This window comes from Actinocrinis sp. (assembly GCF_035605935.1).
GTDB lineage: Bacteria > Actinomycetota > Actinomycetes > Streptomycetales > Catenulisporaceae > Actinocrinis.
Genome location: NZ_DATNGK010000174.1, coordinates 1 through 45,596, shown reverse-complemented (window position 1 = coordinate 45,596; position 45,596 = coordinate 1). Strand labels below are relative to the sequence as shown.

At 69.1% G+C, this 45,596-nt stretch carries 39 protein-coding genes and 1 pseudogene; 25 read left to right on the top strand and 15 right to left on the bottom strand.

The genetic code is table 11. The features are described 5' to 3' along the window. Nucleotides 1-304, top strand: a pseudogene (locus VN779_RS14500) (NAD-dependent epimerase); the annotation flags it as partial. Here the strand turns inward: VN779_RS14500 and VN779_RS14495 are convergent. Together VN779_RS14495 and VN779_RS14490 are read right to left on the bottom strand one after the other, a co-directional pair. After that, nucleotides 301-1,797, bottom strand: a complete 1,497-nt coding sequence (locus VN779_RS14495) for an alkaline phosphatase family protein (RefSeq protein ID WP_325723456.1) — start codon at nucleotides 1,795-1,797, stop codon at nucleotides 301-303. The pseudogene VN779_RS14500 and the gene VN779_RS14495 overlap by 4 nt on opposite strands. Nucleotides 1,798-1,896: 99 nt before the next feature. Further along, nucleotides 1,897-2,355, bottom strand: a complete 459-nt coding sequence (locus VN779_RS14490; protein WP_349260795.1) for an Lrp/AsnC family transcriptional regulator — start codon at nucleotides 2,353-2,355, stop codon at nucleotides 1,897-1,899. An 83-nt stretch (nucleotides 2,356-2,438) separates the two neighbouring features. Here VN779_RS14490 and VN779_RS14485 point away from each other — a divergent pair, with 83 nt between their 5' ends. Together VN779_RS14485 and kynU are read left to right on the top strand one after the other, a co-directional pair. Further along, nucleotides 2,439-3,296, top strand: coding sequence for a tryptophan 2,3-dioxygenase (locus VN779_RS14485; RefSeq protein WP_325723452.1), 858 nt, complete (start codon nucleotides 2,439-2,441; stop codon nucleotides 3,294-3,296). Further along, on the top strand, nucleotides 3,287-4,531 hold the full coding sequence (kynU, locus tag VN779_RS14480) for a kynureninase (RefSeq protein ID WP_414639670.1): 1,245 nt from the start codon (nucleotides 3,287-3,289) through the stop codon (nucleotides 4,529-4,531). The genes VN779_RS14485 and kynU overlap by 10 nt, the downstream gene beginning before the upstream one ends. 51 nt (nucleotides 4,532-4,582) lie before the next feature. Here kynU and VN779_RS14475 read toward each other — a convergent pair whose 3' ends face one another. The 3 genes from VN779_RS14475 to VN779_RS14465 all read right to left on the bottom strand — a co-directional run bounded on the left by VN779_RS14475 (nucleotide 4,583) and on the right by VN779_RS14465 (nucleotide 6,806). After that, nucleotides 4,583-5,038, bottom strand: a complete 456-nt coding sequence (locus VN779_RS14475; protein WP_325723448.1) for a hypothetical protein — start codon at nucleotides 5,036-5,038, stop codon at nucleotides 4,583-4,585. Between the two features lie 138 nt (nucleotides 5,039-5,176). After that, nucleotides 5,177-5,854, bottom strand: a complete 678-nt coding sequence (locus VN779_RS14470) for a uracil-DNA glycosylase (RefSeq protein ID WP_325723446.1) — start codon at nucleotides 5,852-5,854, stop codon at nucleotides 5,177-5,179. Nucleotides 5,855-6,017: 163 nt separating this feature from the next. After that, on the bottom strand, nucleotides 6,018-6,806 hold the full coding sequence (locus VN779_RS14465) for a PadR family transcriptional regulator (protein WP_325723444.1): 789 nt from the start codon (nucleotides 6,804-6,806) through the stop codon (nucleotides 6,018-6,020). 109 nt (nucleotides 6,807-6,915) lie between these two features. Between VN779_RS14465 and trmB the strand changes: the two genes are divergently transcribed. After that, entirely contained in the window at nucleotides 6,916-7,614 is a 699-nt protein-coding gene (gene trmB, locus VN779_RS14460; protein ID WP_325723442.1) for a tRNA (guanosine(46)-N7)-methyltransferase TrmB, read from the top strand. 162 nt (nucleotides 7,615-7,776) lie between these two features. Then, nucleotides 7,777-8,505, top strand: a complete 729-nt coding sequence (locus VN779_RS14455) for an ANTAR domain-containing protein (protein WP_325723441.1) — start codon at nucleotides 7,777-7,779, stop codon at nucleotides 8,503-8,505. Here the strand turns inward: VN779_RS14455 and VN779_RS14450 are convergent. The 9 genes from VN779_RS14450 to VN779_RS14410 all read right to left on the bottom strand — a co-directional run bounded on the left by VN779_RS14450 (nucleotide 8,474) and on the right by VN779_RS14410 (nucleotide 22,371). Further along, entirely contained in the window at nucleotides 8,474-8,839 is a 366-nt protein-coding gene (locus VN779_RS14450) for an STAS domain-containing protein (RefSeq protein WP_325723440.1), read from the bottom strand. The genes VN779_RS14455 and VN779_RS14450 overlap by 32 nt on opposite strands. A gap of 245 nt (nucleotides 8,840-9,084) precedes the next feature. After that, entirely contained in the window at nucleotides 9,085-9,492 is a 408-nt protein-coding gene (locus VN779_RS14445) for an ATP-binding protein (RefSeq protein ID WP_325723438.1), read from the bottom strand. A gap of 304 nt (nucleotides 9,493-9,796) precedes the next feature. Beyond that, nucleotides 9,797-11,095, bottom strand: coding sequence for a PP2C family protein-serine/threonine phosphatase (locus VN779_RS14440; RefSeq protein ID WP_325723436.1), 1,299 nt, complete (start codon nucleotides 11,093-11,095; stop codon nucleotides 9,797-9,799). A 110-nt stretch (nucleotides 11,096-11,205) separates the two neighbouring features. Beyond that, nucleotides 11,206-12,642 (bottom strand): crotonyl-CoA carboxylase/reductase, encoded by a 1,437-nt coding sequence (gene ccrA / locus VN779_RS14435; protein ID WP_325723434.1) that lies wholly within the window; start codon nucleotides 12,640-12,642, stop codon nucleotides 11,206-11,208. An 84-nt stretch (nucleotides 12,643-12,726) separates the two neighbouring features. Next, nucleotides 12,727-13,734 (bottom strand): alpha/beta hydrolase family protein, encoded by a 1,008-nt coding sequence (locus VN779_RS14430; RefSeq protein WP_325723432.1) that lies wholly within the window; start codon nucleotides 13,732-13,734, stop codon nucleotides 12,727-12,729. Then, on the bottom strand, nucleotides 13,727-18,208 hold the full coding sequence (locus VN779_RS14425) for a type I polyketide synthase (RefSeq protein WP_325723430.1): 4,482 nt from the start codon (nucleotides 18,206-18,208) through the stop codon (nucleotides 13,727-13,729). The genes VN779_RS14430 and VN779_RS14425 overlap by 8 nt, the downstream gene beginning before the upstream one ends. Next, nucleotides 18,208-20,025, bottom strand: coding sequence for a fatty acyl-AMP ligase (locus tag VN779_RS14420; RefSeq protein WP_325723428.1), 1,818 nt, complete (start codon nucleotides 20,023-20,025; stop codon nucleotides 18,208-18,210). Before VN779_RS14420 ends, VN779_RS14425 begins: the two co-directional genes overlap by 1 nt. Before the next feature lie 157 nt (nucleotides 20,026-20,182). Then, entirely contained in the window at nucleotides 20,183-21,139 is a 957-nt protein-coding gene (locus tag VN779_RS14415; RefSeq protein WP_349260794.1) for a 5'-3' exonuclease, read from the bottom strand. A 38-nt stretch (nucleotides 21,140-21,177) separates the two neighbouring features. After that, complete coding sequence (locus VN779_RS14410; protein ID WP_325723425.1) at nucleotides 21,178-22,371, bottom strand: amino acid deaminase/aldolase; 1,194 nt, start codon at nucleotides 22,369-22,371, stop codon at nucleotides 21,178-21,180. 188 nt (nucleotides 22,372-22,559) lie between these two features. Here VN779_RS14410 and VN779_RS14405 point away from each other — a divergent pair, with 188 nt between their 5' ends. From VN779_RS14405 to VN779_RS14395, 3 genes are read left to right on the top strand one after another with little or no spacing between them, the layout of a single operon-like run. Then, the gene (locus VN779_RS14405; protein ID WP_325723423.1) at nucleotides 22,560-23,714 is read left to right on the top strand and encodes a hypothetical protein; all 1,155 of its coding nucleotides are present in this window, start codon (nucleotides 22,560-22,562) and stop codon (nucleotides 23,712-23,714) included. Then, nucleotides 23,711-25,141 (top strand): S8 family serine peptidase, encoded by a 1,431-nt coding sequence (locus VN779_RS14400; RefSeq protein ID WP_325723421.1) that lies wholly within the window; start codon nucleotides 23,711-23,713, stop codon nucleotides 25,139-25,141. Before VN779_RS14405 ends, VN779_RS14400 begins: the two co-directional genes overlap by 4 nt. Nucleotides 25,142-25,181: 40 nt before the next feature. Continuing rightward, the gene (locus VN779_RS14395; RefSeq protein ID WP_325723419.1) at nucleotides 25,182-25,934 is read left to right on the top strand and encodes an SseB family protein; all 753 of its coding nucleotides are present in this window, start codon (nucleotides 25,182-25,184) and stop codon (nucleotides 25,932-25,934) included. 29 nt (nucleotides 25,935-25,963) lie between these two features. On the opposite strand, the gene VN779_RS14390 is transcribed toward VN779_RS14395, so the two are convergent. Beyond that, nucleotides 25,964-26,326, bottom strand: coding sequence for a DUF1844 domain-containing protein (locus VN779_RS14390; RefSeq protein WP_325723417.1), 363 nt, complete (start codon nucleotides 26,324-26,326; stop codon nucleotides 25,964-25,966). Nucleotides 26,327-26,748: 422 nt separating this feature from the next. On the opposite strand from VN779_RS14390, the gene infC reads away from it, so the two are divergent. The 17 genes from infC to tyrS all read left to right on the top strand — a co-directional run bounded on the left by infC (nucleotide 26,749) and on the right by tyrS (nucleotide 45,265). Next, nucleotides 26,749-27,378: a translation initiation factor IF-3 gene (gene infC, locus VN779_RS14385; RefSeq protein WP_414639669.1), complete on the top strand. Its 630-nt coding sequence runs from the start codon at nucleotides 26,749-26,751 to the stop codon at nucleotides 27,376-27,378. A gap of 112 nt (nucleotides 27,379-27,490) precedes the next feature. Further along, a complete protein-coding gene (gene rpmI, locus VN779_RS14380; RefSeq protein WP_325723415.1) occupies nucleotides 27,491-27,685 on the top strand; it encodes a 50S ribosomal protein L35 in 195 nt (64 codons plus the stop codon). A 99-nt stretch (nucleotides 27,686-27,784) separates the two neighbouring features. After that, nucleotides 27,785-28,171, top strand: a complete 387-nt coding sequence (gene rplT / locus VN779_RS14375) for a 50S ribosomal protein L20 (RefSeq protein ID WP_325723413.1) — start codon at nucleotides 27,785-27,787, stop codon at nucleotides 28,169-28,171. A 26-nt stretch (nucleotides 28,172-28,197) separates the two neighbouring features. Next, on the top strand, nucleotides 28,198-29,019 hold the full coding sequence (locus VN779_RS14370) for an RNA methyltransferase (RefSeq protein ID WP_325723411.1): 822 nt from the start codon (nucleotides 28,198-28,200) through the stop codon (nucleotides 29,017-29,019). 247 nt (nucleotides 29,020-29,266) lie between these two features. Further along, the gene (locus VN779_RS14365; RefSeq protein ID WP_325723406.1) at nucleotides 29,267-30,520 is read left to right on the top strand and encodes a sensor histidine kinase; all 1,254 of its coding nucleotides are present in this window, start codon (nucleotides 29,267-29,269) and stop codon (nucleotides 30,518-30,520) included. A 181-nt stretch (nucleotides 30,521-30,701) separates the two neighbouring features. Further along, the gene (gene pheS / locus VN779_RS14360) at nucleotides 30,702-31,826 is read left to right on the top strand and encodes a phenylalanine--tRNA ligase subunit alpha (RefSeq protein ID WP_325723404.1); all 1,125 of its coding nucleotides are present in this window, start codon (nucleotides 30,702-30,704) and stop codon (nucleotides 31,824-31,826) included. After that, entirely contained in the window at nucleotides 31,826-34,324 is a 2,499-nt protein-coding gene (gene pheT / locus VN779_RS14355) for a phenylalanine--tRNA ligase subunit beta (protein WP_325723402.1), read from the top strand. Before pheS ends, pheT begins: the two co-directional genes overlap by 1 nt. 156 nt (nucleotides 34,325-34,480) lie before the next feature. Further along, nucleotides 34,481-35,590, top strand: a complete 1,110-nt coding sequence (gene argC / locus VN779_RS14350) for an N-acetyl-gamma-glutamyl-phosphate reductase (protein WP_325723400.1) — start codon at nucleotides 34,481-34,483, stop codon at nucleotides 35,588-35,590. After that, nucleotides 35,587-36,918, top strand: coding sequence for a bifunctional glutamate N-acetyltransferase/amino-acid acetyltransferase ArgJ (gene argJ, locus VN779_RS14345; RefSeq protein ID WP_325723398.1), 1,332 nt, complete (start codon nucleotides 35,587-35,589; stop codon nucleotides 36,916-36,918). The genes argC and argJ overlap by 4 nt, the downstream gene beginning before the upstream one ends. After that, on the top strand, nucleotides 36,915-37,811 hold the full coding sequence (gene argB / locus VN779_RS14340) for an acetylglutamate kinase (protein ID WP_325723396.1): 897 nt from the start codon (nucleotides 36,915-36,917) through the stop codon (nucleotides 37,809-37,811). The genes argJ and argB overlap by 4 nt, the downstream gene beginning before the upstream one ends. Then, nucleotides 37,808-39,058: an acetylornithine transaminase gene (locus tag VN779_RS14335; protein WP_325723394.1), complete on the top strand. Its 1,251-nt coding sequence runs from the start codon at nucleotides 37,808-37,810 to the stop codon at nucleotides 39,056-39,058. The genes argB and VN779_RS14335 overlap by 4 nt, the downstream gene beginning before the upstream one ends. Next, a complete protein-coding gene (argF, locus tag VN779_RS14330; protein WP_325723392.1) occupies nucleotides 39,058-40,038 on the top strand; it encodes an ornithine carbamoyltransferase in 981 nt (326 codons plus the stop codon). The genes VN779_RS14335 and argF overlap by 1 nt, the downstream gene beginning before the upstream one ends. After that, nucleotides 40,035-40,586, top strand: a complete 552-nt coding sequence (locus VN779_RS14325) for an arginine repressor (RefSeq protein ID WP_325723390.1) — start codon at nucleotides 40,035-40,037, stop codon at nucleotides 40,584-40,586. Before argF ends, VN779_RS14325 begins: the two co-directional genes overlap by 4 nt. An 86-nt stretch (nucleotides 40,587-40,672) precedes the next feature. Next, a complete protein-coding gene (locus tag VN779_RS14320; RefSeq protein WP_325723388.1) occupies nucleotides 40,673-41,869 on the top strand; it encodes an argininosuccinate synthase in 1,197 nt (398 codons plus the stop codon). 5 nt (nucleotides 41,870-41,874) lie between these two features. Continuing rightward, entirely contained in the window at nucleotides 41,875-43,293 is a 1,419-nt protein-coding gene (gene argH, locus VN779_RS14315) for an argininosuccinate lyase (protein ID WP_325723386.1), read from the top strand. Next, nucleotides 43,286-43,912: a DNA-3-methyladenine glycosylase gene (locus tag VN779_RS14310; protein WP_325723384.1), complete on the top strand. Its 627-nt coding sequence runs from the start codon at nucleotides 43,286-43,288 to the stop codon at nucleotides 43,910-43,912. The genes argH and VN779_RS14310 overlap by 8 nt, the downstream gene beginning before the upstream one ends. 90 nt (nucleotides 43,913-44,002) lie before the next feature. Continuing rightward, on the top strand, nucleotides 44,003-45,265 hold the full coding sequence (gene tyrS, locus VN779_RS14305; protein ID WP_325723382.1) for a tyrosine--tRNA ligase: 1,263 nt from the start codon (nucleotides 44,003-44,005) through the stop codon (nucleotides 45,263-45,265). Nucleotides 45,266-45,596 lie beyond the last annotated feature (331 nt).

The following is a 45,596-nucleotide window of genomic DNA, read 5'->3' as shown; positions in this document are numbered from 1 at the left end:
CTCGGACGCTCGCTTCGTCTGGGCGCCTGACGACGTGCTGACGGAGCACGAGGTCCAGGTTTGGTCGGGTCTGCCGCTGTGGAGCCCGGAAGGCGGCGAGGCGGCGGCGGTTTGGGACAAGGATTGCGCGCCCGCGCTTGCCGCCGGGTTGGTCTGCCGTCCGATCGAGGAGACGGTGCGGGACACCTGGGCCTGGCTCAAGGACGCGCCGTCGCTCGCCGACGAGGACGGCCGGATCGCCGGTCACGGACTCTCCCCGAACGACGAGCAGCGCATCCTCGCGGCGCTGAAGGACCGCCGCTAGCTGCCTTCCACTTCCGCCTGCGAACGCTCACGGATGAACGCCTCGGCCTCCTCACTGGTACGCGGCGCGGGCACGTGCGCGCCAGCCGGCACCTGCCGGGCCATCAGATCGGCGAGCACCGCCTGCAGATGACTGATCTTCCCTGCGGAGGGGGTGATGCCGCCGGAGACCGGGACTATGACGCCGGCTAGGGCGTCGTCCGTGCGGGGCGTGGTCAACGTGATCGCGCCGCCGACATGCTCGGCGACCGCGTCCCGGGCGGTAAGCGGCTTGAGGTTCCAGCGTGTCTCGATCGTCTTGAGGATCGAGGTGTGGTCCAGCGGCGTCCCGCCGTCGGGAACCCGGAAAACCGTGCCCGCCGGGATGAGCGGCGAGATCAGCAGCGTCGGGACGCGCGGGCCGAAGCGGGTGAAGTCGAACCCGAATTCGCCGGTCGAGTTGTCCGGCGCGGTCGCGCCCCACGGCGGTGGAACGTGGTCGTAGCAGCCGCCGTGCTCGTCGTAAGTCACGATCAGCAGAGTGCTGCTCCACTGCGGGCTGGTGCGCAGCGCCTCGTAGACGTCATGGATCAGCTGTTCGCCGAGCGCCACGTCGTAGTTCGGGTGCTGACTATTGCCGGTGGCGCTCCAGGATGGTTCCAGGAAGACGAACTCGGCCAGTGAGCCCGCGGCCGCCGCGGCGGTGAAGTCCTTGAACAGGCCGAAGTGCGAAGCCGGTGCGCCGGTGATGTCCGGGAAGTTGTGCTTGGTCAGCGGCTGCGCGCTGTAGCCGTACACGCTCCAGCTCACGCCCGCAGCGGTCAGCGAACCGAAGATCGACGGGCAGGTGAACGTCCGGGTCTTGTCGTCCATATGGCCCTGGCTCGTCCCCGCGAGTGCGAAGGCCCGGTTCGGCAGGGTCTCGGTCGGCGCCGAGCCGAACCAGTGGTCGCATACCGCGTAGCCGCGGGCCAGCGCGGAGAGTACCGGCAGCGCCTCGGGAGTGAAGCAGCCCATGATGTCCTGTGGCTGCGTCCCGCCGACGATCGACCAGCCTTCGCGCCCTTCCCAGCCGAGCGTGTAGGCGAAGTTCGTCACGAAGCCCTGCATCGATGGAAGCGCCGGCGCACTCGGCGTGGCGGTCGAACCGAACAGCTGGCTGTTGGTCGCCATGTACCCCTCGCCGGGGTCCGCGCCGGGCATGAAGTAGGCGTTCGGCGTGCTGGGCGTGATCGGGAAGACCGGCACCGGCTTGCCATCGGCGCCGGGATTGGTCTCGGTGCCGGTCAAGCCCTCGAAGGGCTGGCCGGTCGGGCTGACGTTCCCGGTGTCGTGGTAGAGGTAGCCGAGCAGGTGATCGAAGGACCGGTTCTCCAGCATCAGCACCACGATGTGGTCGATGGACTGCAGACCGCCGCCGCTGCCCGCCCCGGCGCTCGCTGTGTCCTCACCTGCCGCGTTCTCGCCCGCTGTGTTGCCACCCGCCCCGTTTTCAAGCGCGCTGGTACCGTCCATGATCCCGCCCCTTTCGCCGAAGCGCCCTCGCTTCGCAGTGTGGCAGAAGTCAGGACCCTGTACAGACGTTTGCGAAGGCGTCACCTGGACGGGCGTGCCTCACCGCGACGGCTGCACAGGGCGCCAGGCCAGCGGGGAGGAGAGCACCATCGTCGACGATGGCTGGCCGTGGTCCGCGAGCCGGTCGATCAGCGCCTCGAAATCGGGCATCGACCGGACCGCGACGCGCAGCAGACAGCAGGCGTCGCCGGTGAGCCGGTGCACCTCGAGGATCTCGGGACTCTCGTCGATGACGTCCGGGTGCCGCAGCAGGCAACGCGGCCCGTAGCAGGCCATCCGCACCAGCGCCTCGACTGTGCGCCCTGCGCGGGAGGGGTCCACGTGGGCGTGGTAGCCGGTGATCACGCCGGTCTGCTCCAGTCTGCGCACGCGCTCGGCGACGGCGGGCGCGGACAGGTTGATCCGGCGGGCCAACTCGTTGAAGGAAAGGCGGCCGTCCCGCTGCAACTCTTCAAGCAACAGCCAGTCAGTGGCATCCGGAAAGTCGTTGCGCGCAATCACCTTCCGATCATAATCCGAGAATGCTTGACGCAGTGGTATCGGCCATTCCGGGAAGCTGTAGACCGTAGTTCCATAGTTTCGTGCCCCTGAAAATGACTGCGCCCGAGCGGACAGATCTCAACGAGTACGAGGACTACGCGCAGCTGCGTGCTCTACTGACGCTGCAACGTCCGCGCACCGACGCGCCGGCCGAGCTGTCGTTTATCGTCGTCACGCAGGTCATGGAGCTGTACTTCACGCTGCTGCGGCACGAGTGGGAGAGCGCGCGCGACGAGCTGACCCGCCCTAACGCCGATGTGCGCGGTGTGGTGCGCACGCTGCGGCGCGGGCATGGAGTTCAGGACGCGCTCACCGCGGCCTGGGAAGCGCTGCGGACGCTGACGCCGACCGAATTCGACGCCTTCCGCGAATCCTTCGGGGTCGCTTCCGGAATCCAGTCCTACCAGTACCGGCACATCGAGTTCCTGCTCGGCGCCCGGCACCCGCGCGCGCTCGCTGTTCACGAGCAGACGCCGGGCATTCACGCCGACCTCGCGGCGCAGGCCGCCTCGCCCTCGCTCTACGACGCGGCGCTCACGCTGCTGCGCAGGCGCGGATTCGCGGTACCGCAGGTGCTGGCCGATCGTGATCCGCGAACCGAGTACGAGGGCGATGACCGCGTGGTGGCGGTATGGCGCGCGGTGTACGCCGACGAAGCCTCCACCGACACAGCCTCTACCCAAACCGCGCACGCCGACTTGGTTGACCTCGGCGACGCGCTGTTCGACACGGCCGAGCGGCACCTGCGCTGGAAGCAGCGTCACCTGCTATCGGTGTGGCGCTCGATGGGAGATAAGCCGGGCTCGGCGGGTACTTCGGGTGCCCAGTGGCTGGAGCGCGGCGTGCATCGCAAGTACTTCCCGGATCTGTGGACTCTGCGCGACCAGGGATGGGCATAACCGTGACCGTGACAACTTCGAACGCTGACGTGGACGCGACGCTCGTGGAACTCGCCGGGCGCGCCGCGAAGCTCGATGCGGACAACGCACTGGCGCACACGCGTGAGCGATTCCTGATCCCGCCGAACCTGGTCTATCTCGACGGCAATTCGCTCGGCGTGCTGCCGGCGGCGGTGCCCGCTGCGGTCGATGACGCAGTGCGCCGCCAGTGGGGCAGTGGCCTGATCTCCTCGTGGTTCGAGGAGGGTTGGTGGGAGGCGCCGTTGCGGATCGGCGAGCGCATCGGCGCCCTGCTCGGCGCGGCGCCGGGCCAGGTGGTCGCGGGCGACTCGACCTCGGTGCAGTTGTTCAACACACTGATGGCTGCCGCTCGGCTCCGATCCGGCCGCAGGGTGTTGCTGACCGACCCGGGTCACTTTCCGACCGACGCCTACCTGACTGACTCGGTGGCTGAGTTGCTCGGTCTGGAAGTGCGGCGCGCGCCGGCCGCTGACGTGCCAGCGACATTGGCCGAGATCGGCAGTGACGTCGGCGTCGTCTCCTATCCGATCGTCGACTACCGCACCGGTGAACGCTGGGACCTGCCGGGTATCACGCGGGCCGCGCACGAAGCCGGCGCGGTCGTGGTCTGGGACCTGTGCCATGGCGCTGGAGCCATGCCCATCGGTTTGGACGAAGCAGAGGTCGACTTCGCGGTCGGCTGCACCTACAAGTACCTCTCCGGCGGCCCCGGATCGCCTGCCTACGTGTACATCGCGGCCCGGCATCATGACGCAGTGCGGCACCCGCTGACCGGCTGGCATGGTCACGCGGATCCGTTCGCGATGCAGGATGCGTATAAGCCCGCGGACGGCATCGCGCGGGCAAGAGTCGGCTGTCCGCCGATGCTCTCCCTGCTCACGCTGGAGGCCGCGCTCACCGCTTTCGACGGCGTGGATCTAAGCGAATTGCGAGCCGTGAGCTTGAGCCTGACCAGCTTCTTCATCGAATGTTGCGACGCTCTGCTCTCAGAGCAGGGATTCGAGGTAGCCACCCCGCGCGCAGCCGAACGCCGCGGCAGCCAGGTCGCGCTGCGGCATCGCGATGCTGTGCAGCTGGTACCCCAGTTGGCGAAGCGTTCCGTGGTCTGCGACAAGCGCGAGCCGGACGTCCTGCGCTTCGGGTTCAACGCGCTCTACAACACGCACAGCGACGCGCTGACAGCTGTTAGGACCCTGCGAGACCTGGTCGGCTGAGCCGGAGCGCCACCGTGCCCGCGCCCTACGCCCGGCTCCTGAAGCTTGGCGTCAAGGCGTGAGCGCGTGCACGGAAAGCATGATGAATAGCGGTAGCGCGGCGAGGATCACCAACGCAGCCCCGGTGATCTGCTCGATTGTGCCGTACGCGATGTTCGGCTCCTCGTTCGTGCGCACATGCGGAGCGCGGCCGCAGCCGGCCATGACCTCCAGCTCCTCGCCGATCCGGTAGCTTTCCTGCGAGGTGCGCGCGAGCAGGATCGTCTCGCGGTGCTTGGATCCTTCGATCTCGTACTCGACCACGATGCGCGCCGCGTCCGAGGGGAAGGACTGCCCGGCGGGATGCTGCGGAATCGCCTCGACCACCCGCGCGGTCACGTGCGAACCGCGCTGGAGCAACCGCCGCGACCTGGTGAACTGCGAACCGCACAGCAGCGCCCCGACGACCGCGGTGATGATGCTCACCGCTGCGGCGATCCCGAACGCCACGACATGGCCGGCCGCCATGATCCGCCTCCTGGCGCTGAAACCTTGGTGACCCCTTGTCACGTTAGCGCGTCGGCGTCGCTATCGCACATGATCGGGAGCTAAGAAAAAGCCAGTTCGCGCGCTAGACCGGCGGCCGAGGGCGAGGGCGGCCTCCCGCTACGGCAACCGCCAGTCGATCGGCTCGGCGCCCTGGCGCGCCAGCAGGTCGTTCGCCCGGCTGAACGGCCGCGAACCGAAGAAACCCCGGTCGGCGGACATCGGGCTCGGATGCGCGGACTCGATGCACGGGACGCTGCTGCCGAGCAGCGGCTTGACCTCTCGGGCATCGCGGCCCCACAGGATCGCCACCAACGGGGTGCCGCGCTGTGCCAGCGCACTGATCGCCTGCGCCGTCACCGCCTCCCAGCCCTTGCCGCGGTGCGCTCCCGGCTTGCTCGGGGCGGTTGTCAGCGCCCTGTTGAGCAGCAGTACGCCGCGTTCGGTCCACGGCGAGAGGTCTCCGTTGGACGGCGCGGGAAGGCCGAGATCCTGGCTGTACTCGCGGAAGATGTTCACCAGACTGCCCGGCAGCGGCCGCACCTGCGGCGCGACCGAGAAGCTCAGGCCGACCGCGTGTCCGGGAGTCGGGTAAGGGTCCTGACCCATGATCAGGATGCGCACCGCGTCGAAAGGTTGCTGGAACGCGCGCAACACGTTCGCCCCGGCCGGAAGATAGGTGCGGCCCGCCGCCACCTCCGCCCGCAGGAAGTCACCCATTGCGGCGATCTGTCCGGCGACCGGTTCGAGCGCCTTGGCCCAGCCGGCTTCCACGACTTCGTTGAGGGGGCGTGCCATGGCGCATCACTGTACCCCGTGCGCCGACGCCGCAACGGACGCCGCGGCCCGGTTCCGCCGGGATGGCCGGAACCGGGCCGCGGGAGTGTGAATACGGGTGCGGATTAGCTCATCAAACCCACTCCCGATCGCTCTAGCCCCTTTGACGGCAGGCCTACGTTGGTCACTCAGTCGGCTGAGCGTCGCTCGGCTCGTCGTCGTCGGCGGCGAGGATCTTGTACAGCGCCTGGCGTGCCTTGGTCAGGATCGCCCGCGCCTCCTCACGCTGCGTGCCGCTGCCGACCTGAGCGACCTGCTTGTAGGCCATCGCCAGTTGCCCCAGCAGTTCACGATCGCGGGCGAACTGCTCGAACCGGGCTCCCGGCCCACCGACTGCTTCCTCCCAGATGCGGGCGAGCTGCTCGCCGTTCTGCTCGGCGTGCTGGCGCCCGGCCTCGGTCAGCGTGAACAGCTTGCGGCCGCCCTCGCCCACCGGCTCGATCAAGCCTTCGTCCTCGAGCTGCGCGAGCGCCGGGTACACCGAGCCGGAACTGGCCCGCCACACCCCGTCGGTGCGCTGCTCGATCTCCTGGATGATCTGGTAACCGTTGCGCGGCTCCTCGGCCAGCAACGTCACGATCGCCGCGCGCACGTCACCGCGCCCGGCCCGGCCGCGGCCGCGCCGGTGTCCGCGCGGCCCGAAACCGGGACCCTCCCAGAACTCCGGTCCGCCGAAGCCGAACTGTCCCGGCGGTAGCGGGGGGAGCGGTGGGATCGGCGGCATGCCGAATCCGCCATGCCTGCTGCGCCCGCGGCCGCGGTGTTCGTGCGGATCCTCGTGGTGCTCAGGGTGCTCGCCGCGCTCCCAGCGAGCCCGGCGCTCTTCGCGGCCGCCCTGGTCGATCCGGCCGCGCTTGTCCCGTCCGCGACGCTCGCGGAACGGTCCGTCCATGGGGAAAGAATGGATACTCATCGTTATCTCCTTAGTAGTCGGGCGACTTACCCGATGTGTTAACGATATATCGCTAACTGTCGGAGCGCAAGTGGTGGAGTGGCCCGAATCGACGGCTAGGCTGGTACGGATGTTCACCGAGGGACCGACGCCGCAGGCCGCGCCGCACATACGCACCTTCCATCCGCGCCGCGGGCGGATAGGTGCCGCCCGCGCGGACGCGCTCGCCAGGCTCTGGCCGCAGCGCGGCTACGACGTCGTCAGCGACGCTCCCGGCTTCGACGCCGCCGCGCTGTTCGGCCGGCCGGCCCCGCTCGTCCTTGAGATCGGCTGCGGCATGGGCGAGGCGACCGCCGCGATGGCCGCCGCCGATCCCGAACGCGACTACCTCGGCGTTGACGTGCACACGCCGGGACTCGGCAACCTGCTGCTGCTGGCTGAGGAAGGCGGCCTGGCCAACCTGCGCGCGGCCCGCGGTGACGCGGTCGAGCTGCTCAGAGACCTGATGAAGCCGGGCTCGCTGGACGCCGTCCACGTCTTCTTTCCCGACCCCTGGCCCAAGGCGAAGCACCACAAGCGCCGGATCATCCGGCCGGACGTCGTGGCCCTCATCCGTGAGCGGCTACGCCCCGGCGGAACGCTGCGTTGCGCGACGGACTGGGCGCCCTACGCGGAACAGATGCTGGAGACCCTTCACGCCGACCCCGGCCTGACAAGCGTCCATGACGCGTATGCGCCGCGTCCCGCCGATCGGCCGGTGACCAAGTTCGAGCGCCGCGCCCTCGCCGCCGGCCGCCGCATCTTCGACCTCGAATTCACCCGGGCCTGAACCGGCCGGCCGTTCGCCCTCAGGTACCCGTGACCTGCGCTGCGACCGTTTCTGTAACCCGCGCCACCACCGCTACCCGGTTTTCATCTCGCCGGGCGGGTACTCGTTGCCCAACAGAATGCGGGAGGCGCATTCGCCGAAACGAGCAGGAGGGTGGCGGGCATGGGTGCGCACCGTGCCGAGACGAGGTTGGCGCGACAGCTGGTCAACGCGGCTACAGCGTTGCATCAGCAGCCGTCAATCGAGCAGACGATGCGAACCATCGTGTACACGGCACCTGAGATAATCGAGGGCGCCGAGCACGCGGGCCTCACCGCGCTGCGTCGCGACCGCACGATACAGAGCCCTGCCTACACCGACGAAATCGTGCTGCTGCTGGACCAGTTCCAGAGTGAGACGGACGAGGGCCCCAGCGTGGCGGCCGCGGAGCAGGATGCGCTCGTGTGCATCGAGGACATGGCCACCGAGGTCCGCTGGCCGAAGTTCGCGGCGCGGGCGCTCGAACTGGGTGTGCGTAGCCTGATTGCCTGCGGCCTGGGCCGTACTGACGGCTGGCGGGTGGCATTGAACCTGCATGCGCAACGCCCCGGCGTCTTCACCGGCCTCGCCGGCGAAACCGCCTCTCTCTACGCGGCGCACGCCGCGCTCGCACTCGGGAACGCGGCGAACGTCGAAGCGCTGCGTGGCGGGATGGACCGCCGTCAGATCACCGGCGAGGCGACCGGCATTCTGATGGAGCGCCATCGGACCGACTCGCCGGGGGCCTTCGCCCGGCTGGTGCGCGCCTCACAACGGTTAAACGCGAAGGTGGAACAGGTCGCCCGGCACGTGATCCTCACCGGCCAGGACCCGGAGGCGATCACTGCGGCGGATCTGTCGCGAGCTTCCTGATCGCCTCGTCCACGGAGGCGTACACCGGCAGCTGCGCGCCGGACAGTTCAAGCAGGCGCGTCACGGCGTCGCTGGGCGCGATCACGGCGAATCGCCCATGCGACAGACGCGCGGATTGCAGCACTCGAAGACCGGCGCAGTCGATGAACGTGACCTGCGAGAGTTCGAGCAGCAGCGGCCGCTCGCCGTCCAGCAGCGGCGCGAGCGCGGCCTGCAAACTGTCCTTGGTGGCCAGATCTATCTCCCCGCGCGCTGAGATCGCGGCGCAGTCGGCGGCATCCCGCAGCACGCGGCAGGCGAATGGGCCGGAGCCGGGCGGCGAAGGCTGCGGCATCGGGCGGCTCCCTCAACGACAGGAGCGGCGTCGTGCCCGGGACGGATGGGCTGCTTCACCAACCCAGGCCGTCCGCTGGTCAGTATGCCATCGTCCCACGCGTGCGCGGGCGTGTTGAGCGGCTCGGGATGCCGCCGACCGGGCTAACGCCAGGTCCGCATCCGTTGTCGTGAAGCGGACGCGGACATCGGGTGGAATACCGGTTTAGCTGTGACAACGCCTCGCTGGTGCCGGGCTGTCACGGACTAGTTCACCGCTGGTGGGTTCGCAGCGGCGGAGAGCACGCACCACACGTCCTTTCCGCCACGCGGATCCGGCGTTACGCCCCACGCCTGCGCGACCCGCGAGACCAGATCGAGGCCCACCCCGCCGATTGTGCGCTGCGCCGCAGGTACGACTGCCGGCAGGCCGTCCCCGTCGTCGTGCACGCGCATCGTGAGCCGGTTGCCGTCGAACCGCAGCTCGATCTCGATCACCGTGCCCGAATGCAGGACCGCGTTGCTGACCAGTTCGCTGATCACCAGCTGGCCGATCTCGACGAACTGTTCGCCGTGCCAGGCCGCGCAAGCCTGCGCGACCAAATCGCGGGCGCGGCGCGGCGCGGTCGTCTCAGGGCTCAGCCGCGCCAGCCTGCGTCTGAAAGCTTCGACCACCGCATACTCCATACCCGTTGTGTCGCGTGCGCGCGTGCCCGCTCCACCCGTCACGGATTCGGGTCGGCTCTGGGTTCGGACCGCTGCGCTCGATCGCGGCGCGAATCCGAGTCGAGGTTGAGTCAAATCGGTTAAGGCTGGCCGGGGCAGCAGTGGCTGGGCTGCCGGATCGGTTCGGACTCGGTGCTGCAGAACGCGCTGCTTACGGCGTCGCTTCCTCGGTGCGATGATCCAGAACTGGGCGTGCGACACCCCTGGCTGCCCGGTCGCGACAAGCTCAAACGGGTCGGTTTCCGGCGCTGCGTCAGTCGCGCCGGGAGAAGTCCAGGAGCAGGATCGCCACATCGTCGGAGTGTCTTCCGGAATCGAGCCCCTGCGCCGTGCGGACCAGATGGTCCAGCAACGCCTCGGCGTTCGCGTCCGGCGCCGCCGCGATCAACTCGAGCAGACCTTCCACGCCGAGACGCTGAGCGCCCGCGCCGCAATGCCCTTCGCTCAAGCCGTCGGTGTAGAGCAGCAGAGCGCCGGTGTCCGGCAGGTCGAGCCTGGTCTCGGTCCAGCGGCACTGGCCAGAACCGAGCCCGAGCGCCACGCCGTATCGCGCGGGGACGAGCTGCGGTGGGCCGGGCCCGAGCAGCAGCGGCTCGTGATGTCCGGCGAGCACGATGGAGGCGACTCGCCCGACCGGATCCATGGACACGACCGTGCAGGTCGCGAAGAAATCGTCGCGGGGTCGTTCGGCGAGCGTGATCTGCTCCAGGTACTCGAGCAGTTCGATGCCGCGATGGCCGGCCAGGACGAGCGCGCGCCAGGCGATGCGCAGGCAAACCCCCAGTGCGGCCTCGTCCGGGCCGTGGCCGCTGACATCACCGATGACGGCGTGCACGGTGCCGTCCGAGGTCTGCACGACGTCGAGGAAATCGCCGCCGAGCAGCGCCCGCTGCCGACCGGGCAGATAGCGGCTGGTCGCCGTGATCACCCGCGAACTGAGCAGCGGCGCAGGCAGCAAACCGCGTTCGAGCCGCGCGTTCTCCTGGGCACGCACCCGGGTTTCGCGCAGCTCGGCCGCGGCCAGTTCGGCGCGCTTACGGTGCACGCTGTAGCGCAGGGCGCGGCGCAGCAGTTGCGCATCGACCTGGCCCTTCGCGAGGTAGTCCTGCGCGCCGTACGCCACCGCCAGCGCTCCCGCCTGCGACTCGGCCAAATCGGTGAGCACGATGATGCCGCTGGTCGTCGCGGCAAGTTGCAGCGTGCTCACGACAGCGGCGCCGACGGCGTCCGGCAGGTTCAGGTCGAGCAGGATGCAGTCGAAGGGCGCCCGCCGCAGTTCCGCCATCGCGTCGCCGAGGGTCTTGGACCAGCGCAGGGTGTACGCGAGCTGAGTTTCGGCGAGCAGTTCCCGGACCACAAGCGCGTCCCCGGAATCGTCCTCGACGAGCAGGATGCGGTACACCTCCGGTTCGAGTAGCGGGATGCCCTCTCGCTCCTCGCGCGTACGCGTGTCTGGGCTCTCGGCCTCCGCTGCCTGCTCGTCGGACAGCGCAAACCTGCCGTTGCCCGGATACGTGTCGCGGGCATGCAGCCGCTGGAAGATCGCGAACACCCATTCAGTGTATTCGGGTCCGATACCGATGCCGCTGTCAGTGACCGCGAAAACGCCACACGCCGCGCCGGTCCCGTGCGCCTGACGGTGTGCTCGCGGCGATCGCCGGATCAGCGCGCCGCCGACCCGATCAGTTCCGCGTCCCGGCCGATCGAGTCGAGCGTCGCCGAGGCGTCCGCGTGGTCGCGGAACAGATGCAGCCGCGACTCGCCGATCTGCTCGCGCAGCCGGTGGTCCTGGATGCCCAGTCCCTCGCGCGGAGCCAGGCACAGGACGCCGACCTTGCCGGCGTGCTCGTTGAGCTGGACTGACCTGATCGCTCCCGCGATCTGATCGAGGGTATGGACGCGGGAGAGCGCGGGGACGATGAGGCCGAGTTCGAGGAGCCGGTTGGCTTCGACCGCTTCCTGGTAGTTGGCGCCGTGGCTGCCGATGACGCGCTTGAGTTTCATCCAGAGGTATCGGTTGTCGTAGTGGTGGGCGTAGCCGGTGCTGGATCCGCAGGTGACGACGGTGCCGCCGCGCCGCGCCACGAATACGGACGCGCCGAACGTCTCCCGGCCGACGTGCTCAAAAACCACGTGTGGGTCCTCGCCGACGCGTTTGCGGATCGCCGCGCCGAGCGCCCGCCAACGCTCGACCGACTCGGGACCGGTGTCGGTTGCGTCGTGCACGTCCGCGCTCGTGCGCTCGATGAAGCCGAGTTCCTGACGGTCGATCACGTGATGGCAGCCGAGTTGGTGGAGGAGCTCGGCTTTCTGAGCATTGCCGACGACGCCGACGGGGATGGCGCCGGCGCGTTGGACAAGTTGGACGGCGTAGGAGCCCAGGCCGCCGGTGGCGCCCCAGATCAGGACGATGTCGCCCATTTTGATGCGCGCGCCGTGCGCGCCGATCAGCATGCGGTAGGCGGTGCCCAGGCACAGCGTGTTGCAGGCGGCTTCCTCCCAGGACAGGTGCGCGGGTTTGCGTACCAGCTGGGTGGCTTTGGCCAGGGCGTAGTGGCCGAACGCGCCGAAGTTGGTCTCGAAACCCCAGGCGAGCATGCGGCTGGAAAGCATGCCGTCTTCCTGCGCAGCGGCCTGCTGTTCGTCGATGACGACGGGGGAGATCACGACGTGGTCGCCGACTTTCCAGTGGCGTACCGCGGAGCCGGTGCGCACCACGACCCCGGCGGCGTCCGAGCCGACTTGCTGGTAGTCGCGTTCGTGGCGGGTGTCCCAGCCGCCGTGGCGGGCCAGGTCGCGCAGGAAGCGGAAGGTGGGGACGGGTTCGAACATCGCGGACCAGATGGTGTTGTAGTTGATCGCGGCGGCCATGACCGCGACGATCACCTCGTCCGGGGCCAGCTCCGGCATCGGCACCTCGCCTAGGTGCAGGCTGCGGCGCACGTCCTTATCTCGCTGACCCTTGAAGATGTCCTGGTCTTCGCGGCGCAGGAACGCCGCCGGGTAGCTGTCCGGCAGCGGACAGGCCAGCAACTCCTCAGCCCCCGCTCCGGCCAGGACCGCTTCACTCAGTGCGCTGATACCACCGAAATTGCTCATTGGGTTGCTCCTCCGCTTCGAAAAAGGCGGGTGTCCGGGAAAGAACGAGAGACCAGTAGCCGAGTGACCGGCGAACCGCCTGGCTCAGGAAAGGCCGAGGCTGGCGGCGAGCATCGGCCAGGACTTGGTGAACTCGCGACGCCAGTCCGGCCAGTCGTGCACGCCGCCGGGATAGAAGTCGGTCTGCGCCTGGATGCCGAGCAGCTTCAGCCGCTGCGCGAAGGACTTGGCCTGCGGCCATAGCGCGCTTTCCAGGGAGGCGCCGACGAGGTTGTCGCGTTCGCCGCTGTCCAGGCCGCTGCCGCAGGACACGAATATGGCGGTCGAGCGCAGGTACGGCATCAGGTCGTACGGATTGTCCGAGTTCCACAGGCCGGCGTTCGTGGTTGGATCGCCCCACAGCGCACTGGGGTCCACGTTCTCTCTGGCCACTATCGCGTCGATGACAGCGGGCACGCCGATGGCCGTCGTGTCCAGTACGCCGCTGTATGATGCGGCCGCGGTGAACGCGCCTGGGTGGTGCGCCGCCAGCGCGAACGCTCCATATCCGCCAGTTGATACGCCCGCTACGGATCGGGTGTCCCCGGCGTGATAAGACCTCTGCAACAGCTGCATCAGCTCGGTGACTTCGAAGGACTCGTAGTCCGGTTTGTTGCTGCCGCCGTTGAGCCACCTGGTCGGTATCCCGGTCGGGCCGGCCGATGGCATCGCGACGATCAGTTCCTTGTCCGCGGTGAAGGACTCGATCTCGGTCTCGCGGGTCCATGCGGTGTAGTCGTCGTGCGCACCCTGCAGCAGGTAAAGCACCGGCCACGTGCGGTTGGCGTCGGCCGTCCAGTCGCGCGGTAGCAGGACCCTGACTGGCACGATCGCGCCGACTGCCGGCGAGCTGACCCGCAGGTCGAGCATGCGCCCATCGAGCTGGGTCACGCCGGAGATGAAGGCGCCATCGTCGGAGGTCACCGGCGTCGAGGACGGGTCGGCGGTCACCGAAGCGGCGGCCGGAGTGGTGACCGTCGCGCCAGCCGCCGCGAGCGTCAAAGCCAGTGCGATAAGGGACTTGAGGGTTCGGTGGTTCTGGGCGCTATGCATGAGCGCCCTCGCCAGCTACCTGTTCACCGGCGCGCAGATCCGCCGAAAGCAGTGCGCCGAGCACGTCGACCGAGGGCGGATCCAGCAGGCAGAGGTGATGGCCTGGCACCCGCTTGACGGTCAGATCCGGGCAGAACTCTTCCCAGCCGAGCCTTTCGTCGTCGCGCTCATAGCGCTGGTCGCGCACCGTGTGCGGCGCGAGTTCGGTCGCGCGGTACAGCAGCGTCCGGCACGGGTAACGGCGCGGTTGATGGCGCTCACCGCTGCGCAGGTCCAGGTACGAATCGCGTTGATGCTCGACGATGGCAGGAGGAAGGTCCACCACTTGTTGCAGGGTTTTGATGACCAGCTCGATTTGCATCGCGTCGTCGAGCACGGCGAGTTCGTTGTAGGGAAGCGGAAGCGGCGCGCCGTAGACCTGTTCGACGTATTTGGCGAAGGCCGCGAACCTGCCGCGGGCTTCCTGCTCGCGCGTGAGATCGGGCCTCGGCAACGGCAGCACCGTGTCGATGAGGATCAGTGAACTGACGGTGCCGTGTGCCGCGAGGAGCCGGGCTGCCTCTTGGCCGACAAGTCCGCCGAATGACCAGCCGCCGACGATCCATGGGCCGCTCGGGTGCAGGCTGCGGATCACCCGGGCGTATTCGGCGGCCTGATCGCGCACTTCCGGGGCGTCGGTCAGGCGTTCCAGGCCGTATACCGGCCGGTCCGTACCGAGCCGCTGGACCAGGCTGCGGTACACGGCACTCGACCCGCCGGCTGGATGAATCAGGAAGAGCGGAGACTGCGTTCCGCGCTGTTGGAGGACGCGCACCGGGCCGTTTACCGGCTCCTCCAGCAGCGGGCGGACATGATTGGCGACATCAGCCAGGGTGTTGCCCGCAGTAGGGGTCGCGAGCGCGGGCACTGGCCGTTCGAGCTGCTCGCCCAGAGTGTGTACGAGCGCTGCGGCGAGCTCAGGCCGGTCCGCGAGCATTTCAAGCTTGTCGCAGACGCCCGTCGACAGATCGCCGCTGACTGACTGCCAGGCTTGCGTGACCAGGCGTTCGGCGGCGTCGCGGGGGAGTACGCCGCGTGCGTGGCCAGGCGCGGGAGCGGCCACCGACGGGCCGGTGCTTGGGGACGTGACCTGCGCTTCGAGCAGGGCACCGATGCGTGCGATCGTGCCCTGATTCAGCAGGTCACCCGCGACGATTTCGACCCCGAACTCGCTTTTCATACGGCCGAGGATGCGAGCGGCTTGCAATGAGTCGAGACCGAGATCCGTGAGCGGCGCGTTCGCATCGATGCTCTCCGGTGCGTAACCCATCACCTGGCCGACACACTCACGCAGCCGGCCAACTGTCGTTGCCGGACGCTGCTCGGCCGCCGCCTCAGACTCCGCTGTTTCAGACTTCGCTGTCTCACAGCCTGCTGTCTCAGACGCGGTCCGATGGATGGCTCGTGCTGGCGTCCACGTCGGAAGCGGCGCCGTGGCCCAGAAACGCTGATGCCGCCAGCGCGGCGAGGGCAGGTCGATCACCCGCGCGCCAGGATGCAAGGTGCGCCGTGCTGTGACCGGATCTAGAGCGCCGTTGGCCAGCATGGTTGCGATGGCGATGCGGAACGTCGTCGTGTCGTCTGTGTCGCGGCGCAGCGTCGGCACCAGCAATGCGTCGTCGATGCCTGATGCGCGCAGCGTTTCGTTGATCGGATAGAGCTGCGTCGGGTGCGGTGAAACCTCGACGAAGGTCCGATGCCCATCCTCGGCCGCCGCTGTCACGGCCTGCTCGAAACGCACCGGCTGCCGCAGATTCCGTGCCCAGTAAGCAGAATCGAGAACGACGCCGCCGCGCGGGTCGTGGTCCACCGTCGTGTACAGCGGGAACGACGGCTCTCGCGACCCGATCGCGCCGATCTCGCTGAGGAAAGGTCCGACCAGCGGCTCAACCTGCGGTGTGTGGCCGGCCGCCGTCACGTGCAGCGGCCGTGCCGTGCCGCCATCCTCGCTCACCAGCTGGACGAGCCGCTCGACCTCGGCCGCCGCCCCGGCGACGACGCATTGCCGAGGCGACGAGTGCACCGCGACACGAAGGCTCGGCAGCATCTCGGCGAGCTGCTCAATCTCCTGCGACGAGCGATCGACGACGGCCATCGCTCCGCCGGAAAGCCGTTCGAGCAGCCGGGAACGCGCAGCCATGATCCGCGCGCCGTCTTCCAGGTCCAAGGCTCCTGCGACGACCGCAGCCGCCACCTCGCCCATCGAATGCCCGATCACCGCGGCGGGTTGCGACCCGTGCGCCCGCCACAGCTCGGCGAGCGCGATCTGCACCCCGAACAGCACTGGCTGCGCCACCGCGGTCCGGGAAAGATCAGCGCCGGGTTGCAGGTGCGAGCGCAGCGACAGGCCCGCGTGGGAGCGTAGCAACGGCTCCAGTCGCTCAACCGCCGCGGAAAAGGCGGGCTCGCTTTCGAGTAGGCGGTGCGCCATGCCAGGCCACTGCGATCCGTATCCGGAGAACACCCAGACCGCGCCGGTCCGACTCGCGCCGGCCGATCCGGTGGCCAGGCTGGGATGCGGCTGGTTCTCGGCGAACTTCGTCAGCGCTCTGACTGTTTCTTCGCCCGACCTGGCCACGACTGCGACTCGATGCCGGCCTTTGCCCAGGCGTCCTGCGAGGGTGTACCCGATGTCGGGCAGCGCGGCCGCTTGTCCGCGGGCCGACTGCAGCCAGGCCGCGAAGTCCGCGGCGTCCTCGCGCAGCCGATCGGGCGTCGGAGCATCGAGCGCAAGCACACATGGCGCGGTCGAGTTCGCCGTCACCGCGACGGGATTCGCGTCGCTCCGCGCACCGCGCGCCGACCGGCGACGGACCGAATGCTTCGGGCGGTACTCCTGGAGCAGCACGTGCGCGTTCGTGCCGCCGAATCCGAAGGCTGAGACGCCTGCCGTCCCGGTACCCGAGTACCTGGGCCAAGGTTCTGTTTCAGTCACGACCCGGAGCCGCTGCGCATCGAAGTCGATGTGCGGGCTCGGCGCGGCGAAGTGCAGGTGCGGCGGCAGTGCTCCGTGATGCAGCGCGAGCACCGTTTTGACCAGCCCGGCGATCCCGGCCGCGGCTTCAAGATGCCCGAGGTTGGTCTTCACCGAGCCGATCAGCAGCGGCTGGTCGAGGCTGCGCGAAGGTCCCAGGACCGCGCCCAGAGCGCTCGCCTCGACCGGATCGCCCAACGCCGTACCTGTCCCGTGCGCTTCGACATAGTCGACCTCTGCGGCGCTGACGTCGTCGCGGCGCCGGCCGTATACCTCCGCGAGCAGCGCGCGCTGGGCCTCGGCGTTCGGGGCCAGCAGACCGTTGGAGCGTCCATCCGAATTGACCGCGCTCGCCCGGATCACCGCGAGCACGCGATCTCCCGCTGCCTCGGCATCGGCCAGGCGACGCAGCACGACTACCGCGCAGCCCTCCGCGCGCACCATGCCATCGGCGGCAGCGGCGAACGTTTTGCAGCGTCCGTCCGGCGCAAGCGCACCCGCACGCTGAAAGCTCAGCGTAAGAGCAGGGGAGAGCAGCACATTGACACCACCCGCGAGCGCGGTGTCGCATTCCCCGCTGCGCAGGCTCCGGACCGCGTGATGCACCGCGACCAGCGACGAAGAACACGCGGTGTCCACAGCGAGACTCGGGCCGCGCAGATCGAGTACGTACGAGAGCCGGTTCGCCGCGATGCTCAGCGCCGCACCAGACGCGCTCCATGCCTCGACCCGGTCGAGATCCGTGGTTGTCAGCCGAGCGTATTCGTTCCCGCTGATGCCCACGAACACGCCGGTGCGACTGCCCGCGAGCGCGGTCGCCGGGATCGCCGCGTGGTCGAGGCTCTCGCGCGCCACCTCAAGCAGGAGCCGTTGCTGCGGATCCATCGCAGCGGCCTCACTCGGCGCGATGCCGAAGAACGAAGCGTCGAACCCCGCTACGTCGTCGAGGTATCCGCCATGCCGGCTTACCTGGCTGAGCGCCGGATCATCGTGTGCTGCGAAGCCCTCCCAGCGGCCGTCCGGCAGAGTGCTGACAGCATCGACGCCGTCGATCAACATCTGCCAGAACTGCTCAGGCGAACGCACACCACCCGGCAACCGGCAGCCGATTCCGACTACGGCGATGTCCGATGCGTCGTGTGCGGCGGCAGTAGCCGTCTGCGTGGAACGGAGCGATCGTGCGGCGCGAGCCGAAGAATTCGACCGGGAAGAAACGGTCGCCTCGGCAACGACTCTCGCTAGGGAGTCCAGCGTCGGTGCTTCCCACAACAAGGTCGCGGGCAGCGAACAGCCAGTCAGTTCACTGATCTCGGCCGCCAGTGCCACCGCATCCCGCGAGGTGAGACCCAGCTCGGCGAGCGGCCGATCGGGCGCGACCTGAGCTGGATCAACGCCGTGCCACTCGCGTAACCGGTCCGTCACCAAGCGCCGGACCGAACCGGCCGGGTCGGACGCGCCCATCAGACACGCTCCGGTTGCCGCGTAAGGCAGTCATCGTATTCGCCCCGCAGGAACGCGATCCGGCACGCGCTGCGCGACACTTTCCCGCTCGACGTGCGCGGCACGCTTCCCGGCGGGACGAGTACCAGCTGATCCAGACGCAGGCCGTGGGCAGTCGAAACGCGGGCGCGCGCCGCGCGATCGGCCTCCCCACGCACCGCCTCGTTTGGAATGAGGTCCCTGCGATGCTCGGCGACGGCCACGACCAGCTCACCGTCGGCGCGCGGGACGCCGAAGACCGCGACCCGGCCCTTCCGGACCGATGAAAGCGCGCCCTGGATGCTCTCCTCGACATCCTGCGGATAGTGGTTGCGGCCATCGACGATCAGCAGATCCTTGAGCCTGCCGGTGACCAGCAGTCTGCCGTCGTGCAGCGCGCCGAGGTCGCCGGTGCGCAACCACGGCCGGTCGCCGGTGCCGGGAAGGACGAGACCGAAGGTCTCAGCGCTCTGCTGGGCCCGCTTCCAGTAACCAAGCCCGATATTCGGCCCGCGCAGCACGATCTCACCGACCGCGTCCTGCGGCAGCGGCGCCTTCGTGACCGGGTCGATGACGCGGAGTTCTTGGCCGACTGGCAGACCGCAGGCGACCAACGACACAGTGGCGTCCGAGACAACGCCTTCGGAAACAGCGCCGCTGGAAGCGCCGTCGGCAACCGCGATCAGGCCTTCGGCGAGTGCGTCACGCCTGCAGATCACCTCACGCGGCGCCGCCTGCGGGCCATCGGTGGTCACGAACACCGTAGCCTCGGCCAAACCGTAAGAGGGGCACAGCGCGTCCGCGCGCAGTCCCACGCCGGCGAACGCCTGCTGGAACCGCCGAAGCGTGTCAATCCGCACCGGTTCGCTGCCATTGACCAGAGCACGTACTCGCTCCAGCCGGACATCGGCGAGGTCCTCCGGCGCGACCCGCGCGACGCAGTACTCGAATGCGAAATTCGGCGCGGCGGACAGGGCGCCCGGGAACTGGCCGAGCAACTTCAGCCACCGCTCCGGGCGCTCCAGGAAAGCCACCGGATCCATGAGCACCGAAGGGAATCCGGCCACCAACGGCGTCGCGATGCTCAGTACCAGTCCCATGTCGTGGAAGAGCGGCAGCCAGGCCACGGCGGTGGTCGGGCCGTTCCTGATGTCGAAGGCGGCAACACCCTGCGCGGCGTTCGCCACGACGTTGCGGTGCGTGATCATCACGCCTGCGGGGGCGCGCGTCGAGCCTGAGGTGTACTGGAGATAAGCGACGTCGTCCGGATCCGGGTCCGTCGTCCAGAGCCCGCCGAACGGAGCGCTCGACGTCCGCACCTCGCCGTCCACGTGGAGGAGCGGCAGCCCGGCCGAGATCACTGCGGCAGCAGAGCCCTGTGTCGCGCGCACACTCTCGGACGTCACCAGGGCGCACGCTGGTTCGCAGTCATCGAGCACGGCCGCGATCCGGTCCTCGTGACCGGGCAGGTCCGGCGGGAACAGCGGCACGGCCACCACGCGCGCCATCAGGCAGCCGAGGAAGGCGGCCACGTAGTCCAGCCCCTGCGGCAGCAGCAGGGCGGCGCGATCACCCGGTCGGGCTACCTCAGCGAGTTGAATCGCCGCCGCCTCGGCGCGCACCAGCAACTGACCCCACGTCAGGGTCCGATGCCGCCCCGGCGAATCCGGCTCGGGAAAGTCGACGAAGGTGAAGGCCCGCTGGTGTGCGCGCTCGGCGGCCAGCCGGCGCAGCCGTTCGACGAGCAGCAGCCGGTCCGTATCGGCCGGATCCGACGAGAGCGCGAAATCAGAAGGCATGCACGCTCCAGCGCAGCAGTTGACGAGGTATTGACCTCAACAGATCAACACAGCGCGCTGTGCTTGCGCATCACCTCATGACTGAACGGGTGACGGCGGTTCGCCCGATATGCCTAGGGCGGTACCTGCGGCGCGGCCGAACTAGCTACGTGAAGTCCTAGGCCACGCCGGTCAGCGTCTTACGTAGCCGCCGGACCGGACTGTCCAGTCCGAACCGCTCGGCCAGCGCAGCCAGGCCGTCCGGATCTGCCGGTGAGGTTGGCAGGCGGGAGTCCACCGGCACCGTCGGCGCGTCAGCTCGCACCCGCACGACCTGCGGCGCGACGGCCAGGTAGTCGCGCGCGGCGTCAAGGCGCTTGCGAGCCGCCGCCTTGAGTGCGGAGCGCGGATCCTCGAGCGCGGCGAGGATGCCCTCCAGCGAGCCGAATTCGGCGATCAGCGAGGCAGCGCTCTTCTCCCCAATCCCGGCGACGCCCGGCAGGCCGTCACTCGGATCCCCGCGCAGCGTCGCGAAATCCGCGTAGCCGCGCCCGGGAATGCCGTACTTGGCGATCAGGGTGTTGTCGTCGACGACTTCGAGCTTTGAGACGCCGCGCGCGATGTTCAGCACTCGTACACCGCGGTCGTCATCGACGAGCTGATACATGTCCCGGTCGCCGGTCACCACGTCCACCGGCCCGTCGTGCGCCCCGGCGTACGCGGCGATGGCGTCGTCGGCCTCGAACTGATCCGCCCACCCGCGGGCGATGCCGAACGCGTCGAGCACTGCCTCCAGCACCGGGACCTGCGGACCGAGCGTGTCCGGCACGACCTCGATGGAGGCGCTCACCGGCCGTTCGGCTCCCAGTCCCGCTTCCGCGCTCGGCGGTGCCTCCGCGGCTACCTCCAGCACGCGGTGCGCCTTGTATGACGGAATTGCCGCCACCCGGAACGCCGGCCGCCAGTCCGCGTCGAAGCAGGCGATAAGCCGGTCCGGCCGGTACGCCGTAACCAGCGCCGAGATGAAATCCACCGTCCCGCGCACCGCGTTGATCGGCATTCCGTCCGGCGCCGTGATGGACTCCGGCAGGCCGAAATAGGCCCGGAAGTAAAGCGTCGGGGTGTCGAGAAGCATCAGCCGGTCAGCCACCTGATCAGCTTCCCATACGCCACCTACAGGAAGGTGCGTCCCTCGCCGCGATACGTCGGCACCGTCGCCGTAACGGAGTCGCCCTGGATCAAATGCAGCTCGCCGAACCGTTCGCACAGCTCGCCGGCCTTCGCGTGTCGGAACCACACCCGGTCGCCGACCGCCAGGTTGTCCGCGGCGGCGCCGAGCAGCGGCGTCTGCACTTCCCCGGCCGCCTCCTGCGAGTCAAAGTGCAGGCCAGAAGGCAGGTACGGTTGTGGTAACCGGTCGGTGCCAGGCGGTCCGGAGGCGATGTAACCACCGCCGAGCACGGTCACGACGCCCGGGCCCGGCCGCCGCACCACAGGCAGCGCGAACAACGCCGCCGGTCGCCCGGTGACCGCGCGATAACCGTCGAACAGGCGCGGCAGGAACAGCCCCGAACCCGCGCCGATCTCGGTGACAGCTTCCTCGGCGGCAGTGCGCTCAACCGAGCCGGTACCGCCGCCGTTCACGAACTCCAGCTGCGCTATCTCCTTGACCGCCGCGACGATCGCCGCCCGCCGCTCGGCCAGTTCCGCGGCGCTGCCGCGCTGCATCACCCGAACCGCCAGACCGCGCGCCGGACGCCCAGGGGGCGCGTCACCCACGCCGGCGATCTGCGCCTCGTACGCCATCAGTCCGATCAGCCGGAAGCCGTGCCGGTCGGCCGCCTCCCTGGCCACCGCGGCCACCGAGGCGGGGGAGTGCAGCGGCGAGCGGCGCGCCCCGATGCGCAACCGACCACCCAGCGGCCGCCAGGAGGCGTCGATATCCACGCAAACCCGGATCGGCGCGGCATCCGGCACGTCCGCGGTCGCCTTCTCGATCAGGTCCAGCTGCTCGATCGAGTCGATCATCAGAGTGACGGTGTCGGCCGTGCGGGCGTCCGCGGCCAGCCGCCGCAGCGCCACGCGGTCCACCGTCGGATAGCCGACCAGAATGTCATCGAACCCTGACGCGGCCAGCCACAACGCCTCTGGGAGAGTAAAGGCGAGAAGACCGCGGAAGCCGTCAAGCGCGAGCACCGCGCGAAGCACCTCACGGCTGCGCACCGACTTCGTCGCGACCCTTATCCGCTTGCCCCCGGCCCTTCTGACCAGCTCTGTTGCGTTGTAGCGCAGTGCCGCCAGATCCACGACCGCCAGCGGAGGATCAAGGTGCTCTGTGGCGTGATTCAGGCGGTCCAGGTCGGTCACGCTCCGAACCCTTCCATACCCGGGTCGCCCGGGTAAGACCGATTAGATCCCGGAAAGGTCTCGACCTGATGACCTTCGTCGGCGGCCATTCTCGTCCCGCTGTCGGCCACCCTGAGGGTGCACTAAGGTTCAACCTGATCAAAGCCGCCGCCCGGCGTGTCGCCGGGTGAGAGAAACTGGGGGCGACCATGGCAGCGGACGACCCGGGGACCTCCCGGGGGACGCACTGGGCGCACGAGGGCGAGCAGGAGCCACCTGAGGTAACCCGCGTGGACGTAACGGAGGTCGTCGAGGTTACCTCCGAGGGTGTCGCAGAGGTGGACGTCGCTGAAGTCACTCAGACGCCGCTCGTCGCACCGCCGCCAAGCGCGCAGCCGCCATTCATTCTGCAACAGCCGATGCCGCAGCCGGTGTACCCGCAGCAACAGCCGTACCCGCAACCCCCGGGCGCGTATCCGCAACCTCAAGCCGGTTACCCACAGCCTCAGGTTGCCTATCCGCAGCCCCCGGCTAGTTACCCGCAACCTCCCGGCGCTTATCCGCAGCAGCCCGTGTACGGCTGGGGTACCCAACCCCCGCTGCCGCCGGTCCCACCGCAGCGCAAGATCTCCCTTCCCCGCCGCACGCTCGCGACCGCATCGGCGCTCGTCGTCGTCGCGGCGCTGGCATTGGGGATCGGTCTGGTCATGGCGCAGCCCTCCGGCGGCTCCGCCGCGAAACACACGACCGGCGCGGCTGCCCAAGACGACGCCGCACGTGCCGTCTGGCGCACTGCCACGGTCGAGCAACTACTGCCCGCGTCGATCAAGCGTGAGGGCAGCGAAACCTATATAAGGCTCGGGATAAACCCCGACGAGTCCTGCGCCAAGCTTCCGGCCGCATTCACCACCAACCTGGCCCCCACGAAGTGCGCGCACGTACTGTCAGCCACCTATGCCGACCGCACGCAGACCGTCACGGCCACGGTCGGCATCGTGGTCGTGAGCGGGACCGCCGCCGATCGGCTGCGACTCTTCCAGAACTGGACCCCGGACTCGAACGCGAACAACGCAGCGATGATGCCGCACACTTATCCGATCCCGCGCTCCGTCGCTGCCCAGTTCACGGACGCGCAGCGGGTCGCCTGGCAGTCGCAGGCCTCGGCGGACGGCACCTACCTGGTCTACGCGGTCGCCGGATTCACTGATGGGCGCACCGGACCGGGTACCGCTGCCATTGCCGCCGCTTCAGGCTCGGCGCTCAGCTCCACCTCACCGGCGGTGCAGGTCGCCGGAGACCTCCCGGCGGCGATCCAAGACCTGCTCGCCTCGCGGATCCAGGGCTCGCAGGGGGGTGCCTCATGACGCGTAGCGCCCTCGAACAGCCGCACGCCAGAACCGTCAGCGCGCGCGGCGCACGCCGACTCTCTGCGGCAGTCGCCGCGCTCGGCTGCCTTGCCACATACACCCTCGTCACAGCGACTCCGGCGCACGCGGACGACATCCGAGACAAGGAATGGCCGCTCGCCTTCCTCAACGCCTCTGCCGCCAACCGGATCAGCTCAGGTTCCGGCGTCACCGTGGCACTCCTCGACTCCGGGGCCATGACCAGCCGGGCAGACCTGACCGGCCAAATCACCACGGGACCGGACTACGCCGGCGGTGTCGAGCGACCGGGGCAGACCGGCTGGGGCGAGCACGGAACCTGCATGGCCTCGATCATCGCCGGACACGGCCGCGGCGGACCTAACGGAATGCTTGGGATCGCGCCCGGCGCTCACGTACTGTCCGTGCGTGTTATCCGGGACGACGACGCCCCAGACATCAACCAGCCCACCAAGAGCGCCACGCCGATCTCCGACGGTATCCGTTACGCCGTGGACCACGGCGCGCAGGTGATATCGATGTCGCTCGGCGGCAGCGACGTCGGCGCGGACGCCGATTCAACCCCCGAGGCCGACGCCATCCGTTACGCGCTCGACCACAATGTGGTCGTCGTCGCGGCGGCCGGCAACTCCGCTGACAAGGGGAACTCGATTCAGTTCCCGGGCGCCGAACGTGGCGTGATCAGCGTCGCCGCGGTGGACTCCGCCGGACGTCACGCGGCGTTCTCCACCACCAGCTGGGACGTGTCAGTCGCGGCACCCGGCGTCAACCTGCCCTGCGATGCCGCGGCCAGCGATGACGAATACCTGCTCGGCGACGGCACCAGTCAGGCCACCGCGTACGTCGCGGGAATCGTCGCGCTGCTGAAGGCGGAGAACCACGCGCTCAGCCCGGCTCAGATTCGCGACATCCTCGAAGCGACCGCACGCGACAAGCCCGCCGGCGGCCGCGACGACCGGCTCGGCTTCGGCATCGTGGACCCGGTCGCCGCGCTCAGGGCCGCCACGGCGACGAAGGCGTCAGCCGAAACGCCCACCGCTGCGAACGCCGGACCGACCAGCGGCCACTTCGGCTACGGCCAGGCCGCCGTGGTCAGCGAGGCCGCGCCCTCGTTCGGTGCCCTCCCGCGCGCCATCGTCGGCGGCGTTGTGTTGCTCGCGGCTGCCGGAGCGATCAGCTTCGTCATCCTGCGCCGCGCTCGCAGAGAAGCCCTCACCGCGCTCCCGCCTGCCCCGGCGTATCCGCAGCCCTACCTGCCTCAATACGGCATCATCCCGGTGACGCCGCAGCATCCTCAGCCCCAGACCCAGCCTCAGGCCCAGCCCCAGTACGCACCGCCCCCTCAGGCTCAGTACCAGCCGCCGCAACAACCGCCGGCCGATCCGCCGCTGGCTCCGCCTGACTAGCGACGGCGCCGGCAGCCGCGCGGATGGCTAAGCTCAACGGGTGACTGACTTCAGCGGCCGTACGCTCCAATCGACCGGCTTCGAGGGTGACGACGGGTCAGCTGATGAGGCGCTGACGCTGGCGCTCGCCGCCCACAGCCGTGGCGAACTAGACCGTTACGCCCTCTATCCGGTGATGGCAGGCAAGCGCGTGCTCGCCCCGATCGTCGCCCTCCTCGGTGAGAGCGAAGCCGCCGGAACCGGCGTCGGCGGCACCGAACTGCGCCGCGACAAGGACAGCGACATGGCGCTGGTCACTCTGGTCGCCTCCGACGGGGCGAAGGCTGTCCCGGTGTTCACCTCGACCGAGAAGCTCGCCGTGTGGGGCGCGACCGCGGGTTTCCCGGCAGCCCGGCCCGTGCCGGTCTCGATCGAGAAGGCCGCAGCAGCCGCCCTCCAGGAGGATGCGGACGTGCTGCTGCTCGATCTCGGCACCGACGAGCAGTTCGAACTCGGCGGCGCCGCGCTGCGCGCCTTCGCCGCGGGCCGGGTGCCGACGCCGCCGGACGCCGACAAAGACGTGGTCGCGGCGCTGCTGGTAGCGCTTCGCTCGGTCCCCGAGGTCGCTGATGTGCTGGAAAGCGCGCGCGTCGGCGCATTCGCCGAGGGCGCGGTGCTTGAACTCGGATTCAAGCCGGGAGTCGACCCGCAGACCCTCGCCGAGCCACTGCGGATCGTCGGGGAGGCCATCGCGGCCGACCCGCTGCTACGGGACCGCTTGGGTGACGGCCTGTCAATCGTCGCCGCGCCCTAAGGGCAACGACCCGCTCGCCTCCGGCCGCCCTAAGGCAATACCGGCCCGGTGAGCTTCTCGCCGGGCGCTGAGCCGGGCGGATCAGGCACCAGCGACGCCTCACGGAACGCCAGCTGCAGCGTGCGCAACCCGTCCCGCAGCGGAGCCGCATGCTGGGAACCGATCTCCGGTGCGGCCGCCGTGACCAGGCCGGCCAGCGCGGTGATGAGCTTGCGCGCCTCGTCCAGATCCGCAGGAGGGACGGCGCCGTCCGAACCGGGCTCGCCGAGGCCCAACTGCACCGCGGCCGCCGTCATCAAGTGCACCGCGAGCGTCGCGATCACCTCGACCGCGGGCACCTCGGCCAGATCACGTGGCAAGGGCAGGCCGTCGGCGGCGTTGTTCTCACTCATGTCTTGATCTTACGTATGTGTCCCCAGCGCGAAGGTGGTACCCTTGACGCCAGCGACCGACTGTTGGCGTGCCCCAAGCACGGTGACAGTCCGCAAGTGGAGGGCCCACCTCCCACCCGATCGACTAACGGCCGACGGGTAACGGTCCCGAGCACGACGGATCGCCTTGTGCGTTCCGTGGTGTGGCATCTACGCATGTGCGTGGATGCCCCGGTTGGTGGAGCTCTGCATGGAATACATGCGGAGCTTTTTTGTTTGCCGGTACGGGTCGCGTTACCTCGCGTGCCCTTCAGTGGATTACGGCGGTGCGGGCTCCCAACCGTACCGTCATACGGTCGGACGGCTCACGGCTCGCCGTACCGGCCGGCTTCAACCTAGGAGGCCCCATCAGCGCCGAACCCCGCATTAACGACCGGATCCGGGTGCCCGAAGTGCGCCTGGTCGGACCCGACGGCCAGCAGGTCGGCATCGTGGCTATCCAGGATGCCCTGCGTCTGGCCCAGGAGGCCGACCTGGACCTGGTCGAGATCGTGCCGACCGGCCGCCCGCCGGTGGCCAAGCTCATGGACTACGGCAAGTTCAAGTACGAGTCCGCGATGAAGGCCCGCGAGGCGCGCAAGAACCAGGCGCACACGATCATCAAGGAGATGAAGCTCCGGCCGAAGATCGATCCGCACGACTACGAGACCAAGAAGGGTCACGTGGTGCGGTTCCTGAACGCCGGGGACAAGGTCAAGATCACGATCATGTTCCGTGGCCGCGAGCAGTCCCGGCCCGAGCTCGGCCGGCGCCTGCTTGACCGGCTCGCCTCGGACGTCGAGGACCTCGGCTTCGTGGAGTTCGCGCCCAAGCAGGACGGGCGCAACATGATCATGGTGCTGGGACCGCGCAAGAAGAAGGTCGAGGCGATGGCCGAGGCCCGCGCCGCGAAGGCGGCTAAGGCTCAGGACGGCGGGCGCCTGCGCGACCGCGAGGAGCAGGTCCCCGACGCCGCGGACGTGGCCGAGGACGAGACCGCTACCGCGATCGTGGCGGCCGATCCGGCCGAGTAGTAGCCAGGACCGGCACGAAGAACCGAGCAACACGGGCAGGCGGCGGCCCGGCCGCCGCCACCCGCGTACTTGCGTACGCGCCGAATGAGGAACGAAGGAGAACCGGCTCACCATGCCGAAGAACAAGACCCACAGCGGGTCCAAGAAGCGGTTCCGCATCACCGGCACCGGCAAGATCAAGCGCGGTCAGACCGGCAAGCGCCACAACCTCGAGCACAAGCCGTCCACTTACACCCGCCGGATCACCGGCGAGGTCGTGCTGGCGCCCGCGGACACGAAGAAGATCAAGCGGCTGCTCGGTAAGTGAGCCAAGCCCAACCCGGCACCTGCCGACAGACCACTGACGAGCTGAGGGGAAGGCGGCGCACGACCCGCCGCGCGCCCCGCGCAAGGAGTTGAGAACGACATGGCACGCGTGAAGCGGGCGGTCAACGCCCACAAGAAGCGCCGCGCGATCCTGGAGCAGGCCAGCGGATACCGCGGCCAGCGCTCGCGCCTGTACCGCAAGGCCAAGGAGCAGGTCACCCACTCCCTGGTTTACGCGTACCGGGACCGCAAGAAGCGCAAGGGCGACTTCCGGCGGCTGTGGATCCAGCGGATCAACGCCGCTGCCCGCGCCAACGGGATCACGTACAACCGCTTCGTCCAGGGCCTCAAGGCCGCCGGCGTTGAGGTGGACCGCAAGATCCTGGCCGACCTCGCCGTCAACGACGCCGCGGCGTTCACCGCGCTGGTCGAGGTCGCCCAGAAGGCGCTGCCCTCGGACGTGAACGCGCCGAAGGTCGCGGCCTGACCGCGCACCGGCTGACGCCCCCCGAAGTGGCGGGCCGCCCCGCGATCACCTCCCCCCGCTCAAGCCGGGTGGTGGCCGCGCGACGGCTCGCCACTCGCTCGTTCCGGGCCAAGCAGCGGCTGTTCCTCGCGGAGGGCCCGCAGGCCGTGCGCGAAGCGGCAGGGCACCCGGCGGGGATCGCCGAACTGTATTTCACCCAAGACGCCGCTGACCGGCATCCCGAAATCATCGAGGCGGCGTACGCGACCGGTGCGGCGCTGCTGCCGACCACAGACGAGGTCGTCGCCTCGCTCAGCGACACTGTGCACCCGCAAGGCATGGTCGCCGTATGTCGGCACCTCGATACGACACTGCACAACGCCCTCAGGGACTCCACGCGCCTCGTCGTTTTGCTCGCGCATGTCCGTGACCCAGGCAACGTCGGGTCGGTCATCCGCGCAGCCGACGCGGCCGGAGCGGACGCGGTCCTCGTCAGCGGCGAGTCGGTCGACGTTTACAACCCCAAGGCCGTGCGCGCCTCAGTCGGTTCGCTGTTCCATCTGCCGATAGTCGTCGGCTTGCCGGTGGAGTCCGCGATCGAGCAGAGCCGGGTCGCTGGCCTGCGCGTTCTTGCCGCCGACGGCACCGGTCCGCTCGATCTTGACGACGAAGCCGACTCTGGTGCGCTGAGCGCCCCCACATGTTGGGTGTTCGGTAACGAGGCCTGGGGTCTGCCCGAGGAAATCCGGACTCTGGCAGACGCTGTGGTTCGAGTGCCGATCCACGGCAAGGCCGAAAGCTTGAACCTGTCCACTGCGGCGGCCGTGTGCCTCTATGCATCGGCGCGTGCTCAGCGCCGAGAGCCGTGAACGCGGAGTAGCGCACGAAGCGAACGCCGCGTGCGTATGCATACGCAGGCGCATAGATGTCGCATCGGCTGCGACTCTGGCGGAAACGGCTCGCGAGCGGCAATGATGGCGACCGGACAGCGAAATTGACGGACCAATCCCGTCGACTGCCGGCTCCGAACGGTAGTGGGCGGTGACTGTGGCTATGGGCAGCGGGCGACGTTCCTTACTCGGGGCAAGTCGTTCCATCCGTGGAAAGGGGCGCGGAATGTTGGACGCACCGAGCGCGGTAGAGCGCGCCGCCGATCCGACGGCAGCCGACCCCACCGCGGCGCTGGAACCGGGCATCGGCAACGCACTGAGCTACGCCCCGCAGGACGTCACAACGGCGGTCGCGCGCCCCTCCCGTGTTGCGCCACCGCGCCCCACGGAGGAAAGCATCATTCTCGGCAACGAAGGCACCGGAATCGACTACGACGAACTGCCTGACGGCGTCGTCATCGCCGGCCGCGACGGCCGGGTGATCGTGTTCAACCGCGCCGCCGCGCGGATCACCGGGATCGGCGCCGCGTCGGCGCTCGGGAGCCAGCTGGCCGACGCCTTGCCGCTGGAGGATTTGGAAGGCCGCAACTGGTGGCGTTGTACCGAGCCGTACGGCGGCCTCGCCATCCGGACCGGACAGCCGGAAACCCATCTGCTGCTGCCCGGCGGGCGCGACGTGCTGGTCACCTCCCGCTTCGTGCGCGAGGGTGGGGCGGTGCAGCGTGTCATCGTCGGCTTGCGCGACACCTCGGCACGCACGCGCGCCGAGCGTCGGCACGCGGACCTGATCGCCACGGTCGCCCACGAACTGCGCTCCCCGCTCACCAGCGTCAAAGGCTTCACCGCGACCCTGCTGGCCAAATGGGAGCGCTTCACCGACGACCAGCGCAAACTCATGCTGGAGACCGTCGACGCCGACGCGGATCGGGTGACCCGGCTCATCGCCGAATTGCTCGACATCGCGCGCATCGACTCCGGCCGGCTGCAACTCGCCCGGTACGCCGTGGACGTCGAAGATCTCGTTCGCGACCAAATCTCGGGCATGGTCGCGGCCGGGCAGCCGGAGGATCGGTTCGTCGTCGTGGCGCACGGTACGCCGCCGGTTTTCGCGGATCAGGACAAGCTGCGCCAGGTCCTCGCCAACCTGCTCGAGAATGCGGTCCGGCACGGCGATGGCCGGGTAACTGTCACGATCGATGCTGCGCAATCGCCGGCCTCGGAGGCGGCCTCCTCGGCTCCAGCCGCCGGCGAGACCGCGTCCGACCTCGTCACCGTCACCGTCGACGACGAAGGTCCCGGCATCCCACCCGAAATGCTCGGCCGCGTATTCACCAGGTTCTGGCGTGGTAATCGGCGCGGCGGCACCGGCCTCGGCCTGTACATCGTCAAGGGCATCATCGAGGCACACGGTGGCACGATCACCGTTGGCCCCGCACCGTCCGGTGGCGCACGGTTCCGATTTACCGTGCCCGCTGCCTGACTTAAGGTCGAGCCCAATCACGCCTCATCAGGTCGGCGGTCCTTACCCACCCCGCCTACGGCCTAAGCTTGCCTGAGCGCACCCGCGCGGCTGTGCCACGCATCGCGCCATGACGCCGTACCGCACAGTCCCCGATCGAGCGCGCCCGCGTGGCGCTGGAGAGCGGAAGTAGAGCAACCGGATGTCTGCACCCAACAAGACCTTTGACCCGGTCGAGGTCGAAGCGCTCAAGCCCGGGGAGGTCGAGCGCGCCCGCGACGAGGCCCTGGCTGCCTTCGCGGCCGCCGTCAACCTCGCCGCGCTGCACGAGGCCAAGATCGCCCACGCCGGGGACCGCTCGCCACTCGCCCTGGCCAACCGTGAGATCGGCGCGCTGCCGCCGGCCGCGAAGGCCGAGGCCGGCAAGCGGGTCGGACAAGCCCGCGCCGCCGTCAACGCCGCGCTCGCCACCCGGCAGGCCGAGCTCGAAGCCGAGCGCGACGCCCGGGTGCTGGTCGAGGAGAGCGTCGACGTCACGCTGCCCTGGAACCGCGCCCCGCGCGGCGCCCGGCACCCGCTGACGACCCTTCAGGAACGCATCGCCGACGCGTTCGTGTCGATCGGCTGGGAGGTCGCCGAGGGCCCCGAGGTCGAGTCGGAGTGGATGAACTTCGACGCGCTCAACATCCACCGCGACCACCCGGCCCGCACCACGCAAGACACCTTCTTCGTCGAGACCCCCGGCGCGAACGAGGACACCGACTCGCTCGTCCTGCGCACGCACACCTCCCCAGTGCAGATCCGAACGCTGCTCACCCGCAAGCTGCCGGTGTACGTGATCTGCCCGGGCCGGGTCTTCCGCAGCGACGCCCTCGACGCCACGCACACCCCGGTCTTCGGCCAGATCGAAGGCCTCGCGGTGGACGAGGGCATCACGATGGCCGACCTGAAGGGCACCCTCGACCACTTCGCCACCGTGATGTTCGGCGACGGCATCGACACCCGGCTGCGCCCGAGCTACTTCCCGTTCACCGAACCCAGCGCCGAGATGGACCTGCGCTGCTTCGTGTGCCGCGGCGAGTCCGTGGGCAACCCGGACCGGCCCTGCCGCACCTGCAACTCCGAGGGCTGGATCGAGTGGGGTGGCTGCGGCGTGGTCAACCCTCGGGTGCTGCGCGCCGCGGGCGTGGACTCTGACCGCTACAGCGGCTTCGCCTTCGGCATGGGCCTCGAACGCACCCTGATGTTCCGCCACTCGGTCGCCGACATGCACGACATCGTCGAGGGCGACCTCCGCTTCACGCTTCCGTTCGGGGTGGAGATCTGATGCGCGTACCGCTTTCCTGGCTGCGCGAGTACGTCGAGCTGCCCGCCGGGACGACCGGCCGCGACGTCGCCGAGCACCTGGTGCGCGCCGGGCTCGAGGTCGAGACCGTGCACCAGTCCGGCCTCGGCCTGACCGGACCGCTCCTGGTCGGCTACGTGCTCGAGATCGAGGAGCTGACCGGCTTCAAGAAGCCGATCCGGTTCTGCCAGGTTCAGGTCGGCCAGAACCCGCAGGACAGCCGCGGCATCATCTGCGGCGCGACCAACTTCGCCACCGGAGACAAGGTCGTGGTCGCGCTGCCCGGCGCGGTTCTGCCCGGCGAGTTCAAGATCACCGCGCGGTCCACGTACGGCCACGTCAGCGACGGCATGATCTGCTCGGCCCGCGAGATCGGCCTCGGTGACGACCACGCCGGGATCATCGTGCTGCCGGACGAGTGCGAAGTGGGCGCGGACGCGGTCGAACTACTCGGCGTGCGCGATGAAGTGCTCGACATCGCCGTCACCCCAGACCGCGGCTACTGCCTCTCCATGCGCGGCATCGCGCGCGAAGCGGCCATCGCCTACGGCACTGCGCTGCGTGATCCGGCGCTGCTCGACACCCCCGCACCGACGCGTACCGGACACCCGGTGCGTCTGCTCGACCCCGCCGGCTGCGACCTGTTCGTCGCGCGCGCGGTACGCAACATCGACCCGCTATCGCCGTCTCCGCTGTGGATGCAACGGCGTATTCAGCTCGCCGGGATGCGCCCGATCTCGCTGATCGTAGACATCACCAACTACGTGATGATGGAGATCGGCCAGCCCCTGCACGCCTACGCGGCCGACCGGCTCACCGGGCCGATCACGGTACGCCGCGCGCAGGCCGGGGAAATCCTGGAAACCCTCGACGGGCAGCACCGCAAGCTCGATCCCGAGGACCTGGTGATCGCCGACGCGTCCGGCCCGATCGGCCTGGCCGGAGTGATGGGCGGCGGCGCTACCGAGGTACAGCCGACGACCACTGACGTGCTGGTCGAGGGTGCCCACTTCGACCCGGTCGTGATCGCCCGCGCCGCCCGCCGACACAAGCTGCCCTCCGAGGCCTCGCGCCGGTTCGAGCGCGGCGTGGACCCGAACGCCGCGGCCGCCGCGGTGCAGCGGGCCGTGGACCTGCTGGTGCTGCTCGGCCAGGGCGAGGCCGACCCGGCGGTCACCGTCGAGTCGACCCGCCCGGCCGCGGCCGAGCAGATCGTCATCGACGCGACCCTGCCGGGCCGGGTCGCGGGTCTGGAGTATTCGCGCGAGATCGTCGCCGGGCGGCTCCAGGAGATCGGCTGCACTGTCGAAGGCGCGGACACGCTGCGGGTCATCCCGCCGTCCTGGCGGCCCGACCTGACCGACCCGAACGACCTGGCCGAGGAAGTCATCCGACTGGAAGGCTACGACCGGCTTCCCTCGACCATGCCGCAGGTTCCGGCGGGTCGCGGGCTCACGGTCAAGCAGCGCTACCGCCGCCGCGTCGGGCGCGAGCTGGCCGGCGCCGGGTATGTCGAAGTGCTCTGTTACCCCTTCGTTGGGCAGAAGGACTTCGACCAGCTCGGCCTTCCCGAGGACGACTCGCGCCGTACCACGCTGCGACTGCTTAACCCGCTATCCGATGAGCAGCCGGAACTGCGTACCACGCTCCTGCCTGGTCTGTTGGCCACGCTCCGGCGCAACATCGGACGCGGTTTCAACGACGTGGCGCTGTTCGAAACCGGTCTGATCTTCTCGCCGAAGCCGGGAGCGGTCCCGCCGCCGCGCCTGTCCGGCGAACACCGGCCCAGCGAGGAGCAGCTCGCCGCGCTCGACGCCGCGCTGCCCAACCAGCCGGCGCATATCGCGGTCGTGCTGGCCGGCCTGCGCGAACCCGCGGGTTGGTGGGGTCCGGGCCGCCCCGCGGCGGCTGACGCCAATTCGACCTTGTGGGCTGACGCGATCGAGGCCGCGCGCTCGGTCGCCCGGGCCTGCGGCGTCGAATTGGACGTGACGCAGGCTCAGTACGAGCCCTGGCACCCCGGCCGATGCGCACGACTGCTGGTCGACGGCCGCGTCGTGGGCCACGCGGGCGAACTGCATCCGAAGGTGCTGACCGAGCTCGGTTTGCCCCCGCGCACCAGCGCAATGGAGCTCGATCTCGACGCGCTGATCCCGGCCCGCGACCTGCCGGTCCAGGGGCCGCTGGTTTCCACCTTCCCGGTGGCCACGCAGGATGTGGCCCTCGTGGTGGACGACGGCGTTCCGGCGGCTGCGGTCGAGTCAGCGCTCACGCGTGGCGCCGGCGTGCTGCTGGAGTCGATCAACCTATTCGACGTCTACCAGGGTGAGCGCATCGGCGAGGGCAAGAAGTCGCTGGCCTTCTCGCTGCGTTTCCGCGCCGCCGACCGGACGCTCACGGTGGAGGAAGCGACCCAGGCCCGAGACGCGGCGGTGAGCCTGGCGACGGAGCAGACTGGGGCTGTATTGCGCGGCGCCTGACGGGCCGTCAGTTGGAGTGCGCCCGGTTGTGCCCCTGTCTTCTCATGAGGCAGGGGCACGACTGTTCGCCGAGCCGCTGACGTGTTCATTCGTCCATTCGAGTGAGATCCTGATCAGTGGTGGCATATTCATTCGCACTGCTGTATTGTCATGCACATGACGATCCGGATCGCGGTCGCAGGAGCGACCGGCTATGCGGGCGGGGAGATCCTGCGGATCCTCCTCGGCCATCCCGCCGTGCTCGACGGGCGCGCGCAGCTCGGAGCGCTGACCGCATGGTCGAATGCCGGTTCGCCACTAGGCGAGCACCAGCCGCACCTCGGCCCGCTTTACGATCGCATCCTCGCCCCGACCGACACCGCGAACCTCGCCGACCACGAGGTGGTGTTCCTCGCGCTGCCACACGGCCAGTCCGGCGCCGTGGCGCAGGCGCTCGGCCCGGACGTGCTGATCATCGACTGCGGCGCTGATTTCCGGCTCGCCGACGCGGCGGCGTGGACCCGGTTCTACGGCTCGCCGCATGCCGGGACCTGGCCGTATGGCCTGCCCGAACTGCCCGGCGCCCGAGCGGCGCTCAGTGGCGCGAAGCGGGTCGCGGTGCCCGGCTGTTTCCCGACCGTCGCGACACTCGCGCTGTATCCGGCGCTGGCGGCCGGCCTAGCCGCGCCCGAGGTCGTCATCACCGCCGTGACCGGCACATCAGGCGCCGGCCGCTCGCTCAAGCCACATCTGCTCGGCTCCGAAATCATGGGCAACGCGTCGGCGTACCAGGTCGGCGGCATCCACCGGCACATCCCGGAAATCGTCCAGAACCTCGGGACAGCTGTCGGTACGAACCCGGCCGGCCCGCAGGAGGCCCCTGATGCGGCATCGATCGGATCCGGCGGCAGCGGCTCGGGCCGCGTATCGGTGTCCTTCACCCCGGTGCTTGCACCGATGCCGCGCGGCATTCTCGCAAGCTGCACGGCGCCCGCGCTGCCCGGAGTAACCGCACAGGAGCTGCGCGCCGCCTATGAGAAGGCGTACGCCGACGAGCCCTTCGTCACCCTCCTGCCTGAAGGTCGCTGGCCGCAGACCGCCGCGGTGCTCGGCTCCAACGCGGTGCAGCTTCAGGTGACCCTCGACGAGGCCGCGGGCCGGGTCACCGTGATCGGCGCGGTCGACAACCTAGCCAAGGGCACCGGCGGCGCGGCCGTGCAGTGCCTCAACCTCGCGCTCGGCTGGCCCGAAGGCTCGGGTCTCACCACGATCGGAGTGGCCCCGTGACCGCCCAGCCCGCGCCTCAGCCCGCTGATTCGGCGTCAACGGACGCGAACCAGCTTGCCCCGGCCGCCGAGGAAGTCACGGTAGTGGCGCCCGCCGCGGCCACCGGAATCCTGGACGCAGCCGACGCCGCTGCCCTCGCCGCTGAGGTAGCCAACCGACTCCCATCGGCCGGCGACGGCGTCACGGCCGCGCGCGGATTCCGCGCCTCGGGCGTCGCCGCCGGTCTCAAGACCACCGGCGCGCCGGATGTGGCCCTCGTCGTAAACGACGGCCCCTCGCGCGCCGCCGCTGCCGTGTTCACCACCAACCGGGTCAAGGCGGCCCCGGTGCTCTGGTCCCAGGAGGTCGCCAAGTCCGGCCTGGTGCACGCCGTAATCCTCAACTCCGGCGGCGCCAACGCCTGCACCGGCCCGCTCGGCTTCCAGGACACGCACGCCACCGCCGAGCACACCGCCAATCTGCTCGACACCTCTGCCGCCGAGATCGCCGTCTGCTCCACCGGCCTGATCGGCGTGCGGCTGCCGATGGACAAGCTGCTGCCCGGTGTCTCCGCCGCCGTGAAGGAGCTCTCCTCCACCGGAGGCGCCGACGCCGCCGAGGCCATCCGTACCACCGACACCGTCGCCAAGACCGCAGTCGTGGCTCACGAATCGGGATTCGTCGTAGGCGGTATGGCGAAAGGCGCGGGCATGCTCGCTCCGGGCCTGGCCACCATGCTCTGTGTCATCACCACCGACGCCGACGTCCCGGCCGACACTCTCAATCCGACGCTGCGCGCCGCAGTCGCGCACACCTTCGACCGAATCGACTCCGATGGCTGCATGTCCACGAACGACACGGTGCTCCTCATGGCCTCCGGCGCCTCGGGCGTCACGCCGGACGCCGCGCAGTTCGAGGCCGCGGTGCGCGAGGTCTGCGACACGTTGGCCCGTCAGCTGATCGCCGACGCCGAAGGCGCCTCCAAGGAGATCCGGATCGAGGTCGTCCATGCCGCGCACGAGGCCGACGCGCTCGAAGTCGCCCGCTCGATCGCGCGCAACAACCTGTTCAAGTGCGCCATCTACGGCGAGGACCCGAACTGGGGCCGGGTGCTTTCCGCCGTCGGCACCACCTCGGCGCGCTTCGAGCCCGATGAGCTCGCGGTCGCGATCAACGGCGTCTGGGTCTGCCGCGAGGGCGGCGTCGGCGAAGACCGCGAGCTGTGCGACCTGACCCCGCGTCAGGTGCATGTGCTGGTCGACCTCAACGCGGGGGAGAGCACCGCCACTGTGTGGACCAACGACCTGACCAAGGAATACGTGCACGAGAACTCGGCGTACTCCTCGTGAAGACCACCGCGGGCGGCACCCGCTCCCACGAAGCCCTGACCAAGGCCCAAGTACTCACCCAGGCCCTGCCCTGGCTCTCTCGTTTCCACGGCGCGACCGTCGTGGTCAAATTCGGCGGCAACGCCATGATCGACGACGCGTTGAAGGCCGCCTTCGCCCAAGACGTGGTGTTTCTGCGGTACGCCGGCCTGCGCCCCGTGGTCGTGCACGGCGGCGGCCCGCAGATCAGCCGGGAACTGGAGAAGGCCGGCCTCGAATCGACCTTCACCGCCGGGCTCCGGGTGACCACACCCGAGGCCATGGAAGTGGTGCGCATGGTGCTCACCGGACAGGTTCAGCGCGAGATCGTCGGTCTGATCAACGCGCACGGCTCCTTCGCCGTCGGCATCTCCGGCGAGGACGGAAACACGCTGCTCGCCACCCAACGACTCGCGCACGTCAACGGCGAACAGGTCGACATCGGCCGGGTTGGCGATGTGGCCGAGGTGGACGCGAGGCTCATCAACGCTTTGCTCGACGATGGCCGCATCCCGGTGATCTCCAGCGTTGCGCGCGCCGAGGACGGCGGCGTCTACAACGTCAACGCCGACACCGCGGCCGCCGCGCTCGCGGTCGGCCTCGGCGCGGAGAAACTGGTCGTGCTCACCGACGTCGAAGGGCTCTACGCCGACTGGCCAACCTCCGAAGAGGTGATCAGCCAGCTGTCCGGAGACGAACTCGAGAAGCTGCTGCCGAACCTGTCATCCGGCATGGCCCCCAAGATGGAGGCTTGCCTGCGCGCAGTGCGCGGTGGAGTCAAGGCCGCGCATGTGCTCGACGGAAGGGTGCAGCACTCGCTGCTGCTCGAAGTCTTCACTGATGAGGGGATCGGAACCATGGTGGTGTCCGCATGACCATCGCGACCGCCGAGGCGCTGCCCGACCTCCACCCGCACACGGGACTCTCCGCCGCCTGGACCGACCGCTACACCAGCTCCCTGATGAACACCTTCGGGCCGCCGAAGCGCGTGTTCGTCCGAGGCGAGGGCGCGCAGCTCTGGGACGCGGACGGCACCCGCTACCTCGACCTGTTCGCGGGCATCGCCGTCAACGCACTCGGCCACGCGCACCCACTCATCGTGCAAGCGGTCACCGCCCAGCTGACCACCCTCGGTCATGTAGGCAACTTCTTCGCCACTGCCCCGCAGATCGCCCTGGCCGAACGCCTTATCCACCTCGTTGATACGCCGCAGGCCCGGGTCTACTTCTGCAACTCCGGCACCGAGGCGAACGAGGCGGCCTTCAAGCTCTCCCGGCTCACCGGCCGCACCAAGCTGGTCGCGACCGAAGGTGGCTTCCACGGCCGCACGATCGGCGCGCTCGCGCTCACCGGCAAACCCGCCATCCGCGCGCCGTTCGAACCGTTGCCCGGCGAGGTCACCTTCGTCCCCTTCGGTGACACCGCCGCGCTCGAAGCGGCTATCGACGACGAGACCGCCGCGTTCATCGTCGAACCGATCCAGGGCGAGAAGGGAGTCGAACCCGCGCCACCCGGCTACCTCACCGCGGCCCGCAGAATCACCGAACGCCACGGCGCGCTGCTCATGCTCGACGAGGTACAGACCGGCATCGCCCGAACCGGCACCTGGTTGCGCTACCAAGCCGAGGCCGCGCAGAACGGCGGCTGGCAACCGGACGTCATCTCCCTGGCCAAGGGGCTCGGCGGCGGCCTGCCCATCGGCGCCACCATCGCCCTCGGCCGCGCCGCCGAACTGTTCACGCCCGGCACTCACGGCACCACCTTCGGTGGCAACCCGGTCGCCTGCGCCGCCGGTCTGGCCGTGCTCTACGCCATCGAGCGCGACGGTCTGCTGGAAAACGTCAACGTAGTCGGCGCCCGACTGCGTGACGGCATCCTCGGCCTCGACCATCCAGCAGTCGCCGCGGTACGCGGCGCTGGCCTGTTGCTTGCCATCGAGCTGCGCGAAGCCGTCGCGCCCGCGCTCGCCGACGCCGCATTGAACGCCGGATTCATCGTCAACGCGGTCAACCCGCAAGCGATCCGGCTGGCCCCGCCGCTCATTCTCACCGCCGCCCAGGCCGACGAATTCCTCGCGGCGCTGCCCACCCTGCTCGATCCGTTCAACCCCGGGAGCAACTGATGGTCCGCCACTTCCTGCGGGACGACGACCTGACCCCGGCCGAGCAGGCGCGGGTACTTGACCTGGCTGACGCGTTCAAGGCCGATCCGCTCGGCCACAAAACGCTGGACGGTCCCAAAGCCGTCGCAGTGCTCTTCGACAAGCCGTCCACCCGCACGAGGGTCTCGTTCTCCGTCGGCATCGCCCAGCTCGGCGGCTACCCGCTCGTCATCGACGCGGGCAGCAGCCAGCTCGGCCGCGGCGAACCGATCGAGGACACCACCCGTGTGCTGGACCGGCAGGTCGCCGCCATCGTCTGGCGCACCTTCGAGCAGAGCCGGATCGAGGCCATGGCCGCGGTCTCCAGGGTTCCGGTCATCAATGCCCTGACCGATGAGTTCCACCCCTGCCAGATCCTCGCCGACCTGCAGACCATCCGCGAGCACAAGGGCCGACTCGCCGGACTGACCATGACCTACCTCGGTGACGGCGCCAACAACATGGCGCACTCCTACCTGCTCGGCGGTGCACTCGCCGGCATGCACGTGCGCATCGGCACCCCCGCCGACTACCTGCCCGCCCCCGCGATCGTCGCGGACGCCAACCGGATCGCGGGCGAGACCGGCGGCTCCGTCCAGGTACTGCACGACGCCAAGGCGGCGGCCACTGACGCCGACGTGCTGGTCACCGACACCTGGGTGTCGATGGGGCAGGAAGCCGAGCACAGCGCCCGCGCCGAGGTCTTCAAGCCGTACGCCGTCGACGAAGCGGCCCTGGCGCTCGCCGCGTCAGACGCGATCGTGCTGCACTGCCTACCCGCTTATCGCGGCAAGGAAATCGCCGCAGCAGTGATCGACGGACCGCAATCAGCCGTCTGGGATGAAGCCGAGAACCGCCTGCACGCCCAGAAGGCGCTGCTGACGTTCTTAGTCGAACACAGCTTGGTTGAACGCAGCTTGATCGAACCGGGCTCGACCGCCCCCGAAGGCCCGCGACGATGACCAGCGAAACGGACACTCAGGCCGCGCTGAACGCGCTGACCACGGTCAACACCCGCCGCGCCCGCCACCAGCGGATCGCCGACCTGCTCAGCAAGCACAAGGTGCGCTCGCAGACCGCGCTCGCCGAACTGCTTGGCGAGGAGGGTTACTCGGTCACTCAGGCCACCCTCTCCCGAGACCTCGACGAGCTCGGCGCGGTCCGCATCCGGGACCGGGACGGCGCCCTGGTCTACGCGCTGCGCAGCGAAGGCGGCGACGGCGCCCCGCAAATTGCCCGGGACGGCAGCGCGTTAGAAGCCCGGCTCAAGCGGCTGCTCGGCGAACTGCTGGTCACCGCCGAGGGCTCGGCCAACCTGGTCGTGCTGCGCACCCCGCCCGGAGCCGCCCAGTTCCTCGCCTCGGCCATCGACCACGCGGACAATCAGGGCGTCACCGCCGGCGTGATGGGCACCATCGCCGGCGACGACACCGTCCTGGTCATCTGCCGCGAACCGACCGGTGGCCCCGACCTGGCCCGCCAGCTGATCAGCGCCGCACAGCGCGGTTAGAACTCACAGCGCGGCTGACCCGACGAGACAAAGCCCCGCGGAACCAGGTTCCGACCCAAGACCCCGGCACCACGAAGGAGCACCCCATGACAGAACGCGTAGTCCTCGCCTACTCCGGAGGATTGGACACCTCGGTCTGCATCGGCTGGATCGCCGAACAGACCGGAGCCGAAGTGATCGCCGTCGCCGTCGACGTCGGCCAGGGCGGCGAGGACCTGGAGACCATTCGCAAGCGGGCCCTGGACTGCGGCGCGGTCGAGGCCGAGGTCGCCGACGCGCGCACCGAGTTCGCCGAGGAGTACTGCCTGCCGGCGCTCAAGGCCAACGCGCTCTACATGGACCGCTACCCGCTGGTCTCCGCCCTCTCCCGGCCCACCATCGTCAAGCACTTGGTCGCCGCGGCGAAAAAGCACGGCGCGAGCACCGTCGGTCACGGCTGCACCGGAAAGGGCAACGACCAGGTCCGCTTCGAGGTCGGCATCCAGAGCCTTGCCCCCGAGCTCAAGTGCATCGCCCCGGTCCGTGACTACGCCATGACCCGTGACAAGGCCATCGCCTTCGCCGAGGCCAAGGCCTTGCCGATCGAGACCACCAAGAAGAACCCGTACTCGATCGACCAGAACGTCTGGGGCCGCGCCGTCGAGACCGGCTTCCTCGAGGACATCTGGAACGGCCCGATCGAGGACATCTACAGCTACACCGCCAACCCGGCCACCCCGCGCGAGCCCGACGAACTGGTCATCGCCTTCGAAGCCGGCGTCCCGGTCGCCATCGACGGCAAGAAGGTCACCGTCCTGGAAGCGATCGTCGAGCTGAACAAGCGCGCCGGAGCCCAGGGCGTCGGCCGCCTCGACATGGTCGAGGACCGGCTCGTCGGCATCAAGTCCCGCGAGGTCTACGAGGCGCCAGGCGCCATCGCGCTGATCACCGCGCATCAGGAACTCGAGAACGTCACCGTCGAGCGGGAACTGGCCCGGTTCAAGCGCGGCGTCGAGCAGCGCTGGGGCGAGCTGGTTTACGACGGCCTGTGGTTCTCCCCGCTCAAGCGCGCCCTCGACGGATTCATCGAGACCGCCAACGAGCACGTCACCGGCGAGATCCGGCTCTCCCTGCACGCCGGCCGCGCCTGGGTCACCGGCCGTCGCTCCGCCGCCTCGCTCTACGACTACAACCTGGCCACCTACGACTCCGAGGACGTCTTCGACCAGTCCCTGGCCAAGGGCTTCATCGACCTGTGGGGCCTGCCCTCCAAGATCGCCGCCCGCCGGGACCAGAAGGCCTGAGTACCGTGACCGACCGCACCAGCCCGCGGCTGCTCTGGAGCTCGCGGTTCAGCAGTGGTCCGAGTGACGCGCTGGCGGCGCTGTCCGCCAGCGTGCACTTCGACTGGCGGCTGGCGAGCTACGACCTGGCCGGCTCCCGGGCGCACGCCCGCGCGCTGAACCGCGCCGGCCTGCTCACCGACGTCGAACTCGACGGCATGCTCCAGGGCCTCGACAAGCTTCAGGCCGATGTCGAGTCCGGCGCGTTCACCGCCACGTTGGCGGACGAGGACTGTCACACCGCCCTGGAACGCGGCCTGATCGATCGCGTCGGCCCCGAGCTCGGCGGCCGACTGCGGGCCGGCCGGTCCCGCAATGACCAGATCGCGACCCTCGGCCGGATGTACCTGCGCGACCAGGCCCGCGTCATCGCGAGCCTGGTGACGGATCTTCAGCAGGCCCTCGTCGAACAGGCCGAGGCGAACTTCGACATCGCGATGCCGGGCCGCACGCACCTGCAGCACGCGCAGCCGGTGCTGCTCGCGCACCACCTGCTCGCGCATGTCCACGCGCTCGGCCGTGACGTCGACCGGCTGCGTGACTGGGACCGCCGTACCGACAGTTCGCCCTACGGCAGTGGCGCGCTCGCCGGCTCAACTCTCGGCCTCGACCCGCAGGCGGTCGCGACCGAACTGGGATTCAGCGCCAGCGCCGCGAACTCGATCGATGGCACCGCCTCCCGCGACTATGTCGCCGAGTTCGCCTTCGTCACCGCGATGATCGGCGTCGACGTCTCCCGGATCGCCGAGGAGGTGATCCTCTGGACCACACGCGAGTTCCGCTTCGCGGCGCTCGACGACGCCTACGCCACGGGCTCGTCGATCATGCCGCAGAAGAAGAACCCGGATATCGCGGAGCTTGCCCGCGGCAAGGCCGGCCGCCTGATCGGCAACCTCTCCGGTCTGCTCGCCACGCTCAAGGCGCTGCCGCTCGCCTACAACCGGGATTTGCAGGAGGACAAAGAACCGGTATTCGACTCCGTCGACACGCTCACCGTCCTGTTGCCCGCTTTCATCGGCATGATCGCAACGCTCACCTTCCATGGCGACCGCATGGCCGAACTCGCTCCGCAAGGCTTCTCGCTGGCCACCGACATTGCGGAGTGGCTGGTGAAGCAGCGCGTCCCGTTCCGGGAGGCGCACGAGATCGCCGGGGCCTCGGTCCGCTACTGCGAACAGCGCGGCATCGAACTGTCCGACCTGAGCGACGAGGATCTCGCCGCGATCGACGCCCGGCTGACGCCCGAGGTCAAGCAGGTGCTCACGGTCCAGGGCTCGCTCGCCTCCCGGGACGGCCGCGGCGGCACCGCGCCGATCCGGGTCCGCGAACAGCTCGCCGAGATCGGGCAACAGCTGACAGCTCAACGCGAGTGGCTCAGTGCCTGACCCGCTTGATCCGCTGCCGCGCAGCTTCTTCGACCGGCCGGTCCTCGAGGTCGCCCCCGACCTCCTGGGCCGGCTCGTCGTGCACCGCACCGAGGACGGCGATGTCACCGCGAGGCTCACCGAGGTCGAGGCCTACGACGGTCCCAACGACCCCGGCTCGCACGCCTTCCGCGGCCGTTCCAAACGCAACGGCACCATGTTCGGTCCACCCGGCCACGTGTACGTCTACTTCACCTACGGCATGCACTACTGCATGAACCTGGTCTGCGGCCCGCCTGGCCTGCCCACCGGAATCCTGCTGCGCGCCGCCGAGATCACCGACGGCGCCGAACTCGCCCGCAAGCGCCGTCCCACCGCCAAATCGGATCGCGAGCTGGCCCGTGGCCCGGCCCGTCTCGTTGAAGCCCTCGGCGTAACTCGCGGCGACGACGGCGCAGATATCTGCGGCGACGGCCCGCTCACCGTGCATCACGGCACTGCCGCGCCCAAGGAACTGACACGCACCGGTCCCCGCGTCGGCCTTCGCGACGCCCCGGACTTCCCGTGGCGCTTCTGGATCGATGGCGACCCGACCGTGAGTGTCTATCGGCCGCACGTTCCGAAGCGCAGAACCGGTTAGCAATCGCCGCCTCTCATCGGGCAGGCTTGTCTGTGGCGCCGAAACCGGCGACCACCCGGCAAAACCTGACCGCGAAGAGACGGACTGACCGTGACTGACATCGTCGACGAACTCAAGTGGCGGGGCTTGATCGCCCTATCCACCGACGAAGAGGCTCTGCGAAAGGCCTTCGCCAACGGTCCGGTCACCTTCTATTGCGGCTTCGACCCGACCGCGCCGAGCCTGCACATGGGCAACCTGCTCCAGCTCATCACCATGCGGCGGATCCAGGACGCGGGCAACTTCCCGCTCGGTCTGGTCGGTGGCTCCACCGGGCTGATCGGCGATCCGCGGCCTACCGCGGAGCGGGTGCTCAACTCGAAGGAAGTCGTCGGCGAGTGGGTCGAGCGGATCCGCGGCCAGGTCGAGCGCTTCCTCGACTTCGAGGGCGAGTTCGCGGCGCGGATCGTGAACAACCTCGACTGGACCGCACCGATGTCCGCGATCGACTTCCTGCGCGACATCGGAAAGCACTTCCGCGTCGGGAAGATGCTGTCCAAGGACGCGGTCAGCGCGCGGCTCAATTCCGAGGCGGGCATCAGCTACACCGAGTTCTCCTACCAAATCCTGCAAGGGCTGGACTTCCTGGAGCTGTACCGCCAGTACGGCTGCGTGTTGCAGACCGGCGGCAGCGACCAGTGGGGCAACCTCACCGCCGGCGTCGATCTGATCCATCGGACCGAGGGCGTCGCGGCACACGCGTTGGCCACCCCGCTGGTCACCAAGGCGGACGGGACCAAGTTCGGCAAGACCGAGGGCGGCTCGGTGTGGCTTGACGCCGAGCTGACCTCGCCGTACGCCTTCTTCCAGTTCTGGCTCAACGCCGAGGACGCAAAGGTCGGCGAGTACCTGCGGTTCTTCACCTTCCGTGGCAAGGAGGAGATCGAGGAGCTGGAACGCTCGACGCAGGACAAGCCGCATCTGCGCTTGGCTCAGCGGGCGCTGGCTGAGGACGTGACGACCTTGGTGCACGGCTCCGACCAGTTCCGGCGGGTCGAGGCGGCCAGCCGAGCGCTCTTCGGCCAGGGTGACCTGTCAGCGCTCGACGAACGCACGCTCCAATCGGCGCTGGCGCAGCTGCCTACCGCAAAGGTCACCGCACTGGCTCCTTTCTTCGAGCTGTTCGCTGACGCAGGCATCGTCCCCAGCCGCTCGGCCGCGCGCCGCGCGATCCAGGAGGGCGGGGCTTACGTGAACAACGCGAAGATCGAGGACGTCGAGGCGGCGCCGACCGAAGGCGACCTGCTGCACGGCCGCTGGCTGCTGCTTCGCCGCGGTCGCCGTACGCTCGCCGCCGTCGAAGTGGCGCGCTGACGACTGCGGATCTGCGATGGCCCCGGGCGTAGACAGGGTCTTGATAAGCCGATTTGACCACCCGGCGCCCGGGGCCTAATGTTTACCGAGTCGCCACGAGGGGGACGCCGGGCAAACCGGGTCGATCCGACGGGCGGCAGCAGAGGCAAGTACCTATCGGTAGAGGCTCGCAAGGGTCGTTCGCCGGTCAGTGTGTCTGTTTCTTGAGAACTCAACAGTGTGTCGACATTTTTGTCTGTGGTGCCATTTGTTTGTTTGGATGGCTGTTGTCCCGACCCCCGTCGGGACGGTTCAGCTGGGTTTTCGAACTGTTCTTTTTTGGAGAGTTTGA

What these genes read in the sequence shown, in the direction of transcription:
- VN779_RS14495 (WP_325723456.1), bottom strand. Translation starts at nt 1,797, where the DNA reads ATGGACGGTACCAGCGCGCTTGAAAACGGGGCGGGTGGCAACACAGCG.
- kynU (WP_414639670.1), top strand. Translation starts at nt 3,287, where the DNA reads ATGGGCATAACCGTGACCGTGACAACTTCGAACGCTGACGTGGACGCG.
- VN779_RS14475 (WP_325723448.1), bottom strand. Translation starts at nt 5,038, where the DNA reads ATGGCGGCCGGCCATGTCGTGGCGTTCGGGATCGCCGCAGCGGTGAGC.
- VN779_RS14470 (WP_325723446.1), bottom strand. Translation starts at nt 5,854, where the DNA reads ATGGCACGCCCCCTCAACGAAGTCGTGGAAGCCGGCTGGGCCAAGGCG.
- VN779_RS14465 (WP_325723444.1), bottom strand. Translation starts at nt 6,806, where the DNA reads ATGAGTATCCATTCTTTCCCCATGGACGGACCGTTCCGCGAGCGTCGC.
- trmB (WP_325723442.1), top strand. Translation starts at nt 6,916, where the DNA reads ATGTTCACCGAGGGACCGACGCCGCAGGCCGCGCCGCACATACGCACC.
- VN779_RS14455 (WP_325723441.1), top strand. Translation starts at nt 7,777, where the DNA reads ATGGGTGCGCACCGTGCCGAGACGAGGTTGGCGCGACAGCTGGTCAAC.
- VN779_RS14450 (WP_325723440.1), bottom strand. Translation starts at nt 8,839, where the DNA reads ATGCCGCAGCCTTCGCCGCCCGGCTCCGGCCCATTCGCCTGCCGCGTG.
- ccrA (WP_325723434.1), bottom strand. Translation starts at nt 12,642, where the DNA reads ATGAGCAATTTCGGTGGTATCAGCGCACTGAGTGAAGCGGTCCTGGCC.
- VN779_RS14430 (WP_325723432.1), bottom strand. Translation starts at nt 13,734, where the DNA reads ATGCATAGCGCCCAGAACCACCGAACCCTCAAGTCCCTTATCGCACTG.
- VN779_RS14425 (WP_325723430.1), bottom strand. Translation starts at nt 18,208, where the DNA reads ATGGGCGCGTCCGACCCGGCCGGTTCGGTCCGGCGCTTGGTGACGGAC.
- VN779_RS14420 (WP_325723428.1), bottom strand. Translation starts at nt 20,025, where the DNA reads ATGCCTTCTGATTTCGCGCTCTCGTCGGATCCGGCCGATACGGACCGG.
- VN779_RS14415 (WP_349260794.1), bottom strand. Translation starts at nt 21,139, where the DNA reads ATGCTTCTCGACACCCCGACGCTTTACTTCCGGGCCTATTTCGGCCTG.
- VN779_RS14405 (WP_325723423.1), top strand. Translation starts at nt 22,560, where the DNA reads ATGGCAGCGGACGACCCGGGGACCTCCCGGGGGACGCACTGGGCGCAC.
- VN779_RS14400 (WP_325723421.1), top strand. Translation starts at nt 23,711, where the DNA reads ATGACGCGTAGCGCCCTCGAACAGCCGCACGCCAGAACCGTCAGCGCG.
- VN779_RS14390 (WP_325723417.1), bottom strand. Translation starts at nt 26,326, where the DNA reads ATGAGTGAGAACAACGCCGCCGACGGCCTGCCCTTGCCACGTGATCTG.
- rpmI (WP_325723415.1), top strand. Translation starts at nt 27,491, where the DNA reads ATGCCGAAGAACAAGACCCACAGCGGGTCCAAGAAGCGGTTCCGCATC.
- rplT (WP_325723413.1), top strand. Translation starts at nt 27,785, where the DNA reads ATGGCACGCGTGAAGCGGGCGGTCAACGCCCACAAGAAGCGCCGCGCG.
- VN779_RS14365 (WP_325723406.1), top strand. Translation starts at nt 29,267, where the DNA reads ATGTTGGACGCACCGAGCGCGGTAGAGCGCGCCGCCGATCCGACGGCA.
- pheS (WP_325723404.1), top strand. Translation starts at nt 30,702, where the DNA reads ATGTCTGCACCCAACAAGACCTTTGACCCGGTCGAGGTCGAAGCGCTC.
- pheT (WP_325723402.1), top strand. Translation starts at nt 31,826, where the DNA reads ATGCGCGTACCGCTTTCCTGGCTGCGCGAGTACGTCGAGCTGCCCGCC.
- argC (WP_325723400.1), top strand. Translation starts at nt 34,481, where the DNA reads ATGACGATCCGGATCGCGGTCGCAGGAGCGACCGGCTATGCGGGCGGG.
- VN779_RS14335 (WP_325723394.1), top strand. Translation starts at nt 37,808, where the DNA reads ATGACCATCGCGACCGCCGAGGCGCTGCCCGACCTCCACCCGCACACG.
- argF (WP_325723392.1), top strand. Translation starts at nt 39,058, where the DNA reads ATGGTCCGCCACTTCCTGCGGGACGACGACCTGACCCCGGCCGAGCAG.
- VN779_RS14325 (WP_325723390.1), top strand. Translation starts at nt 40,035, where the DNA reads ATGACCAGCGAAACGGACACTCAGGCCGCGCTGAACGCGCTGACCACG.
- VN779_RS14320 (WP_325723388.1), top strand. Translation starts at nt 40,673, where the DNA reads ATGACAGAACGCGTAGTCCTCGCCTACTCCGGAGGATTGGACACCTCG.